53 protein-coding genes, 3 tRNA genes and 1 other RNA gene (2 of these 57 only partly in view) are annotated in these 57,671 nt (G+C 68.0%); 41 read left to right on the top strand and 16 right to left on the bottom strand.

Annotation, left to right across the window (positions count from 1 at the left end; genetic code table 11):
• The 3 genes in view from ACTICP_RS02205 to ACTICP_RS02195 are tightly spaced (at most 42 nt apart) and all read left to right on the top strand, a layout consistent with a single transcriptional unit that may run on beyond the window.
• Positions 1–1,119 carry the 3' portion of a cystathionine gamma-synthase gene (locus ACTICP_RS02205; RefSeq protein WP_441889066.1) on the top strand. 36 nt of this gene lie to the left of the window's left edge, so only the last 1,119 of its 1,155 coding nucleotides appear in the window; its start codon lies off the left edge, out of view; the stop codon is at positions 1,117–1,119.
• A gap of 42 nt (positions 1,120–1,161) precedes the next feature.
• Positions 1,162–1,818: a phosphatase PAP2 family protein gene (locus ACTICP_RS02200; protein ID WP_441889064.1), complete on the top strand. Its 657-nt coding sequence runs from the start codon at positions 1,162–1,164 to the stop codon at positions 1,816–1,818.
• Complete coding sequence (locus ACTICP_RS02195; RefSeq protein ID WP_441889062.1) at positions 1,815–2,411, top strand: GNAT family N-acetyltransferase; 597 nt, start codon at positions 1,815–1,817, stop codon at positions 2,409–2,411. The genes ACTICP_RS02200 and ACTICP_RS02195 overlap by 4 nt, the downstream gene beginning before the upstream one ends.
• A 116-nt stretch (positions 2,412–2,527) precedes the next feature.
• Here the strand turns inward: ACTICP_RS02195 and ACTICP_RS02190 are convergent.
• Positions 2,528–2,615, bottom strand: a tRNA-Ser gene (locus ACTICP_RS02190).
• 101 nt (positions 2,616–2,716) lie between these two features.
• On the opposite strand from ACTICP_RS02190, the gene ACTICP_RS02185 reads away from it, so the two are divergent.
• Both ACTICP_RS02185 and trhO read left to right on the top strand, forming a co-directional pair.
• Positions 2,717–4,030 carry an LssY C-terminal domain-containing protein gene (locus ACTICP_RS02185; protein WP_441889060.1) on the top strand — a complete coding sequence of 438 codons (1,314 nt, stop codon included), beginning with the start codon at positions 2,717–2,719 and terminating at the stop codon, positions 4,028–4,030.
• Entirely contained in the window at positions 4,027–4,935 is a 909-nt protein-coding gene (gene trhO, locus ACTICP_RS02180) for an oxygen-dependent tRNA uridine(34) hydroxylase TrhO (RefSeq protein WP_441889058.1), read from the top strand. The genes ACTICP_RS02185 and trhO overlap by 4 nt, the downstream gene beginning before the upstream one ends.
• A gap of 12 nt (positions 4,936–4,947) precedes the next feature.
• Here trhO and ACTICP_RS02175 read toward each other — a convergent pair whose 3' ends face one another.
• The 3 genes from ACTICP_RS02175 to ACTICP_RS02165 are packed head-to-tail and all read right to left on the bottom strand — an operon-like array spanning position 4,948 to position 9,350.
• Positions 4,948–7,173 carry a transglutaminase family protein gene (locus ACTICP_RS02175; RefSeq protein WP_441889056.1) on the bottom strand — a complete coding sequence of 742 codons (2,226 nt, stop codon included), beginning with the start codon at positions 7,171–7,173 and terminating at the stop codon, positions 4,948–4,950.
• Entirely contained in the window at positions 7,160–8,359 is a 1,200-nt protein-coding gene (locus ACTICP_RS02170) for a DUF58 domain-containing protein (protein WP_441889054.1), read from the bottom strand. The genes ACTICP_RS02175 and ACTICP_RS02170 overlap by 14 nt, the downstream gene beginning before the upstream one ends.
• A gap of 4 nt (positions 8,360–8,363) precedes the next feature.
• Entirely contained in the window at positions 8,364–9,350 is a 987-nt protein-coding gene (locus ACTICP_RS02165; protein ID WP_441889052.1) for an AAA family ATPase, read from the bottom strand.
• A gap of 103 nt (positions 9,351–9,453) precedes the next feature.
• Here ACTICP_RS02165 and ffs point away from each other — a divergent pair.
• The 9 genes from ffs (at position 9,454) to recR (ending at position 20,584) form a co-directional block, all read left to right on the top strand.
• Positions 9,454–9,550: signal recognition particle sRNA small type (gene ffs / locus ACTICP_RS02160), an RNA gene on the top strand.
• Positions 9,551–9,612: 62 nt separating this feature from the next.
• Positions 9,613–10,215 (top strand): rhomboid family intramembrane serine protease, encoded by a 603-nt coding sequence (locus tag ACTICP_RS02155; RefSeq protein ID WP_441889050.1) that lies wholly within the window; start codon positions 9,613–9,615, stop codon positions 10,213–10,215.
• The gene (locus ACTICP_RS02150) at positions 10,212–10,814 is read left to right on the top strand and encodes a hypothetical protein (protein ID WP_441889048.1); all 603 of its coding nucleotides are present in this window, start codon (positions 10,212–10,214) and stop codon (positions 10,812–10,814) included. The genes ACTICP_RS02155 and ACTICP_RS02150 overlap by 4 nt, the downstream gene beginning before the upstream one ends.
• A gap of 24 nt (positions 10,815–10,838) precedes the next feature.
• Complete coding sequence (gene pta / locus ACTICP_RS02145) at positions 10,839–12,953, top strand: phosphate acetyltransferase (protein ID WP_441889046.1); 2,115 nt, start codon at positions 10,839–10,841, stop codon at positions 12,951–12,953.
• A 79-nt stretch (positions 12,954–13,032) separates the two neighbouring features.
• Complete coding sequence (locus ACTICP_RS02140) at positions 13,033–14,256, top strand: acetate/propionate family kinase (protein ID WP_441889044.1); 1,224 nt, start codon at positions 13,033–13,035, stop codon at positions 14,254–14,256.
• A gap of 98 nt (positions 14,257–14,354) precedes the next feature.
• Positions 14,355–15,116 (top strand): HAD family hydrolase, encoded by a 762-nt coding sequence (locus tag ACTICP_RS02135; RefSeq protein WP_441889042.1) that lies wholly within the window; start codon positions 14,355–14,357, stop codon positions 15,114–15,116.
• Positions 15,113–17,599 (top strand): glycoside hydrolase family 65 protein, encoded by a 2,487-nt coding sequence (locus ACTICP_RS02130; RefSeq protein ID WP_441889040.1) that lies wholly within the window; start codon positions 15,113–15,115, stop codon positions 17,597–17,599. The genes ACTICP_RS02135 and ACTICP_RS02130 overlap by 4 nt, the downstream gene beginning before the upstream one ends.
• A gap of 88 nt (positions 17,600–17,687) precedes the next feature.
• Positions 17,688–19,991: a DNA polymerase III subunit gamma and tau gene (locus ACTICP_RS02125; RefSeq protein WP_441889038.1), complete on the top strand. Its 2,304-nt coding sequence runs from the start codon at positions 17,688–17,690 to the stop codon at positions 19,989–19,991.
• Complete coding sequence (gene recR, locus ACTICP_RS02120; protein ID WP_441889036.1) at positions 19,991–20,584, top strand: recombination mediator RecR; 594 nt, start codon at positions 19,991–19,993, stop codon at positions 20,582–20,584. The genes ACTICP_RS02125 and recR overlap by 1 nt, the downstream gene beginning before the upstream one ends.
• Before the next feature lie 33 nt (positions 20,585–20,617).
• On the opposite strand, the gene ACTICP_RS02115 is transcribed toward recR, so the two are convergent.
• The gene (locus ACTICP_RS02115) at positions 20,618–21,085 is read right to left on the bottom strand and encodes a DUF2871 domain-containing protein (RefSeq protein ID WP_441889034.1); all 468 of its coding nucleotides are present in this window, start codon (positions 21,083–21,085) and stop codon (positions 20,618–20,620) included.
• Positions 21,086–21,179: 94 nt separating this feature from the next.
• Here ACTICP_RS02115 and ACTICP_RS02110 point away from each other — a divergent pair, with 94 nt between their 5' ends.
• The 8 genes from ACTICP_RS02110 (at position 21,180) to ACTICP_RS02075 (ending at position 30,002) form a co-directional block, all read left to right on the top strand.
• Positions 21,180–22,361, top strand: coding sequence for a sensor histidine kinase (locus tag ACTICP_RS02110; RefSeq protein ID WP_441889033.1), 1,182 nt, complete (start codon positions 21,180–21,182; stop codon positions 22,359–22,361).
• Positions 22,361–22,978 (top strand): response regulator, encoded by a 618-nt coding sequence (locus ACTICP_RS02105; protein ID WP_441889031.1) that lies wholly within the window; start codon positions 22,361–22,363, stop codon positions 22,976–22,978. The genes ACTICP_RS02110 and ACTICP_RS02105 overlap by 1 nt, the downstream gene beginning before the upstream one ends.
• A gap of 105 nt (positions 22,979–23,083) precedes the next feature.
• A complete protein-coding gene (locus ACTICP_RS02100; RefSeq protein ID WP_441889029.1) occupies positions 23,084–24,370 on the top strand; it encodes an aspartate kinase in 1,287 nt (428 codons plus the stop codon).
• Positions 24,371–24,448: 78 nt separating this feature from the next.
• Positions 24,449–25,519, top strand: a complete 1,071-nt coding sequence (locus ACTICP_RS02095) for an aspartate-semialdehyde dehydrogenase (protein WP_441889027.1) — start codon at positions 24,449–24,451, stop codon at positions 25,517–25,519.
• 148 nt (positions 25,520–25,667) lie between these two features.
• Positions 25,668–27,140: a malate:quinone oxidoreductase gene (locus ACTICP_RS02090; RefSeq protein WP_441889025.1), complete on the top strand. Its 1,473-nt coding sequence runs from the start codon at positions 25,668–25,670 to the stop codon at positions 27,138–27,140.
• Between the two features lie 9 nt (positions 27,141–27,149).
• A complete protein-coding gene (locus tag ACTICP_RS02085) occupies positions 27,150–27,803 on the top strand; it encodes a thymidine kinase (protein ID WP_441889024.1) in 654 nt (217 codons plus the stop codon).
• A gap of 202 nt (positions 27,804–28,005) precedes the next feature.
• Positions 28,006–28,722, top strand: coding sequence for a FadR/GntR family transcriptional regulator (locus ACTICP_RS02080; RefSeq protein WP_441889022.1), 717 nt, complete (start codon positions 28,006–28,008; stop codon positions 28,720–28,722).
• A 26-nt stretch (positions 28,723–28,748) separates the two neighbouring features.
• On the top strand, positions 28,749–30,002 hold the full coding sequence (locus ACTICP_RS02075) for an alpha-hydroxy acid oxidase (protein ID WP_441889020.1): 1,254 nt from the start codon (positions 28,749–28,751) through the stop codon (positions 30,000–30,002).
• A gap of 64 nt (positions 30,003–30,066) precedes the next feature.
• On the opposite strand, the gene ACTICP_RS02070 is transcribed toward ACTICP_RS02075, so the two are convergent.
• The 4 genes from ACTICP_RS02070 to ACTICP_RS02055 all read right to left on the bottom strand — a co-directional run bounded on the left by ACTICP_RS02070 (position 30,067) and on the right by ACTICP_RS02055 (position 34,570).
• On the bottom strand, positions 30,067–30,879 hold the full coding sequence (locus ACTICP_RS02070) for an HAD-IIB family hydrolase (RefSeq protein ID WP_441889018.1): 813 nt from the start codon (positions 30,877–30,879) through the stop codon (positions 30,067–30,069).
• 54 nt (positions 30,880–30,933) lie between these two features.
• Positions 30,934–31,007: transfer RNA gene (locus ACTICP_RS02065), tRNA-Pro, on the bottom strand.
• Positions 31,008–31,067: 60 nt separating this feature from the next.
• Positions 31,068–32,009, bottom strand: a complete 942-nt coding sequence (locus ACTICP_RS02060; protein ID WP_441889016.1) for a metallophosphoesterase — start codon at positions 32,007–32,009, stop codon at positions 31,068–31,070.
• Complete coding sequence (locus tag ACTICP_RS02055) at positions 32,006–34,570, bottom strand: transglycosylase domain-containing protein (protein ID WP_441889014.1); 2,565 nt, start codon at positions 34,568–34,570, stop codon at positions 32,006–32,008. Before ACTICP_RS02055 ends, ACTICP_RS02060 begins: the two co-directional genes overlap by 4 nt.
• Positions 34,571–34,661: 91 nt before the next feature.
• Here ACTICP_RS02055 and ACTICP_RS02050 point away from each other — a divergent pair, with 91 nt between their 5' ends.
• Together ACTICP_RS02050 and ACTICP_RS02045 are read left to right on the top strand one after the other, a co-directional pair.
• Positions 34,662–34,886: a hypothetical protein gene (locus tag ACTICP_RS02050; RefSeq protein WP_441889012.1), complete on the top strand. Its 225-nt coding sequence runs from the start codon at positions 34,662–34,664 to the stop codon at positions 34,884–34,886.
• The gene (locus ACTICP_RS02045; protein ID WP_441889010.1) at positions 34,883–35,341 is read left to right on the top strand and encodes a RidA family protein; all 459 of its coding nucleotides are present in this window, start codon (positions 34,883–34,885) and stop codon (positions 35,339–35,341) included. Before ACTICP_RS02050 ends, ACTICP_RS02045 begins: the two co-directional genes overlap by 4 nt.
• 36 nt (positions 35,342–35,377) lie before the next feature.
• Here ACTICP_RS02045 and acs read toward each other — a convergent pair whose 3' ends face one another.
• Entirely contained in the window at positions 35,378–37,345 is a 1,968-nt protein-coding gene (gene acs, locus ACTICP_RS02040) for an acetate--CoA ligase (protein ID WP_441889008.1), read from the bottom strand.
• A gap of 361 nt (positions 37,346–37,706) precedes the next feature.
• Here acs and ACTICP_RS02035 point away from each other — a divergent pair, with 361 nt between their 5' ends.
• The 5 genes from ACTICP_RS02035 to ACTICP_RS02015 are packed head-to-tail and all read left to right on the top strand — an operon-like array spanning position 37,707 to position 40,529.
• Complete coding sequence (locus ACTICP_RS02035; RefSeq protein ID WP_441889006.1) at positions 37,707–38,711, top strand: TadA family conjugal transfer-associated ATPase; 1,005 nt, start codon at positions 37,707–37,709, stop codon at positions 38,709–38,711.
• Positions 38,705–39,604 carry a type II secretion system F family protein gene (locus tag ACTICP_RS02030; protein ID WP_441889004.1) on the top strand — a complete coding sequence of 300 codons (900 nt, stop codon included), beginning with the start codon at positions 38,705–38,707 and terminating at the stop codon, positions 39,602–39,604. The genes ACTICP_RS02035 and ACTICP_RS02030 overlap by 7 nt, the downstream gene beginning before the upstream one ends.
• Positions 39,605–39,650: 46 nt before the next feature.
• Positions 39,651–39,848, top strand: a complete 198-nt coding sequence (locus tag ACTICP_RS02025; protein ID WP_441889002.1) for a DUF4244 domain-containing protein — start codon at positions 39,651–39,653, stop codon at positions 39,846–39,848.
• Between the two features lie 4 nt (positions 39,849–39,852).
• Positions 39,853–40,200, top strand: coding sequence for a TadE family type IV pilus minor pilin (locus ACTICP_RS02020; protein ID WP_441889000.1), 348 nt, complete (start codon positions 39,853–39,855; stop codon positions 40,198–40,200).
• On the top strand, positions 40,200–40,529 hold the full coding sequence (locus ACTICP_RS02015) for a helicase (RefSeq protein WP_441888998.1): 330 nt from the start codon (positions 40,200–40,202) through the stop codon (positions 40,527–40,529). Before ACTICP_RS02020 ends, ACTICP_RS02015 begins: the two co-directional genes overlap by 1 nt.
• Before the next feature lie 147 nt (positions 40,530–40,676).
• Here the strand turns inward: ACTICP_RS02015 and ACTICP_RS02010 are convergent, their stop codons facing one another.
• Positions 40,677–41,210 (bottom strand): hypothetical protein, encoded by a 534-nt coding sequence (locus ACTICP_RS02010; protein ID WP_441888996.1) that lies wholly within the window; start codon positions 41,208–41,210, stop codon positions 40,677–40,679.
• 192 nt (positions 41,211–41,402) lie between these two features.
• Between ACTICP_RS02010 and topA the strand changes: the two genes are divergently transcribed.
• The 8 genes from topA to ACTICP_RS01970 all read left to right on the top strand — a co-directional run bounded on the left by topA (position 41,403) and on the right by ACTICP_RS01970 (position 49,720).
• On the top strand, positions 41,403–44,249 hold the full coding sequence (gene topA / locus ACTICP_RS02005; RefSeq protein ID WP_441888994.1) for a type I DNA topoisomerase: 2,847 nt from the start codon (positions 41,403–41,405) through the stop codon (positions 44,247–44,249).
• Positions 44,246–44,872, top strand: coding sequence for a dTMP kinase (tmk, locus tag ACTICP_RS02000; RefSeq protein WP_441888992.1), 627 nt, complete (start codon positions 44,246–44,248; stop codon positions 44,870–44,872). The genes topA and tmk overlap by 4 nt, the downstream gene beginning before the upstream one ends.
• A gap of 157 nt (positions 44,873–45,029) precedes the next feature.
• A complete protein-coding gene (locus tag ACTICP_RS01995; RefSeq protein ID WP_441888990.1) occupies positions 45,030–46,184 on the top strand; it encodes a DNA polymerase III subunit delta' in 1,155 nt (384 codons plus the stop codon).
• Positions 46,181–47,746: an alpha/beta hydrolase gene (locus ACTICP_RS01990; RefSeq protein ID WP_441888988.1), complete on the top strand. Its 1,566-nt coding sequence runs from the start codon at positions 46,181–46,183 to the stop codon at positions 47,744–47,746. Before ACTICP_RS01995 ends, ACTICP_RS01990 begins: the two co-directional genes overlap by 4 nt.
• A 60-nt stretch (positions 47,747–47,806) precedes the next feature.
• Positions 47,807–47,881: transfer RNA gene (locus ACTICP_RS01985), tRNA-Thr, on the top strand.
• A 47-nt stretch (positions 47,882–47,928) separates the two neighbouring features.
• Complete coding sequence (locus ACTICP_RS01980) at positions 47,929–48,546, top strand: isochorismatase family protein (RefSeq protein WP_441888986.1); 618 nt, start codon at positions 47,929–47,931, stop codon at positions 48,544–48,546.
• Positions 48,543–49,073, top strand: a complete 531-nt coding sequence (locus tag ACTICP_RS01975) for a DUF1697 domain-containing protein (RefSeq protein WP_441888984.1) — start codon at positions 48,543–48,545, stop codon at positions 49,071–49,073. The genes ACTICP_RS01980 and ACTICP_RS01975 overlap by 4 nt, the downstream gene beginning before the upstream one ends.
• 44 nt (positions 49,074–49,117) lie before the next feature.
• A complete protein-coding gene (locus tag ACTICP_RS01970; protein WP_441888982.1) occupies positions 49,118–49,720 on the top strand; it encodes an IMPACT family protein in 603 nt (200 codons plus the stop codon).
• A 274-nt stretch (positions 49,721–49,994) separates the two neighbouring features.
• Here ACTICP_RS01970 and ACTICP_RS01965 read toward each other — a convergent pair whose 3' ends face one another.
• The 3 genes from ACTICP_RS01965 to ACTICP_RS01955 all read right to left on the bottom strand — a co-directional run bounded on the left by ACTICP_RS01965 (position 49,995) and on the right by ACTICP_RS01955 (position 52,779).
• Positions 49,995–51,314, bottom strand: coding sequence for an amidohydrolase (locus tag ACTICP_RS01965; RefSeq protein WP_441888980.1), 1,320 nt, complete (start codon positions 51,312–51,314; stop codon positions 49,995–49,997).
• A gap of 1 nt (position 51,315) precedes the next feature.
• Positions 51,316–51,981, bottom strand: a complete 666-nt coding sequence (locus ACTICP_RS01960) for a trimeric intracellular cation channel family protein (protein WP_441888978.1) — start codon at positions 51,979–51,981, stop codon at positions 51,316–51,318.
• Positions 51,982–52,119: 138 nt separating this feature from the next.
• Positions 52,120–52,779, bottom strand: coding sequence for a fasciclin domain-containing protein (locus ACTICP_RS01955; protein WP_441888976.1), 660 nt, complete (start codon positions 52,777–52,779; stop codon positions 52,120–52,122).
• 193 nt (positions 52,780–52,972) lie between these two features.
• On the opposite strand from ACTICP_RS01955, the gene sigK reads away from it, so the two are divergent.
• From sigK to ACTICP_RS01935, 4 genes are all read left to right on the top strand, one after another.
• A complete protein-coding gene (gene sigK, locus ACTICP_RS01950) occupies positions 52,973–53,572 on the top strand; it encodes an ECF RNA polymerase sigma factor SigK (protein WP_441888974.1) in 600 nt (199 codons plus the stop codon).
• On the top strand, positions 53,569–54,315 hold the full coding sequence (locus ACTICP_RS01945; RefSeq protein ID WP_441888972.1) for an anti-sigma factor: 747 nt from the start codon (positions 53,569–53,571) through the stop codon (positions 54,313–54,315). Before sigK ends, ACTICP_RS01945 begins: the two co-directional genes overlap by 4 nt.
• 19 nt (positions 54,316–54,334) lie before the next feature.
• Positions 54,335–54,964, top strand: coding sequence for a DNA-directed RNA polymerase subunit beta (locus tag ACTICP_RS01940; RefSeq protein WP_441888970.1), 630 nt, complete (start codon positions 54,335–54,337; stop codon positions 54,962–54,964).
• A 185-nt stretch (positions 54,965–55,149) separates the two neighbouring features.
• Positions 55,150–56,031, top strand: coding sequence for an aminodeoxychorismate lyase (locus tag ACTICP_RS01935; RefSeq protein ID WP_441888968.1), 882 nt, complete (start codon positions 55,150–55,152; stop codon positions 56,029–56,031).
• Positions 56,032–56,062: 31 nt separating this feature from the next.
• Here the strand turns inward: ACTICP_RS01935 and pstB are convergent, their stop codons facing one another.
• A complete protein-coding gene (gene pstB / locus ACTICP_RS01930; RefSeq protein WP_441888966.1) occupies positions 56,063–56,842 on the bottom strand; it encodes a phosphate ABC transporter ATP-binding protein PstB in 780 nt (259 codons plus the stop codon).
• A 47-nt stretch (positions 56,843–56,889) separates the two neighbouring features.
• Positions 56,890–57,671 carry the 3' portion of a phosphate ABC transporter permease PstA gene (pstA, locus tag ACTICP_RS01925; RefSeq protein WP_441888964.1) on the bottom strand. Its footprint extends 307 nt past the window's final position, so only the last 782 of its 1,089 coding nucleotides appear in the window; its start codon lies off the right edge, out of view — the gene reads right to left on this strand; its stop codon occupies positions 56,890–56,892.

Here is a 57,671-nt window from a genome sequence, read left to right as displayed (position 1 = left end):
GCCGGTCAGGATCCCGATCCGCTCACCGGTGCGATCATCCCGCCGATCTACCAGGCCTCCACGCACGTGCAGGACGGCATCGGCAGCTTCCGATCGGGCTACGAGTACAACCGGGCGGGCAATCCGACGCGCAGTTCGCTGGAGACGCAGCTGGCAGCCCTCGAGGGCGGCGTCAGCGCACTCTCATTCGCCTCTGGCCTCGCCGCTGAGGATGCGCTGCTGCGCGGCATCCTGCGCCCCGGCGACCACGTGCTGCTCGGCAATGACGTTTACGGCGGCACGCACCGCCTGCTGACCCAGGTGCACAGCGCCTGGGGCATCGAGACGTCCACCGTCGAACTCGGAGATGTGGATGCTGCGCGCGCCGCGATCCGACCCGAGACGAAGATCGTCTGGATCGAGACGCCGAGCAATCCGCTGCTCAAGATCATCGACATCGCCCAGACCGTCGAATACGCGCACGCGGCCGGTGCGCTGGTCGTCGTCGACAACACGTTCGCCTCGCCGGCGCTGCAGAATCCGCTGGCTCTCGGTGCCGACATCGTCGTGCACTCGACGACGAAGTACCTCGGCGGGCACTCCGACGTGCTCGGGGGAGCGGTGATCTTCGCCGACGACCGGTTCGTCGAGCAGGTGAAGTTCCAGCAGTTCGCCGTCGGCGCGGTCTCGGCGCCGCTGGACGGCTGGCTGACCACACGCGGAATCAAGACGCTCGCGGTGCGGATGCGCCAGCACTCCGCGAACGCACAGGCGATCGCGGAGTGGGCGGCCGGACGCCCCGAGTTCGAGACGGTGTACTACCCCGGCTTGGAGTCCCACCCGGGTCACGCGGTGGCCGCTCGACAGATGAGCGGATTCGGCGGGATGCTGTCGTTCGGGCTCGCCGCAGGAGCGGATGCCGCCCGGGCATTCGCCGAGTCGACCGAGCTGTTCCAGCTCGCGGAGTCTCTCGGCGGAGTGGAATCGCTGATCGGATACCCGCCCGAGATGACCCACGCGTCGGTGCGCGGCACGGAGCTCGCCGTCCCGGAGAACGTCGTGCGGCTGTCGGTCGGGATCGAAGACGTCGCCGACCTGCTCGCCGACCTCGACCAGGGCCTGAAGCGCGTCGCCCGCTGATCGGTGCTCGCCGACGACGCGTGGATCGGGCACAATAGCCGGATGACTCGTCCGGTTCTGCTGTGGTGGGGGATCGGTGCGATCCTCGCGGCCATCGTCGTCGGCATCGTCGTGACCGGTCCGATCGCCCCGGCGATCGACAGTGGTTGGAACGCCTTGATGGTCGACGTGCGCGGTCCGTTCCTCATCGGCGCCGCAGGCGTGCTCGACCGCATCGGCGGCGGCTGGATCGCGAGCTACCTCATCCCGCTCGTGATCCTCGCCGCACTGCTGCTGGCGCGGCGTTGGCGAGCCGCCATCTTCGTCGCGGCGACGCTGCTGGTGAGCGTCGCCGCGGTGCAGCTGCTCAAGGGAATGTTCGCGCGAGCGCGCCCCGAGAGTATGCTCGTCACCTCAGATTTCGGTTCATTCCCCAGCGGGCATACAGCGAACGCGGCGACCCTGGCGACGCTCGCGGTGCTGCTGCTCCCGCGGCTGTGGGTGCTGATCGTCGCTATCGCCTGGACGCTCGCCATGGCGCTCTCGCGCACCGTCGTCTCGGCGCACTGGCTGAGCGACACGATCGGCGGGATGCTGATCGGCACCGGCGTCACGCTGGTGATGGCCGGTTTCGTGCTCACCTGGGCGCGATCGCGCGGCGCACAGCCGGATCTGCCGCGCGCGGAGCCGGATCTGCCGCGCGCGGAGCCTGGCGCATGACCGGCATCCGTCCGTTCCGCGCCTCGGACCGTGCCGCCCTGTTCGATGTCTGCGTCCGAACCGCCGATTCGGGGCGCGACGCGACCGGGCTCTTCGACGATGACGACCTGTGGGGGCTGATCTTCGCGGTGCCCTATGCCGAACGAGACCCCGGTCTGACGTGGGTCGTCGAGGCGGATGACGGGCGGGTCATCGGCTACATCGTCGCGACCGATGACACGGATGCGTTCGAGCGGTGGTTCCGCGACGACTGGTGGCCGCAGTTCGCCGAGCGCTTTCCTCGGCCGGAGGAGCCGCAGACGCGCGAGCAGCACATCGTCGAGTACGCCTATGGACGTGGGCCGGGGCGTGAGCCGAACGCGACAGCGCACCCGGCGCACCTGCACATCGATCTGCTGCCCGAGACGCAGGGCCAGGGGCTCGGGCGCGCGCTCGTCGAGACGCTGTTCGCCGAGTTGCGCAGACGCGGGGTGCCCGGAGTCCACCTCGGCGTGAACCCCGACAACGCCGGCGCGGTGAAGTTCTACGAGCGGATCGGGATGCAGCAGCTGCCTTCATCGGACGACGGACTGCAGTTCGGCGTGCGGTTCTGACCTGTCCAGGTCGCGATCTCTGCCGCTCTGGCGCGGGGAAAACGGCGACTTTCGCGACCTGAACATGGGGGCGGGAACGACTGAGGGCCCCCGCTGCGCGGGAGCCCTCAGCATTTTGGCGGTGACGGAGGGATTCGAACCCTCGGTTGCTTGCACAACACACGCTTTCCAAGCGTGCTCCTTCGGCCGCTCGGACACGTCACCAGGAACAACCTGAACAGTCTATCCGATCGATTCCGCGCGCCGCGCCAGCGCAGACGACCCCTAAAGTGGAGGCACCGGGCGGGACCCGAACAGGAGAGCACGTGACCGAGCCATCGCACCGCCGCAAATGGATGCTGCAGATGCAGCAGCCTGTCCCGCCTGCGACCGTGTTCGACCGGGCGGCGTTCCTCGTCGGGGCTGCGGCGGCGATCTGGCTGGCCGTCATCATCGCGATCCAGGGGGTTCGCACCCCGTGGGCGCTCGCATGGTTCATCCCGATCTGGGCGATCACGGCGTACCTCGTCCTGCCGCGACTGCACCGGCTGCTGTCGGACCTCTACGTGCCGGACTACTTCTTCGGACGCACCCGCACGAGCGACGGTCTGCTCGGCGACCCGGTGAACCTCGGCATCGACGGTTCGGCGGCCCAGCTCGACGAGGCCATGGCCGCGGCCGGATGGCACCACGCAGACGAGATCACCGCGGCATCCACCTGGCGCATCATCACCTCCACCCTCACCCGGCGCAGCTACCCGACCGCGCCGGTGTCGCCGCTCATGCTGTTCGGCCGCCGACAAGACGTCGCCTATCAGCAGGAGGTCGCTGGAAACCCGAAGCAGCGCCACCACGTGCGATTCTGGCACTGCCCGCCCGGATGGCTGCTGCCGGGCGGTGGGCACGCGGACTGGCTGGGGGCTGCGACCTACGACACCGACGTCGGCATCTCGTTCTTCACCCTCCAGGTGACTCACCGCATCGATGAGAACACCGATGTCGAGCGCGATCACGTCGTCTCCACGGTCAACGAGGCGACCCCCGCGGTCACGATGCGCATTCTGCACGACTTCACGACCGGCTATCACTCCCGAAACGGCGGCGGAGACCGGTTCGTGACTGACGGGAATCTGCCCATCATCGATGTCACCGGCGTCGAGCATCGGATGCCGGTCGAGCAGCATCCGGCGCCAGCGCCGGTCATCGCCCGCGTGCCGCTGAGCGTGGCCGCCGCCGTCGCGCTCGTCGTCGTCGTCTCGCTGCTGCAGCTGTTCGACGTATTCACCGACGCTGAGCTGTGGCGGTCTCTGGACAGCGCCGATTCTGACGATGTCGTCGTGGCTTCGGCGGCGCTGATCGTGTTCTTCCTGTTCATGCTCGCGCAGCTGTTCCTCGCCGGCATGGTCCTCAGGCGCGGGCGCCGGTCTCGGGCCGTGCTGATCGTGCTCGTCACGCTGACGATCGTCTTCATGGCGATCGACTATCTCGACGGAAGCACGGTGCTCGGGCTGGACTGGGCACTGGCGACAGCATCCGTGCAGTGCATCACCCTGCTGTGCCTCTCGAGCGAGTCCGCCGGCGCCTGGGCGCGGCGCAACGAGAAGAAGAACGACCAGCACGAGCCTAAAATTGCAGGGTGAGCACCCCCAAGATCGTCTTGTTCTACGCCTTCGCGCCCCTCGCCGACCCCGAGGCGATCAAGGTCTGGCAGCGCGACCTGGGCGAAGCGCTCGGGCTGCGCGGGCGCGTGATCATCTCTGAGCACGGCATCAACGGCACCCTCGGCGGCGACCTCCCGGTCCTCAAGAAGTGGGTCCGTTCGTTCCGCTCATACGCGGCCTTCACGGAGGCCGACATCAAATGGAGCGCGGGCACGGGGCTGGATGCCGACGGGCGCAGCCTCGACTTCCCGAAGCTCAGCGTGAAGGTGCGCGACGAGATCGTCTCTTTCGGTGCTCCCGGTGAGCTGCGTGTCGACGAGGATGGCGTCGTCGGCGGCGGCACCCACCTCTCCCCGGAAGACCTCCACGAACTCGTCGAATCCCGCGACGACGTCGTCTTCTTCGACGGACGCAACGCGCTCGAAGCTGAGATCGGCCGCTTCAAGGGTGCAGTCGTGCCCGACACCGAAACGACCCGCGACTTCGTACAGCTGCTCGATTCCGGTGCGTACGACGACCTCAAGGGCAAGCCGGTCGTCACCTACTGCACCGGCGGCATCCGCTGCGAGGTGCTCTCGAGCCTGATGGTCTCGCGCGGTTTCGGCGAGGTGTATCAGCTCGACGGCGGCATCGTCCGCTACGGCGAGAAGTACGGCGACGACGGTCTCTGGGAGGGATCGCTGTACGTCTTCGACAAACGCGGATCGGTCGACTTCAGCGACCACACGGCCGTCGTCGGGCAGTGCGCCGGATGCGGCGCCGCCACGAACCGGACAGCGAACTGCCCCGACCTCTCCTGCCGCCGCCAGTTCGTGGTGTGCGAGGCCTGCGATGCCGTCGCCTGTGACGAGCACGTGGGGGCATTCCCTCGGCAGAACGCCTGACCGGCGCCGCGGCTAACCCGGCGCCGAGGCGCGCGCGGGTTCGGACACGAACAGCGACCGCGGCAGCATCGTGGCGCCGAACCGGTCACGGGTGTCGACGCTGCGCCGCAGGGCAGTTGCGATCCGCCCGAGCGCCGCTGCGAGGTCACCGGAGGCATCGGCCGATCGGGCGAAGCTGGCCTGCTCCACGGCATCCACGAGCCGGCCGACGTCTGCGGCATCCGCCCCTTGCTCCACCAGCTGCGCGCCGCGCGTGCGGGGTGTGTCGGCATTGGACACCGGCATCCGCAGATCGAGCATCGTCGCCTCCACCTCCCGCCAGGCGGATGCCGCGTCGCCGCGACGTGCGCGCCGCATCCTTCCGGCGCGAACGCCGATGCGGACGAACAGGGGCAGCAGCAGGATCAGCAGGATGCCGGCCGCCACGAGCACCACCGGTGTCGGATCGAGCTGCCGCAGCGGATCCGCTCCCGTCGCCGTCACGTCATCCGGATCTTCGTCGAGCGCGGGATCGCGAGACGGCGCGGCGGACGGCTCCGCAGACGGTTCCGGTTCATTCGGATCCGTCGTCGTGCCGCCCTCGGTCGTGGCAGGCAGGTAGTCGGTCGGAACTCCCAGCGACGCTGTCGGCTCGAACGGCACCCAGCCGATGCCATCGAAGTGCACCTCCGGCCAGGCATGCAGCTGGTCGCTGCTGACGGTGTAGATCGACTCGTCGCCGCGCCGCTCGTCCGTGAGAGACCCGGGCAGGTAGCCGACCACGATCCGCACCTGCATGTCGAGCGACTGCGCCATCAATGCGAATGCGCCGGCGAAATGGATGCAGTAGCCCGAGCGCACCTGAAGGAACTGTTCGACCGCGTCGGTGCCCGTTCCGTCGAAGTCGCCGTCCACCGGGGCTTCCAGCGAGTACTCGAACTGCGAGCGGAACCAGTTCTGCATCGCGACGAGTCGGTCGTAATCGGTCGTGGCGTCGGCGGTGACCTCGCGCGTCGTCGCAGCGATGAAGTCGGGCACATCGACAGCGCTCCGCGGTGACGCCGACGTCGCCTGGATCTGCTCCTGCGTCGGCTCCACGATCTGAGAGGTCACCGTGTAGTCCTCGTCCGCAGCATCCCGACTCTCCGACGTCACGGTGCGGTTGAAGGGCATCGCCTGCCATCCCGACGTCAGGCCGACGACCTTCGTGGCGGCGTAGGGGACAGGCAGCAGCGAACCGGAGATGCCGGTGACGCGGATCGACGTGCGGCGTTCTTCGGTCTCGATCTGCTCCGACCAGTCCGGGGTGCCGAAACCGTCCGAGACGGGCTGGAGGTCGCTCTCATCGGGACTCCAGGTCGAACCGTCGAAGTCTGAGAGGCTCGCCACGCGCAGGTACGGCGCGGCGGGAGCGTCGGTTGCGAGGGTGATCACCGTGAACGGGGTCGGGCGCCGGAGGTCTTCGCCCAGGCTCAGCGACGGATCGATCCGCGCGCTCGTGCCCGCTCCGACCCAGGTCGACGAGATCGGCAGCACCGGCGTCACCACGAGCGCTGCCGCGATCGCTGCAGCGCCGACGCTGAGGGTGACGCCCGCGGAGGTCCGCCGCTGCCGCTGATCGCCATGACGGATGCTGTGCCGCAGCAGGAACAGTGCCAGCAGTGCGAGCAGCACGAACCAGGGAAGGTTCGCGTCGCCGACGGTGATGATCATCGGGAGTGCTCCGACGACGGCGACGAGGACGATCGTGGGCAGGGCGAACCGCGCCGCGATGAGCTGGTCGATGAGAATCGCGATCACCGCGAAGCCGATGCCGAGCACGGTGCGGAGCGCGAGCGTGTCGGCCAGCGGGGCCGTGCCGAACTGCACCTGCTCCAGGGCATCGGTGGCCAGCTGGGCGAGAGTCGACAGTGTCGTACCGGTCGGGATGACGCCCAGCAGCGCCCCCTGCGGGACCAGCAGCAGGGTCACGGCCATGATGCTCACGGCCAGCTGAGCGAGCACGGGCCACGGACCGTCGGCGAGCCGACCCCTGCGCACCAACCGCAGGGTCATGCCCGTCGCGACGGCCAGGACGATCAGGATCACGCTGGTGAGCGACCACGGACCGGCCGCGATCACCGCGGTGTACGGCCACAGCACCACGAGGCCTGCGCAGACCGAGAGCAGGGCGGCCGCGAGGGTGCGATCGCGCCGCCTCGTGCGCGCCTCGAAGTCGATCGGCGTGCGACCCGTGGCCCGGGCCTCAGCGCGGAACATGGCCGCCTCCCGGTGCCACGTGTCCGGCCAGGGCGTCATCCCACGTGCTCGATACGTCGTCATCGAGCTCCGCTGTCGACCATCCGCGCAGGGCTGCGGCTGCGGCCGCCCCGGGCTGCGGCGCCGCGATGAGCAGGATCGGGGCGCCGGCGCCACCGTGCCGCATCTCGGCGGCATCGGCCTCGTCGAGGTTCCCGGTGATGACGACGAGGGGACCCGGGGGCGTTCCGTCGAGCAGGGCGACGATCTCGCGGGACTCGCCCTGCGGGCGCACCATCGCGAGCGCGACGAGGAGCGAATCGCGATCGTCCTCTTGGCCGCGCAGCGCGCCGAGCATGGTGCCCGCCGAGTCGCGGACGTCTACGCTGTAACCCTCCTGCACGAGATGGAGCGCGACGGAGGCGCAGGCGGTCACGGCGGCCTCGAACGCGGCATCCGCGCTGGCCTCGAGTGATTCCCATCGGCGAGCGGCGCGGTCGAGGATGACGATCGCGTCAGGGCTCGCCTCCTCCTCTTCCTGGCGCACCATGAGATCGCCGCGGTGAGCAGTGGCGCGCCAGTGGATGCGGCGCATCGAGTCCCCAGACACATACTTGCGCGGCGACAGGTTGTCGCTGCCCTGCCCGAGCCGCGACGAGGCGGTGTGCGCCGTGCCACCGGCGGCGCCGACGTCACCGCTCATCGGCGCGAGCGGCACCACCTCGGGCACGACCGTCACCGTGCGGGAATCGCCGAACTCCTGCACGCGCTGTGCAAGACCGAAGGGGTCGGTGGTTCGCAGCGACAGCGGCCCGACGGACCAGACGCCCCGATGAACGCCGATGATGCTGTAGCGGATGTGGGTGCCGTTATCGGTGGGGAACTCGCCCTCGGCGTCTCCGGCAACGGCATCCGGAAGCGTGTCCTGCCACGTGCCGAACGGCACCCGAAGGGCACGCAGATCGAACCGCACGGCCACCTGAGACTCCTCGCCGACGGTGAGCAGGTCTGTGGAGATGCGGCGGGTGACGGCACCGCTGCGCCGCGGCACTCGCACCACGATGGCCGCGAGGATCACGAGGGCGAACAGCAGGACGGCGACGTACAGCAGGATCGGTGCGGCGAACATGTTGGCGGCGATCGCGCACAGGAGCCCCGTCAGCAGCGCGGCGACGCCGCGGAGGGTCAGAGGTCTGCCGGAGCGCATGATCTCAGGCGCGGGCGGTGAGCGGCACCCGGACGCGCTCCACGATCTGATGCAGTGCCGCCTCGACGGGCTGCGCGCCGGCCCGATGCACGCCGCGGGCCGGAAGCAGGCGGTGAGCGAAGACGGGCAGGATGAGTGCGGTGAGATCATCGGGGATGACGTACTCGCGATTGTCGAGAGCCGCCCACACCTTCGCGGCGCGGACGAGCTGCAGCGTCGCCCGGGGGCTGGCGCCGAGGTGCAGGCTCGGATCATTGCGAGTGGCCTGCGCGAGCGCCACCGCGTACTCCTCGACAGCGGGGGAGACGTGCACCGAACGCGCCCAGCCGATCATGCGCGTGACGGCGGTGGCGTCGGTTACAGGGCGGATCGCGGCGAGCGGGTTCACGCTGTCGCGCTGGCGGAGCATGAGCGCTTCGGCCGCGGCATCCGGGTACCCCATCGAGATGCGCATCATGAAGCGGTCGCGCTGCGCCTCCGGCAGCGCGTAGGTGCCCTCCATCTCGAGCGGATTCTGGGTTGCGACCACGAGGAACGGATCGGGGAGCATGTGCGTGCGCCCGTCGACGGTGACCTGTCCCTCCTCCATCGCCTCCAGCAGCGCGGACTGGGTCTTGGGGGAAGAGCGGTTGATCTCGTCGGCGAGCACGATCTGCGCGAACACCGCGCCGGGCTTGAACTCGAACTCCCGGTCGACCGGGTTGTACACCGACACGCCGGTGACGTCGCTGGGCAGCAGGTCGGGGGTGAACTGGATGCGGCGCACCGTGGCATCCACGCTCGCCGCCAGCGCGCGCGCCAGCATCGTCTTGCCGACGCCCGGCACATCTTCGATGAGCAGGTGGCCCTCGGCCAGCAGGCAGACCAGGGCGCTACGTACGGCATCCGCTTTACCATCGATCACGTCGCCGACGGATGCCAGGATCGCTGCCGTCTGCGTCGCGAACTGCTCGGCCGTGATCCCGGGTTCGGTGTCGTGCAGGTCGTCCATGCGCTCCCTCTCGCCCGACGTCGGGTGTTCATTGATCGTAACCCCGCCGGAGTGGCGCCGGGCAGCCGATTCTCGTTGCCGTCGCGGTGCAGGTAGACTTGCCTGCGGCTCTCCGCGTGGCAGCATCCAGGCCAATTCCCCCAGGACGGAAACGTAGCAAGGGTAACCGGGCTCTGCTGGGTGCGCGGAGAGTCCTTTTCTTTCTGCGGACCATTTCTGCGGATGCCTGACGCTCCACAGGTTCACCTGCGAGGATCGTGGTGTGACCACTCCCGTCGCCCGCTCGCGTCCCAGCGTCATCGCTCGCTTCGCGTCTCCGATCGCGCTCGTGGCCCTGATGTGGGTGATCCAACTCGCGGACGCGATCCTGCCGGGCTCGTTCACCGGATTCGGGCTGCGCTCATGGGATCTCGGCGGTCTGCCGGGCATCCTGGTCGGACCGCTGCTGCACTCCGGGTGGCCGCATCTGATCGGCAACACGCTGCCGCTGCTCGTGCTCGGATGCCTGGTCGCCGTCGAGGGTGCAGGCAGGTTCTGGCTCGTCACCGCTGTCGTCACGGTGATCGGCGGCGCGGGAACGTGGCTGGTCAACGCACCCGGCACCCTGACCGTCGGAGCCTCGGGGCTCGTGTTCGGCTATTTTGCGTACGTCGTCGTGCGGGTGTTCTCGCCGCGGCCGATCGCCCATCGCATCGTCTACGCCCTCATCGCCCTCATCGTCATCGTGCTCTACGGCGGCTCGATGCTGGCCGGCATCGTCGGGGTGAGTGCCGGAGTGTCATGGCAGGCGCACCTGTTCGGTGGAATCGGCGGCGCGGCTGCTGCCCTGTTCGGTGGCCGCGACCGCGCAACAGCGGCCGAGTGAGCGGGCGTGACCGGTCGCACCGGCGTGCCCGCCGCCGCGGCTGGCTCCCCGGCATCCTCCTCGGCGGCGCCACACTCATCGTCCTGCTGGCGGTGCTCGTGCCGCTTGCGGCCTCGCGCGCACCGCTGGAGCTCTGCGTGTCGGAACCGGCGTCCTTCCCCCCGTCGGGGGTCGAGGGGTGGGACGGTGAACAGCTCGAGAACGCCGCCGTCATCGTGCGCACCGCGACGGCGCGGGGATTCGGGCGTGAAGGCCAGATCATCGGAGTGATGGCGGCGATGGGCGAGAGCAGCCTGCACAACATCGACTACGGCGATTGGGAGACCTCCGGCATCACCAACCCCGACGGCACCCGCACCAGCAGCATCGGACTGTTCCAGCAGCAGGATTGGTGGGGGAGCGCCGAGGAGCGGATGGACCCGGCGACGTCCGCCGGACTCTTCTACGCCCGCCTGGCGGGGCTCCGCGGGTGGCAGGATCTGGAGCCCACGATCGCGATCCATCGCGTGCAGATCAATGCCGATCCCGGTCACTACGAACGGTTCGAGACGGATGCCGCCGCGATCGTCGATGCGCTGTCCGGACCCTGCCCGTCGTGAGCGGACACGTCGTAAGCTGACACCGTGGCGCGGAGCATCTACATCACCTCGGCCGAAGGACATTCCGGCAAGTCCACCATCGCTCTGGGCGCGCTCGACGCGCTCATGCGCGCGACTCCGCGGGTGGGAGTCTTCCGCCCCATCGCGCGGTCATCGGCAGAGCGCGACTACGTGCTCGAGCTCATGCTCGCCCACGACGGCGTGCACCTCGACTACGACGACTGCGTCGGCGTCACCTACGACGAGGTCCGCGACGACCCGGAGCGGGCGCTCGGGACGATCGTCGGTCGCTTCAAAGCGGTGGAGGCGCAGTGCGATGCGGTCGTCATCATCGGCAGCGACTATACGGATGTCGCCAGCCCCGCCGAGCTCGGATACAACGCCCGCATCGCTGCGAACCTCGGCGCTCCGGTGCTGCTCGTGCTCGGCGGACGCGATCAACAGGCACGGGCAGAGCAGCTGGGCACCTCCACCGCTCGCACACCGTCGGCGGTGGGGCAGATCGCGTCGCTCGCGCTCGCCGAACTGCGTGCCGAGCGTGCCGAGCTGTTCGCCGTGATCGTGAACCGCGCCGACCCTGACGCCCTGCAGCCGACTGTCGATGCGATTCGGGGCGTGCAGGAGCAGACGACGCCGGTGTGGGCGATTCCCGAGGACCGTACGCTCGTGGCCCCCTCGATCCGCGGCATCCTGTCCGCCGTCGACGGGCGTCTGGTCAAGGGGGATGCCGATCTGCTCACCCGCGAGGTGCTCAGCGTCGTCGTCGCGGGCATGTCGATGGTCAATGTCCTTCCCCGGCTCACAGACGACGCGGTCGTCGTGGTGCCGGCCGACCGCACCGAGGTGCTGCTGGCGCTGCTGCTGGCCGATGCCTCCGGCACCTTCCCCTCGATCGCCGGCATCATCCTCAACGGGCCGTTCCCGCTGCCGGACGCAATCGAGAAGCTCCTCGACGGGCTCGCTTCCCGGGTGCCGATCATCGCCACCGATCACGGCACCTACGACACCGCCGTGCGGGTGATGGGGGCGCGCGGCCGGCTGGCAGCCGATTCGCGGCATCGCTACGACCGGGCTCTGGGTCTGTTCCAGACGCACGTCGATATCACCGAGCTGACCACGCAGCTGGGGCTGGCCGAATCGAAGGTCGTCACCCCGCTCATGTTCGAGTACGGCCTGATCGAGCGCGCCCACGCCGATCGGAAGCGGATCGTGCTGCCCGAAGGAGAGGACGACCGCATCCTGCGCGCTGCGGGCACGCTCACCGCGCGCGACGTCGCCGACCTCACGATCCTCGGCGACGAGGCCGCAATCCGCGCCCGGGCGACCGAGCTCGGCGTCGACATCGGCGCCGCCCAGATCATCAGCCCCACCGACCCGTCGTACGTGGACAGGTTCGCGGAGGAGTACGCACGGCTGCGCGCGCACAAGGGCGTCACGCTGGGGCAGGCTGCGGACACCGTGACCGATGTGTCGTACTTCGGCACGATGATGGTGCACCTCGGCCTCGCAGACGGCATGGTGTCCGGCGCCATGCACACCACGGCGCACACGATCCGGCCGTCGTTCGAGATCATCAAGACGAAGCCGGGTGTGGAGGTCGTCTCCAGTGTCTTCCTCATGGCCCTCGCCGATCGGGTGCTCGTCTACGGCGACTGCGCTGTGATCCCCGATCCGACGAGCACGCAGTTGGCAGACATCGCCGTGTCATCCGCGCAGACCGCGCAGCAGTTCGGCATCGAGCCGCGCGTCGCGATGCTGTCGTATTCGACCGGGGCGTCCGGGACCGGTGCGGACGTCGACAAGGTGCGCGAGGCCACGGCGCTCGTGCGCGAAAGAGCACCGGAGCTGCCGGTCGATGGACCCCTCCAGTACGACGCGGCGGCCGACGCCGCCGTCGCTGCAGCGAAGATGCCGGAATCGGCGGTCGCGGGGCGAGCGACGGTGTTCGTCTTCCCCGATCTGAACACCGGCAACAACACCTACAAGGCAGTGCAGCGTTCGGCCGGCGCCGTGGCCATCGGCCCGGTGCTGCAGGGGCTGAACAAGCCGATCAACGACCTCTCGCGCGGTGCGCTGGTCGACGACATCGTGAACACCGTCGCGATCACCGCGATCCAGGCGCAGGGCGGCGCGGCATGACGCTTCGTCTCGCTGCGCTCGCTCAGCGCGTTTCGTCTTGCTGCGCTCGCTCAACGACCCATAGTCGGCTGGAGGCCCCATGAGCGTCGTCCTCGTCATCAACAGCGGTTCGTCGTCGCTGAAGTACAGCCTCATGGATATGGAGCGCGAGGTGCCGCTCGGTGAAGGCCTCATCGAGCGGATCGGTCAGGATTCCGGCGAGATCTCCCACACCGTCCGCCGCGTCGGTGTCGAAGGTGAACCGGCCCCGACGATGCTCGATTCCACACACCGCACGCAGCGGCAGGTCGCAGATCATGATCAGGCGATGGCCGTGATGCTCGAGCAGTTCGCCGAGCACGGGCCGCAGCTGACCGAGCATCCGCCGGTCGCCGTCGGGCACCGCGTCGTCCACGGCGGTGCCCGATTCTTCGCCCCGACGCTCATCGACGACCTCGTCGAGATCAACATCGAGGATCTGTCGGTGCTCGCGCCGTTGCACAACCCCGGCGCGGTGGCCGGCATCCGCGCGGGGCGCCGAATGTTCGCCGACGTGCCGCACGTCGCGATCTTCGACACCGCTTTCCACCAGACGCTGCCGCCGGCCGCCTACACCTACGCGATCGAGCGCACGGTCGCCGAGCGGCACCGCATCCGCCGGTACGGATTCCACGGCACCAGCCACAAGTACGTCTCCGAACAGGCGGCGGCCTTCCTCGGCCGCCCGCTGGACGAACTGAAGCAGATCGTCTTCCACCTCGGCAACGGAGCCTCGATCACCGCGGTCGACGGCGGCCGATCGGTGGAGACCTCGATGGGCATGACCCCGCTCGAGGGACTCGTGATGGGCACTCGCTCCGGCGACCTCGACCCAGCAGTCGTACTTCATCTCGGGCGGGCGGCGCAGCTCGACAATGCCGAGATCGACACGCTCCTGAACAAGCAGAGCGGGATGCTGGGGCTCGCCGGCCGCGTCGACATGCGCGACATTCTCGCCGGCGTCGATGCGGGCGAGGAAGCGGCGACGCTCGCGTTCGACGTCTACATCCACCGCCTGCGCGCGTACGCGGGTGCGTACATCGCCCAACTCGGCGGCGTCGACGTCATCTCGTTCACCGCTGGCGTGGGCGAGAACGCCGCGAAAGTGCGTGCCGCGTCGATGGCCACGCTCGGTTTCCTCGGCATCGAGATCGATCCCGCCCGCAATGAGGCCAGAGCATCCGGCATCCGACGCATCTCCGCCGATTCGTCCACCGTCGACGTCCTCGTTGTGCCCACCGATGAAGAAGTCGAGATCGCGCGGCAAGCGCTCAGCCTGACCTGAGTGGGTTGGGTTCCTGCGGGCCGGATGCACCACTACGCTTGCAGAAGGCACGGAGAGGTGCCGGCATCATTCTTGTTTCTCACGTCTTGGAGTGCTGAGTGCCCGAGAACCTGCCCGATCTCCGCCGCGCCGAAGGTGTCCTGTTCGACCTCGACGGCGTGCTCACCCCGACCGCCGAAGTGCACATGCGCGCCTGGAAGGCGGTGTTCGACGAGGTGTTCGCCCAGTGGGGCATCACCCCGGCATACACCGAAGCCGACTACTACGCCCATGTCGACGGCAAAAAGCGCTACGACGGGGTCGCCAGCGTGCTGCGCAGCCGCAACGTCGAGATTCCATGGGGCGATGCGAGCGATCTGCCGGAGGTCGACTCGGTCTGCGGGATCGGCAACCGCAAGAACGCGGCTTTCGCGTCGGCGCTGCACCGCGAAGGCATCGCGCCGTACCCGGGGTCGCTGGAGCTCATCCGACAGTTGCACGAGGAGGACATCCCGCTGGGCATCGTGTCGAGTTCCCAGAACGCCGAGGCCGTGCTGGAGAAAGCCGGCATCCGCGACTTCTTCACGATCGTCATCGACGGGCGGGTCGCCGAGCGCGACGCGCTCGCCTCGAAGCCCGCGCCGGACATGTTCCGCGCCGGTGCCGTCGCGCTCGGTGTGACCCCCGGTGCCAGCGTCGCGGTGGAAGACGCGCTGGCGGGAGTGGCATCGGCCGCCGCAGCCGGTTTCGCCGTCGTCGTCGGCGTCGACCGCGGTGCCGGTGCCGACGCACTGCGCGCGGCTGGCGCCACCGGCATCGTCGATGACCTTGCCGAGCTGGTCCTCAGCCCGGAGCCCGACGACAGCGAGGAGAGCGCATGATCGATCGCGACCGCTTCCCGGTGCACCCCTGGCGCCTCACCGAGACCCGCTATGGAGAGGATGGCGTCTCCGAGACGCTCTTCGCGGTCGGCAACGGCTACCTCGGACTCCGCGGCAACCACATCGAGGGGCGCGGTGCCCACGAGCACGGCACATTCCTCAACGGGCTGCACGAGACCTGGCCGATCCGGCACGCCGAGCAGGCATACGGATTCGCCGAGGTCGGGCAGACGATCGTCAACGCACCGGATGCCAAGATCATGCGCGTCTACGTCGACGACGAGCCGATCTCGTTCGACGAGGCCGAGGTCCGCGAGTACGAGCGCACGCTCGACATGCGCACCGGAGTGCTCGAGCGCAGCTTCGTGTGGGAGACGCCATCCGGCAAGCGCATCCGCATCCGCGACGAGCGCCTGGTGAGCTTCGAAGAGCGTCACCTCGCGATCCTGCGCCTCGAGGTGACGGTCGAGAACGCGGACGCTCCCGTGACGATCAGCTGCCAGCTGCTGAACCGTCAGGATGGCGGCGATGTGTACGGCGGCACGCCGATCGCCGCGCAGAAGAAGGCTGGATTCGATCCGCGCAAGACCGAGAAGATCACCGAACGCGTGCTCGAACCGGTCGAATATTGGCAGGACGGGCTGCGCTCGGCGCTGTCGTATCAGGTGGCCGATTCCGGTATGACGGTCGCGCTCGTCGCCGACCACATCATCGCGACGGACAATGAGTACAGTGCGCGCACCCTGGTCGAGCCGGACATCGCCAAGAACGTGTTCCGCGTGCAGGCCAAGGCCGGGATTCCCATCACGATCACGAAGCTCGTCAGCTATCACACCTCACGTGGCGTTCCGGCGCGCGAGCTCGTCGATCGGTGCCGTCGGTCGCTCGATCGTGCCGAGATCGAGGGCGTACCGATGCAGTTCGAACGTCAGCGGGAGTGGCTTGCGGAGTTCTGGGATCGCTCGGATGTCGTCATCGAAGGGCATGACGATCTGCAGCAGGCGACCCGCTGGTGCCTGTTCCAGCTCGCTCAGGCCGCGGCGCGGGCCGACGGCACCGGCGTTCCGGCGAAGGGCGTCTCGGGGTCGGGGTACAGCGGCCACTACTTCTGGGACACCGAGATCTACGTGCTGCCGTTCCTGACCTACACGACCCCGCAGTGGGCGCGCAACGCCCTGCGCGCGCGGGTGATCATGCTTCCGGCTGCCCGCCGCCGTGCGGCGCAGCTCAACGAGGCCGGCGCGCTGTTCCCCTGGCGGACGATCAACGGCGAGGAGGCGTCGGCCTACTACGCCGCCGGCACCGCGCAGTACCACATCAATGCCGACATCAGCTTCGCTCTCGGCAAGTACGTGCGCGCCACCGGCGATGAGGACTTCCTGCGGCGTGAGGGCGTCGACATCGCCGTCGAGTCGGCTCGCTTGTGGGCGACGCTCGGGTTCTGGCGCGGGTCGAACGGCGATGCGACGTTCCACATCCACGGCGTGACCGGGCCCGACGAGTACACGACAGTCGTCAACGACAACCTCTTCACCAACGTCATGGCGCGGTACAACCTGCGGTACGCCGCGCGCGTCGTGCGCGAGATCGAGCATGACGATCCGCAGGCGTACGCCGGCATCGTCGAGCGCACCGGACTGGATGCCGGAGAGCCGGATGCCTGGGATCGCGCCGCCGAGGCGATCTTCATCCCGTACAGCGAGAGCCTCGGCATCCATCCGCAGGACGCCATGTTCCTCGAACGCGAGGTCTGGGACCTCGAGCACACCCCCGCCGAGCAGCATCCGCTGCTGCTGCATTTCCATCCGCTGGTGATCTACCGGTTCCAGGTGCTCAAGCAGGCCGATGTGGTGCTCGCACTGTTCCTGCAGGGCAACCACTTCACGGCCGAGGAGAAGCGCGCCGACTTCGAGTACTACGACCCGCTGACCACGGGAGATTCGACGCTCTCGGCTGTCGTGCAGTCGGTGCTCGCCGCGGAAGTCGGCTACCAGGACCTCGCGAGGAAGTATTTCGAGCAGTCGCTGTTCGTCGACCTCGGCGACCTGCACCACAACGCCTCCGACGGTGTGCACGTGGCCTCGGCGGGCGGTGTGTGGACGGCGCTCGTGTCGGGGTTCGGTGGGATGCGCGACCACGCCGGCGAGCTCAGCTTCGATCCGCGTCTGCCGGAGGACTGGCCGTCGCTCTCGTTCCGGATGCAGTGGCAGCGGGCATCGCTGCTGGTGAAGATCACTCGCGACGAGCTGCGCGTGCGTGTACGCGACGGTGATCCGGTCACCTTCACGGTGCGGGGCGCGGAGTACTGGGCGTCGGCGGACTCCGAGGCGGTCGTGCCCCTCGCCGATCAGGGACCGGTGCTGCCCGGGCGGCCGCGGCTCGGACAGTTCGAGGGGGCGCGTCGCGACGACGGCACACGCATTTCGGCATCCGTCCCGGTGGTCACGAGCAGCTTTCCGGTATACACGGCGTTCGAGGATTGACAGCGCGCATGGTGCGATGCGCTGAGCCTGCCGAAGTGCGATGCGCTGAGCCTGCCGAAGTGTCGGTGGCACACCGTAGGCTGGACGAGTGACCACAGCCCTCTATCGCCGCTACCGGCCCGAGACCTTCGGGGAGATGATCGGCCAGGCGCAGGTGACCGATCCGCTGATGACGGCGCTGCGCGGTGACCGCGTCGGTCATGCGTATCTGTTCTCGGGGCCCCGCGGGTGCGGAAAGACGACGTCAGCGCGCATTCTCGCCCGCTGTCTGAACTGCGCTGAGGGTCCGACGGACACCCCGTGCGGCACGTGCCCGAGCTGCGTCGAACTGTCACGCGCCGGTGGCGGATCGCTCGACGTCGTAGAGATCGACGCGGCCAGCCACAACGGCGTCGACGACGCCCGTGACCTGCGTGAGCGCGCCACGTTCGCGCCGAGCCGTGACCGGTACAAGATCTTCATCCTCGACGAGGCGCACATGGTCACCCCGCAGGGATTCAACGCCCTGCTCAAGCTCGTCGAAGAGCCCCCCGAGCACGTCAAGTTCATCTTCGCGACGACCGAACCCGACAAGGTGCTCGGCACGATCCGTTCGCGCACGCACCACTATCCGTTCCGACTCGTGCCGCCGGCGGCGATGCTCGAGTACGTCGAGAAGCTCTGTGCCGAAGAGGGCGTACAGGTCGCTCAGGGTGTGCTGCCGCTCGTGGTGCGCGCCGGCGGTGGGTCGCCGCGTGACACCCTGTCGCTGCTCGATCAGCTCATCGCCGGGTCCGACGGCGACTCGGTGACCTACGAGCGGGCTGTTTCCCTGCTCGGCTACACGCACGGCGCGCTGCTCGACGAGATCGTCGATGCGCTGGCCGCGGGGGATGCCGCGGCCGCCTTCCCCGCGATCGACAGGGTCGTCCAGACCGGGCAGGATCCACGCCGGTTCGTCGACGACCTGCTCGAGCGACTGCGCGACCTGATCGTGATCGCCGCGATGGGAGACGGGGCATCCGCTGTGCTCCGCGGCCTCGCCGAAGACGAGCTCGCACGCATGCGCGCGCAGGCAGACGCCTTCGGCGCAGCGCGACTCTCGCGCACGGCCGACGTCGTGAGCGCTGCGCTGGATGACATGACGGGGGCGACGTCACCGCGACTGCACCTCGAACTGATGATCGCGCGTGTGCTGAGCGCTGCCGGAACCGGCTCCGCTCCCGTCGCGCCTGCGGCCCCAGCCCCGAACGCCGCCGCTTCACCGACTCCCGCTCCCGTCGCCGAGCCCGCTTCGCCGGCGCCCGCAGCCGCGGCCTCATCACCGGCGCCCGCTCCCGCCCCCGAGACCTCATCGCCGGCGCCCGCAGCCGCGGCCGCCGAGACCTCATCGCCGGTCGTTGAGCGAGCCGAAGGCGAGACGAAACGCGTTGAGCGAGCGGAGCGTGTCGAAGCGTCTCCCGCCCCCGAAGCGTCTCCCACCCCCGAAACCCCTTCCGAAGCACCCCCCGCATCCACCACCCCGGTCGACATCGACCGCATCCGTGCGGCGTGGCCGGCTGTCCTCAAGCGTCTGGAGAGTGTCAGCCGAACCTCGTGGCTGCTCGTCACCGGGGTGCAGCCGCTCGATTTCACGGCAGAGACCGACGTGCTCACGATCGGCTTCTCGAGCGAGCAGGATCTCGCGAAGTTCAAGGGAGCGACCCCCGGAAGCGGTCCGTCGGACCATCTGCGCGCCGCGATCGAGCAGGAACTCGGCGTGAAGGTGAAGTACCGCCCGGCGCAGCTGCCGCCGGCGGCGCTGTCGGATTCGGCTGCTTCGGCTCCGGTCCGCACCGCCCCACGGCCCTCCCGGAACCAAGCAGCCGAGAATAAGAGCTCCGAGAATCAGGCTCCCGACAACCAGACGGCCGCAGTCACCGACTGGGCAGTCGCATCGATCCCGACGGATTCCGGCCCCGCCGATGCTCCCGCGCCGGATGCACTCTCGACTGATGCCGTCGCACCCGGCGCTGCGCCGCAACCGCAGTTCCCCGTCGATGACGAGCCCACCGAAGTCGGGGTGCCCGCACCACCGCTTCCGCAGGACGGTCTCGTCGACCGCGATGAGCCGCCGCTTCCCGACGACGAGGATGCGCCGCCGTCGGACGATGCGCCCCCGTACGACGCGCCGCCGGACGATCCGCGCTCGGCAGGCCCGGGCACCGCACCACAGGGCCAGGGGGCGCCAGCGTCCGCGGCGCCGCAGAACACGGCCCCGGCAGCATCCGCTCCGTCGGTGCGGACCGCCCCTGCCGTGGCAGATCGCGCACCGGGCGGCGTCCAGCGCTACGGCGAAGCCGTGATCCGACAGGTGCTCGGCGCGACCTTCGTGCGCGAAGAGCCGTATGAGCCGCCGGCGAGGTTCGCCTGATGTACGACGGCATCGTTCAGGAGCTCATCGATGAATTCGGCAGACTCCCCGGCATCGGTCCGAAATCTGCACAGCGCATCACCTTCCACATCCTGCAGACGCCATCGTTCGACGTCGCCCGTCTTGCCGAGCTGCTCACCGAGGTGCGCGCGCGGGTGCGGTTCTGCGAGATCTGCGGCAACGTCTCCGAGCAGGATCGGTGCGGCATCTGCCGCGATCCGCGTCGCAACCCCGCTCTGATCTGCGTGGTCGAAGACGCGAAGGACGTGTCAGCGATCGAGCGCACGCGCGAGTTCCGCGGCCTGTACCACGTGCTCGGCGGGGCGATCAGTCCGATCGCCGGCGTCGGGCCCGACGACCTGCGCATCACGCAGCTGATGTCGCGGCTCGCCGACGGCACCGTGCAAGAGGTCATCATCGCGACGAACCCGAACCTTGAGGGCGAGGCGACGGCGAGCTATCTCAGCCGGCTTCTCACGACGATGCAGATCACGGTGTCGCGACTGGCGTCCGGGCTGCCGGTGGGCGGCGACCTGGAGTATGCAGACGAAGTCACCCTCGGGCGTGCGTTCGAGGGGCGTCGCACGCTGTGAGGACGACCCCGCCGGACCGCTTCGGCGTGCGCGTTACGAGTCCTTGCGGATCCGAGAGAACAGCGACACGAGCAGCAGCACGAACCCGGCGCCGACGAGCATGTGGCCGAGGCCCGCGATCCCGGCGATCATCTTCGAGGATTCCAGGTCCTGCACCTGCAGCATCCCGTGCCAGATGAGCATCGCCGAGGTGAGGGCTACGCCCGCGTTGTAGATCCAGAAGAACCAGCGGAACAGTCGGCTCGACGACAGCTGGAACGACTTCTCGAGCGCGAGCACGATCAGCAGCACGATCATGCCGAGCGTGAGGAGGTGCGTGTGAGCGAGGCCGAGTTGTCCCATGAGCCCTTCCTCGAAGCCGTTCGCCTTGGTGAACTCCCGGTAGAAGAGGCCGGCGGCGAGGCCGAGCACGACGTAAACGGTGACGGCGGTGAGCAGCTGAAGCTGGGCGGAGCGCGAGACGGCGCGCGTCGTGGTCGGGGTGGTGGTGTCTGAGGTCATGGTTCCACCCTCCGCCCCGGGCGCCGGAAGCAGATCCATCGAAAGATCGACATCCGTGCCCGCGTTCGTCTGCGGAAAGAGAGACAATCGGAGCATGTCGTCGCCGCACATCACCGACCCGTCGCGCCGGCGGATGCTGACGGTCGCACGGTTCGCGCTGCATATGATCACGGCGCTGCTCTCGGCGGTGACGGCGATCCGCGCGATTGCGACCGGGGTGCCCCTGCTGCCCGCGATGCTCATGGCCGGCGTCTTCCTGGCCTGGTACGCCACCGGCGCGGCATTCGCGCGCGGCCGCTTCACCGGGTGGTGGCTGGGCGGTCTCAGCATCCTGTGGCTCGGGATGCTGCTGCTGTCGGCCGAGTTCGTCTGGCTCTCGTTCCCGCTGCTGCTGCTCGCCGGCCACGTCCTGCACCAGTGGCCGTCCGTCGCCTTCGCGATTCCGGTGCTCATCGCGGCCATCGTCGCCCCCGTGGTGCATCAGGTGCCCATCACCTTCGCCCATGTCGCGGGCCCGCTGCTGGGTGGCGGTTTCGCACTCGCGATCTCGCTCGGCTACGACGCACTGCTGCGCGACGCCGTCGAACGCGATCGACTGATCGCCTCGCTCGTGCGCACGCAGGATGAGATGGCGTCCCTGCAGGAGGAGCTCGCCCGCACCCAGCGGGACGCCGGCGCGACACAGGAGCGCACGCGCCTCGCTCGCGACCTGCACGACACGATCGCTCAAGAGCTCAGCTCGGTGGTGCTGATGGCGCGCACCGCCGACGCTGAGCGGATGCCGCAGATCGAGTCGATCGCGCAGCACTCGCTGACCGATCTGCGGCGGATCGTCGCCGCGCTCGCACCGGCCGAGCTCGAAGGCGCTGCTCTGGCCGCGGCGATCGAGCGGATGCTGGAAGCGCTGCGCCGCGACACCGGGATCGAGACCGCGCTGCAGGTCGATCCGGCCCTCCCTGCGATGCAGACATCGCAGGAGGTCGTTTTTCTCCGCGTCGCCCAATCGGCGCTCGCCAATGTGCGCCAGCACGCCCGAGCGTCGCGCGCGGAAGTGTCCTTCGAGGTTGCAGCGGGTCAGGTGGCGATGAGTGTGACCGACGACGGCGTCGGGTTCCTGGTGTCGGATTCCACGGCGACCTCGACGTCGTACGGACTATCGGCCATGCGCTCGCGACTGCGCGAGTTCGGCGGCACCCTCCAGGTGCGATCGGCGCCGGGGGAGGGCACGGTGCTCACCGCGACGGTGCCCGTGGAGCGGACAGGAGGGGACAGCTGATGGCGACGAGAATCCTGCTGGTCGATGACCATCCCATCGTGCGCGCCGGGCTCCGCGCCATCATCGAGACGCGCGGATTCGCCGTCGTGGGGGAGGCCTCGACGGGTGAGGAAGCACTCGAGATGGCATCCGAACTGCACCCGGACGTCGTCCTGTGCGATCTGCGCCTGGGCGATGGGATGGACGGGGTCGATACGACGGCTGCACTGCGGCGGATGCCGGACGCGCCTGCCGTCGTGATCCTTACGACCTTCGATCACGATGCGCAGATCATCCGAGCGATCGAGGCGGGGGCCGCCGGGTACCTGCTCAAGGACGTCGACAACGACACGATCGTCGCCGCGATCACGGATGCCGCCGCCGGTGCGATGGTGCTCACTCCCGGCGGAGACGCTCGCGTCATCGCTGCGCTCCGTGCGCCGAGGGTGACGCTCACGGATCGCGAGCGTGAGGTGCTGCTGGTCGTCGATGAGGGTGCGGGCAACAAGCAGATCGCCGCGCGGCTCTTCATTTCGGAGTCCACCGTAAAGACGCACGTCGTGCACCTCCTCGAGAAACTCGGCGTCGCCAGTCGGGCGGCGGCGGCCAGTGAAGCGCGGCGGCTGGGGTTGCTCTGAGCAGACAGATGTCGGCAACGGCATCCGTCACATGCGGAGGCGGGCATACGCGACGAACGTAGAATATCCCGTGGGCGGAACTGCCCGACGTCCCAGGGAGTGAACGTGGCCCTCATTGTGCAAAAGTACGGCGGCTCGTCCGTCGCCGATGCCGAGAGCATCAAACGCGTCGCCAAGCGCGTGGTCGACACCCGGCGCGCCGGGCACGACGTCGTCGTCGCCGTGAGCGCGATGGGCGACACCACAGACGAGCTGCTCGATCTCGCCGACGAGGTCGCTCCCATCCCCGCGCCGCGCGAGATGGACATGCTGCTCTCCAGCGGAGAGCGCATCTCGATGGCGCTGCTGGCCATGGCGATCCACTCGATGGGGTTCGACGCCCGATCGTTCACGGGCAGCCAGGCCGGCATGATCACCGATGACCATCACGGGTCCGCGCGCATCGTCGACGTGACCCCGGTGCGTCTGCGCGAGGCACTGGATGAGGGGGCGATCGTCATCGTCGCTGGGTTCCAGGGTTTCAACCGCGACACCCGCGACATCACCACGCTCGGCCGCGGCGGGTCCGATACGACGGCGGTCGCGCTCGCCTCGGCGCTCAACGCGGATGTCTGTGAGATCTACAGCGATGTCGACGGCATCTACACCGCCGACCCGCGTGTGATCCCGCGGGCGCAGAAGCTCGACCATGTTTCCAGCGAGGAGATGCTCGAGCTCGCCGCCAACGGCGCGAAGGTGCTGTACATCCGCGCCGTCGAGTTCGCACGCCGCCACGGTGTGCTCATCCACGCGCGCTCGACGTTCTCGTCGGGCGAGGGCACGTACGTTCTGGGCGAGGGCATGAAGAACCCCCGCGAAGCTGAGGGAGAAGTCATGGAAGAACCGATCGTCGCCGGCGTCGCCACAGACAAGGGCCAGGCCAAGATCACCGTGAGCGGTGTGCCGGACGTGCCGGGAAAGGCCGCCGAGATCTTCAAGATCGTGGCGAAGTCGGGTGCGAACGTCGACATGATCGTGCAGAACGTCTCGGCCGCTGCGACCGGCCGTGCCGATATCTCGTTCACCCTGCCCAAGGCGGATGCCTCCGCAGCGCTGAAGGCGTTGGCGGCGGAGCAGACCGAGGTCGGCTTCGATGGCCTCATCCACGACGACCAGATCGGAAAGCTCTCGGTGGTCGGCGCCGGAATGCGCGTGCACTCCGGGGTCTCAGCGACCCTGTTCGAGGCGCTGTCGACCGCGGGCATCAACATCGAGATGATCTCGACCTCCGAGATCCGCATCTCGGTCGTGCTGCGAGACACCGATCTCGCCGACGCCGCCCGTATCGTGCACACCGCGTACGGGCTGGATGCCGATAACGAAGCCGTCGTCCACGCCGGCACCGGCCGCTAGGCAGACGGCTCCGGGATTCGGGCCGCGACGCCGGCCTCAGTAGACTCGCTCACACCCCACCAGGAAGGCCGCACGCAAATGACCCGCATCTCAGATCAAGGACACTCCGTAGCCATCGTCGGCGCCACCGGCCAGGTGGGCACCGTGATGCGCGAGATCATCGCGGAGCGCGCGTTCCCGATCCGCGAGCTGCGGCTGTTCTCGTCGTCCCGCTCTGCGGGCACGGCGATCGATTTCGGCGGCGTCGACGTGATCGTCGAAGACGTCGAGACCGCTGACCCCGCGGGCATCGAGATCGCGCTGTTCTCGGCGGGTGCGACCGCCAGTCGCGCGTATGCCGACCGCTTCGTTGCGGCCGGTGCCGTCGTGATCGACAACTCCAGCGCCTGGCGGGGCGACCCCGAGGTTCCGCTCGTGGTCAGCGAGGTCAACCCGCACGCCATCGATGAGCGCCCCCGCGGCATCATCGCGAACCCGAACTGCACCACCATGGCGATCATGCCGGTCCTCAAGCCGCTCGCCGAGGCGGCCGGGCTCGAGCGTCTCATCGTCTCGACCTATCAGGCGGTGTCGGGGTCGGGCCTCGCGGGCGCCCAAGAACTGCTCGGCCAGGTCGAGGGCGTGCTGGCGCAGGGTGACACGTTGCGGCTCGTGCACGACGGTTCTGCGGTGGACTTCCCCGAGCCCGAGAAGTACGTCGCCCCCATCGCCTTCGATGTCATCCCGCTCGCCGGCTCGATCGTGGATGACGGACTGAATGAGTCCGACGAAGAGAAGAAGCTCCGCAACGAGAGTCGCAAGATTCTCGAGCTGCCCGGGCTCCGTGTCGCGGGCACCTGTGTGCGCGTGCCGGTCTTCACCGGGCATTCGCTTTCGATCCATGCCGAGTTCGCCGACGACATCACCCCCGACCGCGCGCGCGAGATCCTGGCATCCGCTCCCGGCGTCGTCCTCGAAGAGGTTCCCACGCCTCTGTACGCCGCGGGCAAGGACCCGAGCTTCGTCGGGCGTATCCGCGCCGATCAGTCCGCGCCCGAGAACAAGGGGCTCGTGCTGTTCGTCAGCAACGACAACCTTCGCAAGGGCGCGGCGCTGAACGCCGTCCAGGTCGCCGAGCTCGTCGCCGCGCGTCTCCCCGTAGCATCCTGACGCGCGCGGCTGCCCGTCCTCGCCGATCCGTCAGCCCTGCGAGACTGCATTCCGCGGATGAGACCGCGCGGAATCCTGTGCTTCTCGTCCGCGGACTGCAGTCTCGGGCCGGTTCGAGGGGGAGCGGCGGGCGAACTAGGATGGATGGGTGACTGAATCCGTCGACGTCGTCCTCATCGGTGGTGGCATCATGAGCGCCACACTGGGAACTCTGCTGCACGAGCTGCAGCCGGACTGGAAGATCGTCGCCTTCGAGCGGCTGTCCGATGTGGCCCAGGAGAGCTCCAACCCGTGGAACAACGCGGGCACCGGCCATGCCGCCCTCTGCGAGCTGAACTACATGCCGAACACCGGCGACGGGCCGCTCGACCCCGCCAAGGCGGTATCGATCAACGAGCAGTTCCAGCAGAGCCGCCAGTTCTGGTCCTCGCTCATCGCGAAGGGTGTGCTCGACGAACCATCGACGTTCATCAACGCCACCCCGCACATGACGTTCGTGCGCGGCGAGAAGGACGTCGCCTACCTCAAGAAGCGCTACGAGGCGCTCAAGGAGCAGCCGCTGTTCGAGGGCATCGAGTACAGCGAGGACTCCCGCGTCATTAACACGTGGGCGCCCCTGCTCATGCAGAAGCGCCGCAAGGGCGAGCCATTCGCTGCCACGCGTGTGCCGGCCGGTACCGACGTCGACTTCGGTGCGCTCACCCACCAGCTCTTCGACCACCTGGCGGATGCCGGTGTCGAGCTGCGCACGAACCACGAGGTGCGCTCGCTGAAGAAGCAGAAGGACGGCAGCTGGAACATCACGTACCGCAACAGTCTCGGTCATACGCCCGGGCGGATCAACGCGAAGTTCGTCTTCGTCGGTGCTGGCGGCTGGGCTCTGAAGATGCTGCAGCGCGCCGGGATCCCCGAGATCAAGGGGTTCGGCGTGTTCCCGATCGGTGGTCAGTTCCTGAAGACCTCCGCACCCGAAGTCGTCGCTCAGCACAAGGCGAAGGTGTACTCGCAGGCGTCGGTGGGCGCCCCGCCCATGTCGGTACCGCACCTGGACACCCGCGTCGTCGACGGCGAAGCATCGCTGCTGTTCGGTCCGTTCGCAACCTTCAGTCCGAAGTTCCTCAAGAACGGGTCGATGTTCGACATCGTCTCGCAGGTGCGCGCACACAACCTGTGGCCGATGCTCCGGGTCGCCTTCGCGAACCCCGACCTCATCACCTACCTGCTCGGTGAGCTGACCAAGACGCACCGCAAGAAGGTCGACAGCCTGCGGGTTTTCATGCCGACCGCGAAGGACGAGGACTGGACGCTCATCCAGGCCGGTCAGCGCGCCCAGGTGATGAAGAAGGACCCGAAGAAGGGCGGCGTGCTGCAGTTCGGCACCGAGGTCGTCTCGGCGGCAGACGGTTCGATCGCCGGCCTCCTCGGTGCTTCTCCCGGCGCCTCGACGGCCGTGCCGATCATGCTCGGGCTTCTCAAGAGCTGCTTCCCTGAGCAGTACTCTGGATGGGAGCCGGCGCTTCGCGAGCTCATCCCGACCTATGGCGAGAAGCTGAACGAGAACGAAGCCGCAGCCGACGAGTCGATGACCGCGACGGCGAACGCACTCGGCATCGCGAGGTAGCGGCACACCGTGGCGAAGCTCTACTTCCGCTACGGGGCGATGAACTCCGGCAAGTCCACGGCACTGCTGCAGGTCGCATACAACTATGAAGAGCGCGGCCAGCAGGTGCTGCTCGCCAAGCCCGAGATCGATACCAAAGGTGCCGCGCAGATCGAGAGCCGCCTGGGCGTGACCCGCCAGGTCGACTTCTTGATCCCCTCCGGCGGCGACGCGCGCGCCCTGTTCCGGCAGGAACGCGAGCGAATGCGGCAGCGCAGCACGGAGGGACTGATCCCGGCCGATCCCGTCGACGTCGCCTGCCTGCTGGTCGACGAGGCGCAGTTCCTCACCGCGGAGCAGGTCGACGACCTGTTCCGGATCGCGGTGGAGGACGGCATCCCTGTGATGGCCTACGGCATCCGCAACGATTTCCTCACTCACGCGTTCCCCGGCTCTGCGCGGCTGTTGGCGATCGCGCACGCGCTGGAAGAGATGAAGACCATCTGCCGCTGCGGGCGCAAGGCCGTCTTCAACGGCCGCGTCGTCGGCGGAGCGTTCGTCTTCGATGGTGACCAGGTGGCGATCGACGAGGCCGCTGCGGGCGGCGCGACCCCCGACATCATCACCTATGAATCGCTGTGCGGCCACTGCTACCTCGAGGAATCCGGCGGGCGGCTGGGCTGAGGGCGCCCCCTTCGGGTCGCAATCCTCGCCGTTCTGCGCGTCGGATAGCGGCGTGATTCGCGACCTGAGCGGCGTGATTCGTGACCTGAGCGGCGTGATTCGCGACCTGAGCGGCGTGATTCGCGACCTGAGCGGCGTGCTGGCGCGTTTGCGTGGTCTGACCACACGCGATATTCTGTGGTCAGACCACACAGGAGGCCCGATGTCGGAGGAGGCACCGCAGCGCGCGTGGCGCATCGTGCTCGAGCACATCGAGCGCGACCTGCTGGACGGTCGGCTCGGTCCCGGCGACCGGCTTCCCTCTGAACGCGAGCTGTCTGCAGACCTCGGCGTCGGCCGCTCCAGCGTCCGCGAGGCGCTACGCGTGCTCGAGGTCATGGGGCTCATCCGCACCGCGACGGGCTCGGGGCCGGCGTCCGGGGCGATCGTGATCGCTACGCCCTCCGGGGGGCTGGCCGCTCTACTGCGGCTCCAGGTCGCCGCACAGGGCTTCCCACTGACCGATGTCGTACAGACCCGCCTCGTGCTCGAAGACGCGGTCGCAGTGTCACTCGCGGCATCCGAGTCCCGCGATCTCGTCGACGCGCATCGCATCCTCGACGCGATGGACGCCCCTGGCCTCCGTACCGCGGAGTTCCTCGCTCTCGATGCGCAGCTGCATCTGGCCCTGGCCGAGTCCAGCGGCAACACCGTGATCGCGGCGATGATGTCGGGTCTGCGTACGGCGATCGAGTCGTACGTGCTCACCGGAGCCGAGGCGATCGCCGACTGGGATGCCATGGCGTCCCGTCTGCGCGCCGAGCACCGTTCGATCGTTGCGGCCATCGATGCCGGCGACGCGACGACGGCACGCGCACTCGTCAACGCCCACATCGCGGGGTACTACGCCGCCACCGGCCTCACCCCGTCCACCGTCTGATTCCGCACCCGACCGAAAGGAACGCCATGGTCCAGCGCCAGCTGCCCAATCCCGCAGAGCTCCTTGAGCTGATGAAGTTCAAAAAGCCCGAGCTCGACGGTCGGAAGCGCCGCCTCGATGCCGCGCTGACGATCGACGATCTGCGGCGGATCGCCCAGCGGCGCACGCCCAAGGCGGCGTTCGACTACACCGACGGCGCCGCCGAGGGCGAACTGTCGCTCACGCGTGCGCGGCAGGCATTCCAGGATGTCGAGTTCCACCCCGGCATCCTCAAGCCCGCTCCCGACGTCGACACCAGTGTCGAGATCCTGGGCGGCTCCAGTGCTCTGCCGTTCGGTATCGCGCCGACCGGGTTCACGCGGTTGATGCAGACCGAGGGTGAGATCGCCGGGGCCGGGGCCGCTGCTGCAGCGGGTATCCCGTTCACGCTCTCCACACTCGGCACCACGTCGATCGAGGGCGTCAAGGCGGCGAATCCGCACGGGCGCAACTGGTTCCAGCTCTACGTGATGCGCGACCGAGAGATCTCCTACGAGCTCACCCGCCGCGCTGCCGCGGCCGGCTTCGACACCCTGCACTTCACCGTCGACACTCCGGTCGCCGGTGCGCGGCTGCGTGACAAGCGCAACGGCTTCAGCATCCCGCCGCAGCTGACGCTCGGGACGATCATCAACGCCATCCCGCGGCCGTGGTGGTGGTTCGACTTCCTGACCACGCCGAAGCTCGAGTTCGCCTCGCTGAGCACCACCGGCGGCACCGTCGGCGAACTTCTGGATGCTGCGATGGACCCGACCATCAGCTACGACGACCTCGCCGTCATCCGCGACCTGTGGCCCGGAAAGATCGTCATCAAGGGCGTGCAGAACGTCGAAGACTCCGTGCGCCTGAAGGACGCGGGGGTGGACGGCATCGTGCTGTCGAACCACGGCGGTCGGCAGCTCGATCGCGCGCCGATCCCGTTCCACCTGCTGCCCACGGTTCGCCAGGCGGTCGGCGAGGACTTCACCGTCATGATCGACACCGGCATCATGAACGGTGCCGACATCGTCGCATCTGTGGCGCTCGGCGCCGACTTCACCCTGATCGGGCGCGCCTACCTCTACGGCCTGATGGCGGGCGGACGCCAGGGCGTCGACCGCACGATCGACATTCTGCGCACCGAGATCGAGCGCACCATGCGTCTGCTCGGCGTCGCGTCGCTGGCCGAGCTCACCCCGGCGCACGTCACGCAACTGACGCGGCTCGCGCCGGTGAGCATGTCCGAGAAGTTGCGGGTGTAGAGTCCCGCGACCTGCATCTTCCCGGACACATGGCACAGCGCGTCCGGGAAGATGCGGATACGGATCAGACCTGCCGGTCCTCCAGCGTCGGCTGCAGCGTCGGCAGCAGCACGTCGAGCTCATCGGCGGTGTTCTGCCAGTCGGTGACAGCGATCGAAGGCACGCCGAGGGCCAATACAGGGTAGTCATTGCCACCCTCATCGAGACGGTCGCCGTAGAAGAGCATGTCTGCGAGCGGGATGCCGGTGTGCTCGGCGAGAGACGTCATTCCGTGGGCTTTGTCGATGCCGGCACGCGTGATGTCGATCGAGGTTGACCCGCCGGCGCGCACCTCGAGCCCTGGAACCCGGGGGGCGACAGCGTCGCGCAGGCGGAGGCGCTTCTCGCCGGAGGGATCCCAGGCGTGCTTGGCGTCACCGGGAGCCTGCTGTCCGAGGGCCGAGAACGTGATCTGTGACCCGCGATCCTCGAGGATCTCTCCCCACGGGTTCGGCTCCCACAGACCCAGCCGCTCGGCCTCCTCGCGGAGCGCCCGCAGTGCCGCAGACTTCTCCTCGTCGGAGAGATCGTGAGCGTAGACGGGAGCGAAGTCGTCGCCGTCGTGACGCAGATAGCGCGTGCCGCAGGTGGGCAGCAGGTGCAGACGTGACAGCTGCGCAGCATCCGCATCGCCGAGCTGAGCGATGACCTGCGAACGGAACTGCGCCTCGTTGCCACCCGAGATGATGGCGACGTCGACGACGCGCAGCAGGGCACGCAGCTGGGCGGCGATGCGTGGGTCGATCGCACTCTTGGATGCTGCGAGAGTGTCATCGAGGTCGAAAGCGACCAGTCGTGGGGGCTTCGGGTGAGGGGCAGTCTGACGCGACGCAGTCATGATCTCTCCAGGATATGAAGAAGGCCGCCCCGGAGGGCGACCTTCATGCAAACGTCGGGGTGACAGGATTTGAACCTGCGGCCTCTTCGTCCCGAACGAAGCGCGCTACCAAGCTGCGCCACACCCCGTTGCAACCGTTCGAGTCTACCCCGAAACGCGTGGCGCGCCGAATCGGCGACGGGCCGTGGTCAGGCGGGCGTGTCCGTCGCGGTCAGCGTCAGCAAGGTCGCCTCAGGACGGCATGCGAAACGCACCGGCGCGTAGATCGAGTGCCCGCATCCGGCGCTGACGTTCAGCGGGATGCTGCGCCCGCCGTGCGTCCACGTGCTCAAGCCCTTGGCCTGCTTCAGGGGAATGTCGCAGTTCGCGACGATGGTGCCGTAGAACGGCAGACAGACCTGCCCGCCGTGCGTGTGACCGCCGAAGATCGCCTGCGCGCCGAGGTCGGTGAACCTGTTCAGCACACGCTGATACGGCGCGTGGGTGACCCCGAGCACGGGGGTGCCGGCATCCCGAGCGCCGAGCGCCGCGATCGACTCGGGGAGCACATCGAGGTCGTCCCAGTCGCGGTGCGCATCGTTGACACCGAAGAAGTCGATATCGCGATCGCCGACCCGCAGGCGTGCGGCGGCGTTGTTGAGGTCTGCCCAGCCGAGCTCGTCCCCGAGGAAGCGGTCGAGCCCCGCCGTGTCGAGACGCTCCGGCCGGGTGTGTCGTTTCGAGGGGCCGGCCAGGTAGCGGAGTGGATTGCGGGGCGTGGGGCCGTGCACGTCATTGGAGCCGTGGACGAAGACTCCCGGAGTGCCCGCGAACGGTTCGAACGCGCGACGGACGGCGCCGAGCCCATCGCTGTGACCGAGGTTGTCGCCGGTATTGACGACGAGGTCGGGCTCGAGGTCGGCCAGCGACGCGAGCCACGCCTGCTTTCGCCCCTGCCACGGGGCCATATGCGCGTCAGAGACGTGCAGCACGCGGATCGGAGCCGAACCGACGGGAAGCGCCGCAGCGGAGACCTCGCGAAGCGTGAACAGGTAGCGCTCTATCCCGACTCCCCAGACGGTGCATGCCGCGCCGACGGTCGCCGCTGCGCCGAGCGCGATGCGGACCGGACGGGTGGCCCGCCCGGTCAATCGCCGCCCGCGCAGATCACGGTGACCTTCGAGTCCGGCTTCGCCGACCCTCCACTGGGATTCTGCGCGATGACTTCGTCGCCGCCGGAGCAGTTCTTCTCGTCGACAGAGAATCCGGCTGATTCGATCGCCTGCTTCGCCTGCGAGTACTTCGAACCGACGACATCCGGGACGTCTGCGGCCTTCGGCTTTCCGTTGCTCGGCGAGAGCGTGACGGTCGTGCCGCTGGTGACCTGACCGGCTCCGGGGTTCTGCTCGGCGACCTGGTCCTTCGGCAGGTCGCTGTCGACGGGTTTTCCGACGTTCACCCCGAATCCTGCCGCCTGGAGTGTGCTGGTCGCGTCGGCGACCGACTGTCCGACAACGCTCGGAAGGTCGATCAGTACGCGGCGCGTGAGGTTGTCGTCCGGCGGCGGGAAAGCCTCGCCGCCGAGCAGAGCGTTCGCGGCGGCCTGCATGTCACGGGCGACGTCGTACCGGATATTCTGCAGCGGATTGCCGTTGTACCACTGCCCCCAGATAGAGGCGTCGCCCTTCCAGCGGCCGATGTAGACGGCGGTGGCGGCGTTGGTGCTGGACTCGATCATCATCGTGCCGTACTCGTTGTGCGAGCCGGTCTTGCCGATGAGCGGCGTGCCGTCCCAGGGGTTGGCGGCAGAACCGGTTCCACCGCTGTCCATGACGCCCTGCAACGCGTATGCGGCAGTCGCCGCGACCTCCTGCGGAATCACCTGGGTGCAGGAAGCGTCGGGGAGGGGAAGCTCCTCACCCTTCTGCGTGACGACGCGGTCGATCGCGCGGGGCTCGCAGTGGATGCCCTTGTTCGCCACCGTGGCGTACGCCCCGGCCATGTCGAGGGGGGAGATGTACTTCGAACCGAGAACGTCGAAGGGAACGTTCTGATCGGTGGTCTTGCCGCCGTTGCCGAGGTTCACACCCATCCGGTCGGCGACCTTGTTGATGTCGCAGAGATCGAGCTCGGACGCCATAGCGAAGTAGCCGGAGTTCAGCGAGTCCCTGGTGAAGCGCATGGGGGAGTCCGTGTACCCGCCTCCGCCGCCGAAGTTGCCGACGTCGTTGGTGTTGAAGTCCCAGTACCCTCCGTCGCAGGAGGCCGTCATCGGCATCGTGCGGTTGCTTCCATTGAGCGTTTCATTTACCGAGTGACCGGTCTCGAGCCAGTCGATCAGTGTGAAGAGCTTGTAGGCCGAGCCGACTGGCATACCCGAAGAGCCGCCGTGCGCGGCATCAGAGGCGAACACGAGGCTGGTGTAGGCCTGATCGTCGCTCTCGGTCTCGCGGAAGGCCGTGTTCTGGGTCATCGCGAGGATGCGACCCGTGGACGGCTCGACCGTGACGCCGGCGCCGCCGAAGTACTGGCTGTCGAAGTTGGAGGGCACCCGACTGTGCATGGCCTCGATCGAGGGACCCTGCACGCGCATGTCGAGCGTGGTGTAGATCTCCAGACCATCGCGGTAGAGGGCCTTCGTGCGCTCCTGCACGGTGTCGCCGAATGCCGGATCGCTGAGGACGCTCGTCTTCACGTACTGGCAGAAGTACGCGTTGCTCACAGCGGCAGCGCAGCCCTGCGCCGGCTGGGTGAGCTCGGGCGTGATCGGCGAAGCATCCGCCTTGTCGAACTGCTCCTGGGTGATCTTGCCGTCGGCGAGCATGCGGGTGAGCACGTAGTCGCGGCGCTTCAGAGTGAGACTGTACCCGTCCTCCGCCGAGTTGACGGCGTTGCCGTCCTTGTCAGTCGACGTACCGCCTTCTCTGTCGATGCGGTACGTGTTCGGGTTCTGCACGATGCCCGCGAGCGTCGCGGCCTGCGCGACAGTGAGCTTTGCAGCCGTCGTGCTGAAGTAGTAGTTCGCCGCGGCCTCGATGCCGTAGACGGTGCCGCCGAAGCTGGCGATGTTGAGGTAGCCGAGCAGGATCTCGTTCTTCGAGTAGTCCTTCTCGATCTGGATCGCGTACCGCATTTCCTGCAGTTTGCGCTCGATGCCGTCGACTCCGGTGGCGTTCGTGGCGTCGAGCCAGCACTGCTCGATGTCGTCGGCGTAGTTCTCTGCACCGGGCAGCACGCCCTGCTCGCAGCGCTGGACGAGCACGTTCTTGACGTACTGCTGGCTGACCGTCGACGCACCGCGGGTCGACGTACCGCGCACGTTGTCGATCAGCGCCTTGGCGGTGGCCCCGACGTTGATGCCGCCGTGCTCGTAGAAGTCCTTGTCCTCACTGGAGAGGATCGCGTCGTAGACGACCGGGTTGACCTGGTCGAACGTGACCGGAGTACGGTTCTGATCGAAGAACGATGCCATCTCGAACGGCTCACCGTCTTCGCCGGTGCCGTAGATCCGGCTCGGCTCCATCGGTGCGTCGATCTCGAGGTAGGACGGCAGCTTCTCGAACAGGTCGAGGGCCTGCGACCCGGCGGCACCGGCGACGGCAAGGGCGGGGGTGACCGTTGCGGTCACCAGGATTCCGGCGATGGCACTGAGGCCGACCAGGCCGAGCAGTCCGCCGAGCACACCTGTCGTCGTGCGATTCTTCAGAGGCATACGCTAGATCGTAGGGGAGTTCCCTGAATACCGGCTTTGACGATCGGCGCGCCGACCGTCGTCGCCGTCCGCTACGACGACCAGGAGTGTCATGACCACGTGGGAATATGTGACCACCCCGCTGCTGATCCACAATACGGCCGCGATCCTCAACAACTGGGGCAAGCAGGGCTGGGAGCTGGTGCAGGTGGTGCAGGGGCCGGAAGGCGGGCCTGTCGCCTACTTCAAGCGTCCGGTGTCGGATGACGGCTCGAACAGCGCCGGCCTCGCCGCGGCCGCAGAAGCGTCGCGCCAGTTCGACGGCGATACGGTATGACCGTCACCGCCCGCCTGGAAGAACTCGGCATCGAACTGCCCGAGGTCGCCGCGCCCGTCGCGTCGTACGTGCCGGCAGTGCTGCACGGCGGACTTGTCTACACGTCCGGCCAGCTCCCGTTCGCTTCGGGCGCCCTGCCGGCGACCGGCAAGGTCGGAGCCGAGGTCACGGCTGAGGACGCCAATGCCCACGCGCGAACCTGCGCGCTGAACGCGCTGGCCGCGGCCGCGGCTGCGGCGGGCGGCGTCGAGAAGATCGGCGGGGTCCTGCGGGTGGGCGGCTTCGTCGCATCCGCCCCCTCGTTCACCGGTCAGCCCGGCGTCATCAACGGCGCCAGCGAGGTGCTCGGTGAGATCTTCAGGGATGCCGGTCGGCATGCCCGTGCGGCCGTCGGCGTCGCCGTGCTGCCGCTGGACAGCCCGGTCGAGGTCGAGGTCACGTTCGTCCTGGCGTAAGCGAGAAGGCTTCGCGCCTACGCCAGGACGAAGCGATTACTTCACCTGGGCGGAGATGATGCTCATCACGGCAGTGTCAGCCAGTGTCGTGGTGTCGCCGACCTCACGGCCCTCGGCGACATCGCGCAGCAGACGACGCATGATCTTGCCCGAGCGGGTCTTTGGCAGTTCGCCGACGATGTAGACATCGCGCGGGCGGGCGATCGCACCGATCTGTTCGGCGACCCAGCTGCGCAGCTGCGTCGCGAGCCCGGCAGGCTCGTGGGCTGCGAGGTAGCTCTCCTTGATGATGACGAACGCGACGACGGCCTGGCCGGTAGTCTCGTCCGATGCGCCGACCACCGCGGCCTCGGCCGTGGACTCATGCGCGACCAGTGACGACTCGATCTCGGCGGTCGAGAGCCGGTGGCCGGAGACGTTCATGACGTCGTCCACGCGCCCGAGCAGCCAGAGATCGCCGTCGGCGTCGAGGCGAGCGCCGTCACCGGCGAAGTAGTAGCCCTGGTCTTCGAACTTCTCCCAGTAGGTCTCCTTGTAGCGCTCCGGGTCGCCCCAGATGCCGCGCAGCATACTGGGCCACGGCTCGGTCACCACCAGCAGACCGCCATTGCCGTTGCCCACCTCGCTGCCCGTCTCGTCGACGACATCGATCGAGACGCCGGGCAGCGGCGTCTGCGCCGACCCCGGCTTGGTCGCCGTGACGCCGGGGAGCGGGGACACCATGATCGCCCCGGTCTCGGTCTGCCACCAGGTGTCGACGATCGGAGTCTTGTCTCCGCCGATGACCTCGCGGTACCACATCCACGCCTCGGGGTTGATGGGCTCGCCCACCGAGCCGAGCAGGCGGATCGACGACAGATCGAACTTCTGCGGGATCGCTCGGCCGGTCTTCATGAACGAGCGGATCGCGGTCGGCGCGGTGTAGAAGATGCTCACGCCGTACTTCTGGATGATCTCCCACCAGCGGCCGGGGTGCGGGGTGTCCGGGGTGCCCTCATACAGCACCTGGGTGGCGCCGTTCGCGAGCGGGCCGTAGGTCACGTAGGTGTGCCCGGTGACCCAGCCGATGTCGGCTGTGCACCAGAACACGTCGGTCTCGGGCTTCAGATCGAATACGTTCCGGTGCGTGTACGCCGCCTGCGTGAGGTAACCGCCGGAGGTGTGCAGGATGCCCTTCGGCTTACCCGTGGTGCCGGAGGTGTAGAGGATGAACAGCGGATTCTCGGCGGGGAACGGCTGTGCGACGTGGTCCGCGGATGCCGCGGGCACGGCCTCGTGCCACCACAGGTCGCGGCCTTCGACCCAGTCGACGTCGTTCTCGCCGCGCTTGACGACGAGGACATGCTCGACGGTCTGCTGCGCTCCGTAGCGCTCATCGCTGAGAGCCTGATCGACCGCGGGCTTCAGCGGAGAGACCTTGCCCTTGCGGTAGCTGCCGTCGGCGGTGATGACGACCTTCGCGCCGGCGTCATCGATGCGCGAGCGGAGGCTGTCGGCGCTGAATCCGCCGAAGACGACCGAATGGATGGCGCCCAACCGTGCGACGGCCAGCATTGAGGCGACGGCCTCCGGGATCATCGGCAGGTAGATGGCCACGCGGTCGCCGGTGCCGACGCCGAGATCCTCGAGGACGTTGGCGACGCGCTTGACCTCGTCGGTGAGCTCGGCGTAGGTGATGCGGCGTTCGTCGCCGGGTTCCCCTTCCCACAGCAGCGCCACGCGATCGCCGTTGCCCGCTTCGACGTGACGGTCGAGGCAGTTGTAGGCGACGTTCAGCTCGCCATCGTCGAACCATTTGGCGAACGGCGGAGTCGACCAGTCGAGCACCTGCGTGAAGGGCTTGTGCCAGTGCAGCAGTTCGCGCGCCTGGTCACCCCAGAATCCTTCACGATCAGCCGCGGCTCGTTCGTAGAGGTCGGGCTTCGCGACGGCGGCGGCGGCGAATTCCTCGGCGGGCGGGAACTGCCGGGTCTCGTCGAGGAGGTGGTCGATCTGGCTGCTCATGGCATGCGCTCCTTTGCGGCGGGACGGATCGTGCACACGGCACGACAATCACATTGCGAACATAGTCTGCCCCCATTCTTCGCAGTACCGTCGAAAGTGAGTAGCGCGTTGGTTTTGTACGGGTGGCTTCGCAACGTACACTCGACGACAGCCGAAACTCATTCCGGCCTCGACGCACCCGTTCTCCCCGATATCAGTGGTGCGTTTTGGGCGGCACCTCATTCCCCCCGTGAGGTGTCGCCCTCCTCCGTTTCCGTGGCGACGCGCAGTCGTTCTGCACCGCGGGCGATGCGGCGCGAGTTGCACACAGGACGCGGGTTTGCGGCCCCGAAGCGGATGCTGTGGCGAATAGCTTCGTGGCATGCCGCAGCCGTTCATCATCCAGCCCCGTACGACGCCGACGCTGCCCGCGGGGCGTGCGGCGCTGCCGCCGGACGTGGATGCTGCGCTGGGACCGCTGGCCGAGCACTGCGCTGACCCGCTCGTGACGGACATCTTCGTCAACGGTGCAGGCGGGCTGTTCATCGACAGAGGCGCCGGTGCGGAGCCAGTGCCGGGATGGGCGGCAGCCGAGCGGGAAGTTCGAGACCTCGCCGTCGCACTCATCGGTGCTGGAGGACGACACCTCGACGATCAGGCCCCGTGCGTGGACGTGCGGCTGGCATCCGGCATCCGCGTGCATGCCGTGCTGTCTCCGGTATCGACATCGGGCACGGCCATTTCGGTGCGCATCCCGCGCGTCGGCGCGGCCGATCTCGATGCGCTCGCCGCCCTCGGGGCGTTCGACATGCGACAGCGCGCGTGGCTGGAGCAGCTGGTGATGGAGCGCGCGAACATCCTCATCACCGGCGGCACCGGCACCGGCAAGACGACATTGCTCACGGCACTGCTGCACGCCGTTCCGGATACGGAGCGCGTGGTGACGATCGAGGATGTCGCCGAACTGCACCCAGAGCATCCGCACCACGTCGCCCTCGAGTCGCGACAGTCGAACCTGGAGGGAGCAGGGTCGATCACCCTCGCCCGGCTGGTGCGGGAGTCGCTGCGCATGCGGCCCGATCGGCTGATCGTCGGCGAGTGCCGTGGCGAAGAGGTGCGTGAGCTGCTCTCGGCGCTGAACACCGGGCACGACGGCGGTGCGGGCACGCTGCACGCCAGCGGGCTCGCCGATGTCCCCGCGCGTCTGGAAGCGCTCGGGGCGCTCGCCGGAATGGATGCCGTGGCCCTCGCCCGCCAGGCCGTCAGCGCCTTCACGGTGGTGGTGCATCTCGCACGCGGAACCGACGGCATCCGCCGGCTCGCGCAGGCCGGCCGTTTCCGGCTGCACGATGAACGACTGGACATCGAGCAGGTGCAGCCGTGGTGATCTTCCGCCGGCGTGCCGAAGCCGGCGGCGACCCTGAGTCGGCGGCCGTGTCCGTGCGGACGTTGGCGGTCCTGCTGCAGGCCGGAGCCGTGCCGATGACAGCCTGGCGGCATCTGGCAGGATCCGGAGACGCCCAGGCGCAGCACATCGTCGAACGCTGCGACGCGGGTACACCGCTCATCTTGGCGATCGAGGCCGAAGGGGGAGCGTGGCTCGACGTCGCCGCGGCATGGGACGTCGCGACAACCGTCGGGGCGCCGCTCGCCGAAGTGTTGCGGTCACTGGCCGAGACCATGCGCGATGCGGCATCCGCTGACGACGACGTGCGCATCGCGCTGGCAGAACCCGCCGGCACTGCGCGTCTGCTGCTGTGGATGCCGTTGGCCGGACTCCTGCTCGGTTTTGCACTCGGATTTGACACCGTCGGTGTCCTCATCGGCAATCCGATGGGGACGGCGTGCCTGATCGCCGGTCTCGCACTGGTGCTGTGCGCACGACTGTGGACGCGCCGGCTGCTGCGGCGCGCGCAGCCCGACCCCGGAAGCCCCGGCATGCACGCCGAGCTCGTGGCGGTCGCGCTCGCGGGCGGAGCATCCATCGTCCGCTCGCTGCGCATCGTCGACGACAGCCCGGCCCGCGATCGGTTGCAGGGGCAGCGCACCACCGAGGTGCTCGAACTGTCGCGCGCTGCGGGCGTTCCGGCGGGAGAGCTGCTGCGTGCCGCCGCCGCGCAGGACCGCCACGATGCGCGGGTGCGCGGCAGGATGCGTGCGGCCAAGTTGTCCTCCCAGCTTCTGATCCCGCTCGGCGTCTGCACGCTGCCGGCGTTCCTGCTGCTCGGGGTCGCACCCCTCATCCTCTCCGTACTCATCTCCACCCCACTGTCGATCTGACCCCCGCTGCCGAATTCGAGGCAGCACCACGAGAAAGAAGGAACCCATGAGCACCATCCCCACCCTCACGAGGCGCCGTGCCGTCTCTCTTTTCACCGACGAATCCGGAGCTGCGACCGCGGAGTACGCGATCACGACGATGGCCGCGGTGGCCTTCGCGGGCCTCCTGGTCGTCATCATGCGGTCAGATGAGGTGCGCGGCATCCTCACCGACCTCGTGCGCCGTGCCCTGACCGTGGCGTGAGGACATGATCCGTTCGGGAGGAGATGCCGAACGCGGCTCGGTCGCCGCCGAGCTCGCCCTCGCGCTGCCGGCCGTGGCGATCACGCTGCTGCTCGGCGCGGGGGCGCTCGGCGCGGCCGCCCAGCAGGTGTCGCTGCAGGATGCCGCGGCCGACGCCGCCCGCCTCCTCGGGCGCGGCGAGAGCGAGGCTTCGGCGCACGCCGCGGTGTCGACGGCGGTGGCCGGAGCGCAGGTGGGGAGCGAAACCCGCGGTGACCTCATCTGCGTGAGTGCGCGGATCGATGTGCAGGTCGGAACCCTGATCAGCATCCCGCTGAACGCCTCCAGCTGCGCGCTCGCCGGGGGACTCTGATGGCGGGCACGGCTCTGTCGGCGAGTGTGCTGGCGGTCTCCGCCGCTCTCTGCGTCGGACTCGCCGCGGTCGGCGGCGCCGCCGTCACTGCCCAGCGGGTCGCGGGGGCCGCAGACGCTTCGGCGCTCGCCGCAGCAGACGCCGCATCCGGTGCGATCGTCACCGATGAGGCGCCGTGCGGGCTCGCAGCGCGGGTGGCCGCGGCATCCGGAGCGACGCTCGTCGCGTGCGCCGTCGACGACCTCGTGGCGACCGTCCGGGTCGAGGCGGCGTACGCTGGTCTTGCTGCCGTCTCCCGAGCCCGCGCTGGTCCACCCGAAGGATTCTGACGGCACTGACCCGAGAATCACTCACGGCTCCGCTGTGAACTCACCACGACTGTGGTGTGTATGGTGTGCTTCGAATATAGAGCGCACACATAACCCATCACCGGGGCCGCGGAGTGTGACGAGCCATAGTGGCTGACAGACGTACGGCTACTCGGGAGGCGAAGACTCGAACACCAGGATCGACTCTGCTTGTGAACGGTTCGAGAGCACTATTGCCACGACGCCAAGGCCCAGCGTGGTTGCCAGAAAACCGAGGGTCCCAAGTGCAGGGATGACGGTACCCATCTCCGCAAAGGTCGCTGGCGCTGCGACGTTGATCAACTGCGGGACAACCCATACAACAGTTTGAATACCAAGCGCCCAGAGCGGGGCCAAGTTCCACGGAGCGGCCACTACACGAATGCGCGCCACCTGTACCGCTGCAATCAGCCCGAACATGAGCGAAACGAGCATGGACAGATACACCCAGAACTGCCAGGGCGTAGCCTGCCCTGGATTCTGGACGCTGATTCCAAGAGAGACCAGTGTCGTCGTTAACGGCCACACCGCTACGACAGCGGAGGCCGTTACTCCCAGCGGCTTCCGTGCGACGACGCTACCCTCGCGGCTCAGGCCGATAGACAAGATGAGGATGGCACTCGCCCACAACACGTCACCAAGAAGTGTCAGCGTGTTGTTCACCGCCGGAGCGCCGGGTATGGAGCCGCGAAGTATGCCAGAAACACTGCACGCAACCAGTCCGATTCCGCCCAAGAGCCATGAGAATCTGCGTCCATGCATGAGTACACGCTAGCGCGGGGCGAATCGTCCCTGCCTGGGAAGAGCTCACTGGGAACTAGGGTTATGTGAGTTCTATGAAGAAAGGACGCACCCTTGGCTGAAGGCAAGAAGCTCGTCATCGTCGAGTCTCCGACGAAGATGAGGTCGATTCAGGGGTACCTCGGCGACGACTACGAGGTGCTCAGTTCCGTCGGCCACATCCGCGATCTGGCAGATAAGAAGGACATCCCCGCGAGCGACAAGGCCGCCTACGGGAAGTACTCGATCGACGTGGACAACGGTTTCGACCCCTACTACGTCGTCTCCGATCGCAAGACGAAGACCGTCGCCGAGCTCAAGCGCGCCCTGAAGAACGCCGACGAACTCCTGCTCGCCACTGATGAGGACCGCGAGGGGGAGGCGATCGCTTGGCACCTGCTGGAGACGCTGAAGCCGAAGGTGCCCGTCAAGCGCATGGTGTTCCACGAGATCACTAAGGACGCCATCCGCGCCGCCATCGGCAACACCCGCGAGCTCGACCTCGCGCTCGTCGACGCGCAGGAGACCCGCCGCATCCTCGACCGGCTGTACGGCTGGGACGTCTCACCCGTCCTCTGGTACAAGATCAAGTCCGGCCTCTCCGCCGGACGCGTGCAGTCCGCCGCGACCCGCATGATCGTCGAGCGCGAACGCGAGCGCATGGCGTTCGTCTCCGCCGAGTACTGGGACGTCGAGGCCAGCGCCTCATCCGGGTCAGCATTCCGCGTTCGCCTGGTGCGGGTTGACGGCGGACAGCTCGCCCGCGGCACCGACTTCGATGACGCCGGAAAGCTGAAGAAGGCCGTCGTCGTTCTTTCGGAGAAGGATGCCACGGCCCTCGCGCACGCCGTCGACGCTGCCGGTGCCGGCACCGTCACGAAGGTCGAGGCCAAGCCCGGCACCCGCAGCCCGTATGCGCCCTTCACCACCTCCACGCTGCAGCAGGAGGCCGGCCGCAAACTCTCGATGAGCGCGAAGCAGGCGATGAGCGTCGCCCAGCGTCTGTACGAGAAGGGCTTCATCACCTATATGCGAACGGACTCCGTCGCGCTGAGCACCCAGGCGGTGCAGGCGGCCCGGAGCCAGGCGGTCGCGCTCTACGGCGACAGCGCGGTGCCGCTGAAGCCCCGCGTGTACAAGTCCAAGAGCAAGAACGCGCAGGAGGCGCACGAGGCGATCCGCCCCTCGGGCGAGAACTTCCGCAAGCCCGCGTCGGTCTCGGGCGAGCTCGACCGCGAAGAGCAGCGCCTCTACGACCTCATCTGGAAGCGCACGGTCGCCAGCCAGATGGCCGACGCCAAGTACGAGACGACGACGGTCACCATCGCCGTCCAGGCTGACGGCCAGGTCGCCGAGTTCACAGCATCCGGCACGGTCTACACGTTCAAGGGCTTCCTGGAGGCGTACGAAGAGGGTAAGGACGAGAAGCGCGGCGACTCGGATGCCGACTCGAACCAGTCCCTGCCCGCCGTCGCCGTCGGCGACGAGCTCGGAATGTCGGACGCCGAGGCCAAGGGGCACCAGACCACGCCGAAGCCGCGCTACACCGAGGCCTCGCTGGTCAAGGCTCTCGAAGAGCACGGCATCGGACGCCCGTCGACCTTCGCGAGCATCATCGGCACCGTGATCGACCGCGGCTACGCGACCAAGCGGGGTCAGGCGCTGGTGCCGACCTGGATGGCGTTCAGTGTCGTCCGGCTGCTGGAGGAGCACTTCGCCGCCCTCATCGACTACGACTTCACCGCGGCTCTCGAAGACGATCTCGACGCGATCGCGCGCGGCGAGCAGAAGCGCAGCGAGTGGCTGCACTCGTTCTACTTCGGCTCCGACGCGCAGGTCGGGCTGCGCCATGTCGTCGACAACGTCGGCGAGATCGATGCGCGTGCGTTGAACTCCACCCGCATCACCGACACCGCAACGCTCCGATTCGGCAAGTACGGGCCGTACATCGAGGTCACGGACCCGGCGAAGCCCGACGAGCGCGGCCGAATCGTCAACGTGCCCGACGATCTCGCGCCCGATGAGTTGACCGCCGAGAAGGCGCAGGAGCTCATCGACGCCCCCGTCGCCGGCGACCGCGTGCTCGGTGAGAATCCCGAGAACGGCCGGGTGATCGTCGTCAAGGACGGCCGCTACGGCCCGTACGTGCAGGAGAACCTCCCGGAGGAGGCCCCGGTCGTCGACCCGGCGACGGGCGAGGTGGTCGAGGCGCCGAAGAAGCGGACCGCCAAGAAAGACGCGCCCAAGCCCCGCACCAGCTCGCTGTTCCGTTCGATGTCGGTCGACACGGTCGACCTCGAGACAGCTCTCCGACTGCTGAGCCTGCCGCGCGTGGTCGGTGCCGATCCGGAGTCGGGCGACGAGATCACCGCGCAGAACGGCCGCTACGGTCCGTACCTGAAGAAGGGCACCGACTCGCGGTCGCTGGATAACGAACAGCAGATCTTCGACGTCACGCTCGAGCAGGCGCTGGAGATTTACCAGCAGCCCAAGTACGGCGCGGGTTCGCGCCGGGCAGCCAGCGCGATCGCCGAGTTCGACGCCGACCCGGTCAGCGGCAAGGCGATCCGTGTTCGCGACGGCCGCTTCGGTCCGTACGTCACCGACGGCGAGACGAACGTGACGATTCCGCGCGGGCAGAAGCCCGAAGACATCACCTTTGAGATCGCCGTGCAGATGCTCGCCGATAAACGCGCCAAGGGCCCCGCTCCCAAGCGCGGTGCCAAGAAGGCGCCAGCGAAGAAGACATCGGCAAAGAAATCACCGGCCAAGAAGACGCCGGCCAAATCTGCGGCGCAGAAGGCACCCGTGAAGAAGGCCGCCTCCCAGACGGATGCCGAGAAGTCGGCTGCTCGTTCGGCTGCGGCGAAGAAGGCGGCGGCGACGCGCGCCGCCAACGCCAAGAAGAAGGCAGACGCGTGAGCGCACGCCCCGGGCTCTGGGTCACGCTCGAGGGCGGAGACGGCTCGGGGAAGACCACCCAGGCCGAACTGCTCGGGTCCTGGCTGACGGATGCCGGGCACACCGTGCTGCGCACGCGCGAGCCGGGCGGCAGTGATGTCGGGCGACTGATCCGCGACATCGTGCTCCATCACCGCGGCGATATCGCTCCGCGCGCAGAGGCGCTGCTGTATGCAGCCGATCGCGCGCACCACGTCGAGAACGTGGTGCGACCGGCGCTCGATCGCGGAGAGATCGTGCTTCAGGATCGCTATCTCGACTCGTCGGTCGCGTATCAGGGTGCGGGACGCGTGCTCGATGGCACGGAGATCCGTGACCTGTCGCTGTGGGCGACGGAGGGCGCACTGCCCGACCTCACCGTCCTGCTCGACCTGGATCCCGCCGCCGCGCGGCAGCGCCTGGACTCCGCAGACAAGCCGTTCGACCGGCTCGAGGCCGAGAAGCAGGACTTCCACACGCGGGTCCGCGACGCCTACCTCGCGCTGGCGGGTGCTGAGCCCGACCGCTTCCTCGTCCTGGATGCCGCGGCATCCCCCGATTCTCTCGCCGAATCGATCCGCGCCCGCATCGCACCCCTCCTGTGAGCGCACCCTGTGAGCGCCCCTGTGAGCGCACCCTGTGAGCGTCCCTGTGAGACTGCATTCCGCGGATGAGACCCCGCGGAATGCGGTGCGTCTCGTCCGCGGAATGCAGTCTCGGGGCCGGCAGGGTCTTGTCGGCGGCGGCAGTTAGGCTGAGAGCATGACCGCGACCCTCGCTCCGTTCCCGTGGGCGGACGTGTGGGGGCAAGACGACGCGGTCGAGGCGCTGCGCTCCGCGGCATCCGATCCCGCGTCGCTCTCGCATGCCTGGCTGATCACGGGGCCTCCCGGTTCCGGGCGTTCCACCCTCGCCTACGCGTTCGCGGCGGCACTGATCGCCGATCGGCCCGAGGACGAGCAGACCATGCGCCAGGTGCTCGCCGGCACCCACCCTGACATCACCGCGCTGCGCACCGACAAGGTGATCATCACCATCAAAGAGGCCCGTGCGCTCGTGGAACGCTCGTACTTCGCGCCGTCGGCCGGGCGGTACCGCGTCATTGTCGTCGAGGATGCCGATCGTATGGTCGAGCGCACCTCGAACGTGCTGCTGAAGGCTCTCGAAGAACCGCCGGAGCAGACGATCTGGGTGCTGTGCGCCCCGAGCGAGGCCGATCTGCTGCCGACGATCCGCTCCCGGGTTCGTCCGCTCCGCCTTCGTGAACCCGACGTCGCCGACGTCGCGCGATTGATCACCGAGCGCACCGGAGCTGATCCGGCCGTCGCCGAGCAAGCCGCCCGCCACTCGCAGCGCCACATCGGCATGGCTCAGCGCCTGGCGACCGATGAGTCCGCCCGCAGGCGGCGGGACGGCACGCTGCGCTCCGTACTGTCCGTGCGCGGTGTGGGCAGCGCCGTCGAGGTCGCGGGCGAGATCATCCAGGCGGCCACCGACGATGCCAAGTCACTCACCGCAGAGCGCGATGCGGCCGAGCGCACGTCGCTGCTGCGGACGGTCGGCATTGCCGAGGGCCAGGCGGTGCCGCCCGCCCTGCGCGCACAGATCTCGGCGCTCGAGGACGATCAGAAGAAGCGCGCCACACGCAGCCTGCGTGACGGCATCGACCGGGTGCTGACAGACATGCAGTCGATGTTCCGCGACGTGATGATGCTGCAACACGACCGCGGCGACGATCTCATCAACCGCGAACTCGGCAGCGAGCTGACCGCGCTCGCGTCAGCGTGGCCGGTGGAACGTACGCTGGTGGTGCTCGACCATCTTGCCGAGACGAGGGAGGCGCTGGAGCGCAACGTCGCTCCGACGCTCGCCCTGGAGAGTTTGCTCGTGACCGTCGCGAGCGGGAGGAAACCGTGAACACCCGACAGACTTCTCGCCTGCGACGGCTGGCGACGATCACCGCCGGCCTCGCCGCCGCCGCCATGATGCTCAGCGGATGCCTCTACTCGGCGATCCCCGAAGGCGCCGGGCCCCGGCCCTCCACGACGAACGCCCCGGACACTGAGGGGATCTCGGAGGATCTGCTGCCCTTCTATGAGCAGACGCTCGAGTGGGAGCAGTGCGATCGAGGCGGAGCGATGTTCGACTGCACCCGAGTCACCGCTCCGCTGGACTGGGAGAACCCCGGCGACGGCGAGATCGAGCTGTCGATCGTGCGCCACCAGGCGACGGGAACGTCGATGGGCTCGCTGCTGACGAACCCGGGCGGCCCGGGAGCCAGCGGCCGGGACTTCATCCTCGACAGCCTCAGCTACGCGGTCAGCGCCGACCTCTCCGAGAACTACGACGTGATCGGCTTCGACCCGCGCGGCGTCGGCGATTCCACCGCGGTGCGCTGCTTCGATGCGGCCGACATGGATGCTTACCTGTACGACATTCCGACGGAACAGCGCGGTACCCCGGAGTGGGAGGCTGAGCTCACCGAGAGCAACCAGGCGTTCGCTGAGGCGTGCGAGGCGAACAGCGACGGCATCCTGCCGTTCATCTCCACGGTCAACTCGGCGCGCGATATGGACCTGATCCGTGCTGTCCTGGGCGACAAGCAGTTGAACTACCTCGGATACTCGTATGGCACGTTCCTCGGAGCGACCTACGCGAATCTCTACCCCGAGAAGGCCGGGCGCCTCGTTCTCGACGGCGCCATCGATCCGGCGGTCTCCGGCATCGAGGTCGGCACGACCCAGGGGGTCGGCTTCGAGTCCGCGCTGCGGGCATACATGCAGGACTGCCTCGACTCCGGTTCCTGCCCGTTCAACGGCACGGTCGACGAGGCCATGGCCGATCTCGGAGCGCTGCTGGCGGCCGTCGACCGCACGCCGCTGGAAAATGGCGATGGGCGCCTGCTCGGAGCGGATACCTTGATGACCGCGATCATCTCGGCGTTGTACTCGACCGACAGCTGGGACTATCTGACGCAGGCGCTCAGCGAGGCGGCGTCGGGGGACCCTTATGTGGCATTCGTCCTCGCCGACTTCTACAACTCCCGCGAGGACGGCACATACATCGACAATTCCACCGAGGCGTTCCGTGCGTATAACTGCATGGACTACCCGGTGGAAGACGATCAGGCCGCTCAGGATGCCGCTGACGCGAAGCTCGAGAAGGAGGCGCCGACCGTCGCGCCGTACTGGAACGGTCCCGACTCCTGCGAGGTGTGGCCGTATCCGCCGACCGGCACGCGTGGCGAGATCCACGCCGAGGGTGCCGGACCGATCCTCGTCGTGGGTACGACGAACGACCCGGCGACACCGTACGAGTGGTCGGAGTCGCTGGCCGAGCAGCTCGAAGAGGGTGTGCTCATCACCCGCGTCGGCGAGGGGCACACCGGGTACAACAAGGGCAACGTGTGCGTGGACGACGCGGTCGACGCGTACTTCCTGGATGACGCGGTTCCGGATGCCGACGTGAAGTGCGAGTGATTTCGCGGTGAGGGCGCGGACAGGGTAATATCGACTCTCGTGCCTGACCCGTCAGGTCACGCCCCGATAGCTCAGTGGTAGAGCATCCCACTCGTAATGGGAAGGCCGTCAGTTCAATCCTGACTCGGGGCTCCACACTCCTCATTCGACGAGATCGACGATCGGACGCGTACGCTCGAAGCATGAGCAGAGCACTACTCATCGTCGACGTGCAGAACGATTTCACCGAGGGCGGCGCGCTCGCGATCGTCGGCGGGGATGCCGTGGCATCCGCCGTTTCCGCGTTCCTGAGCTCTCATGCCGAGCGCTACGACGTGATCATCGCATCGCGCGACTGGCATCATCCGGAGAGCGACAACGGCGGGCACTTCGCCGCCGAGCCGGACTTCCAGGACACGTGGCCGGAGCACTGCGTCGCAGGCACCGACGGCGCTGCGTACGACCCGCTTCTGACGACGGATGCCGTCACGCATCATGTCCGCAAGGGGTACGGGAAGCCGGCGTACTCGATGTTCGAGGGCACGACCGAGGCCGACGAGAGGGTCGTCTCGCTGCTGGGCGAACGCGGCCTGATCGACGCCGATGTGGTGGGGCTCGCGACCGACCACTGCGTGCGCGCATCCGCACTCGATGCGATCGCGCACGGCGTGCACGTGCGTGTGCTGACCGATCTCGTCGCGGGGGTGGGCATCGAGTCGAGTGATGCCGCGCTGGCAGAGCTCGCGCATGCGGGAGCTGAACTCATCTCGAGCGCTGAGGCTTTCGAAGGCGACGGCGCGTTCGAGGGCGGGGACGCGTGAGCCGCAGCGTTCTGCTCCTGCGGGCGGTGAACGTCTCCGGTCGCAACAGCGTGCCGATGGCGGGGCTGCGTGAAGTGCTGGCATCCGAGACCGACCTGCAGAACGTCTCGACCTACATCGCCAGCGGCAACATCATCTGCGATACGCCAGCGGATGCCGCGTCGACCTGTGCGCGGGTGCGGGAGGTGATCGCGGCCGAGTTCGGTGTGGACACGCCCGTCATCTCCCGCACGCATGACGAGCTCGTGGCCGCTCTCGCTGCGCTCCCGTTCGATGGCGTGGAGAAGCTCGTGCACGCGATGTTCCTCGAGGGCGAGCCGACGGCGGGGGCCGTCGCGGTGCTCACCGAGCGCCTGGTGCCGGGGGAGGAGCTCGCACTCGTCGGCCGTGATCTCTGGATCAACTACAGCGACGACGGTGTGCACGCCACGAAACTGACGAAGTCGGTGCTCGATCGTGCGCTCGGCGTCGCCGGCACCGCGCGCAACCTTCGCACGACGCGGAAGCTCGCCGAGCTCACGGCATGACGAGCCACCCGGCGACGATCGCGAGGGCGGTCGATCATGAATTGGTGATCAAGAAGTCGCGCTTCCTCACGCACGTCGCGCCGATCTCGTCCGCCGACGAAGCGGATGCCGTGATCGCCGCGGTCAAGAAGCGGGCGTGGGATGCGCGGCACAACTGCTCCGCGCAGGTGACGGGGTCGCTGGGGGAGCGGGCCCGGTCATCGGACGACGGTGAACCCTCGGGGACTGCGGGTGTTCCGATGCTCGAAGTGCTGAGGCGCAGAGAACTCACGGACGTCGTCGCTGTGGTCACCCGGTACTTCGGCGGTATCAAGCTCGGTGCCGGAGGGCTGGTTCGGGCGTACTCGTCGGCGGTGTCCGAAGCGCTCGATCTGGCCGCTCTGGTCGATCGTCGCCTGCTGGCCGGCGTCGGGGTGTCGGTGACGCACGCGGATGCGGGCCGGTTCGAGAACCTGCTGCGTGCGTGGATTCAGGATCGGGATGCCGTGCTCGATGAGCCGGTGTATGCCGCCAGCGCCGAATTCAGCCTGTGGGTGAAGCCGGAGGACGTCACGCCGCTCGACGCTGAGATCGCGGCGATGTCAGGCGGAGAGGTGCGCCTCCGGCAGACCGGTTCCGAGCGCCTCGTCGATGTGCCGCGTGGCTGACCACGACCACGCAACGGCACCGCGAGCGCCCAGATAGGCACGTTCACGTTCATGCGGTGGGCCCCACGGGGCTCGAACCCGTGACCCGCGGATTAACATACCACTTCGACTTTCGCCGCCGCCCGCTGGGCGTTCGTGGTCTGGACTGTCCCTTCACCTTGGCTTGCGCTGTAGGTGCCACCCGTCCAGTCTCTACACCTTCCGGACTCGCGTCCGGCTTGGCTCGGGATTGCCAACTGGTCTCCCAGGAAGGGTTCCCCGACTTTGAGTGGTGTCATCCCCGAGGTTTCCCCCGAGGCGCTCCTATTATGTTGAAGTCCGATGCTCTGCCAACTGAGCTAGAGGCCCGCAACTTCGAGTCTAACGGTTCTTCCCGGAGCCGAGCCACGCACCGGCGGCGACAACGAGCGCGGCCGTGCCGGTCTCCAGCGTCGGCTGCATCACCGGCAGGAACAGCGGGGAGTGGTTCGCGGGGACGGCGGAGAGCACCGTCCTGTACGGCCTGTGCCCAGGCATCCTGATCGGTGCCGCCGATCGACCAGTACGTGTACGGCACGCCCAGCGTGCGCGGCACGTCGCTGAAGTCCTCGCTCGCGGTCTGCAGCTCCATCGGCAGTGCACGTTCGCCGAAGTGCTCCGCGAACGCCTCGGCGACGCGTGCCGTCGCGTCATCGTCGTTCTCGGTGAGGGGGAAGCTGTCATAGACCTCGATCTCCGGGTCTTTCGGCGAACCGCTCGCCAGACTCTCGCCGCGTGCGGTCCGCTCGATCGCCGCCAGCATGTGCGCGCGAGTGGCTTCCGTGTACGTGCGCAGATTCAACTCCAGCACCGCATCATCAGGAATGATGTTGCTCTTGGTTCCTGCCTGGATGCTGCCGACGGTGAGCACGGCGGGCTCGGTCGGGGCGATCTCGCGGGCGACGATCGTCTGCACTCGCACCACGATGAGCGCGGCGAGCACCACCGGATCGACGGTCTTCTGCGGCATCGACCCGTGCCCGCCCCGCCCGTAGACCGTGATCCGCACACTGTCGGCGCTGGAGAGCACGGGTCCCGGCCGGGTGAGGACGGTTCCGGATGCGCCGGGCAGCACATGCTGCGCGAGTGCGACGTCCGGCACGGGGATGATCTCGGACAGCCCGTCCGCCAGCATCCCGTGCGCTCCGTCGCCGGTCTCCTCGGCCGGCTGGAACAGCGCGACCATCGTGCCCTGCCACGCCTCCGTATGCGATGCGAGCAGCTGGGCGGCGCCCAGCAGGCACGCGACGTGCGCGTCGTGCCCGCAGGCGTGCATCACGGCATCCACGGTGCTGGCGTATTCGGCGCCGGTCGCCTCCGTGATCGGGAGCGCGTCCATGTCGGCGCGCATCAGCACGGTGGCGCCGTCGCCATTGTGCAGGATGCCGACGACACCCGTGCCGCCGATGCCGGAGTGCACCTCGAACCCCCAGGCGGTCAGACGCCGGCTGATCTCGTCCGCCGTGCGCGTCTCCTCATGCGAGAGCTCAGGATGCGCGTGCAGATCGCGGTACAGCGCCTCCTGGTCGGCGCGGATGGAGTCGTAGTCCTTCAGGATGTCGGTGACGCGAACCATCTCAGGCCTTTCTGTTCCTCGGTCGCCCCTTGGCGTGCGGGATGCGCCAATGGAAATGCAGTGACAGCACACGGAAGACGAACACGACGATTGCCGCGGCGGACACCATCACCACGTTCGGGAGCGTGGTGAACCAGAGCCCTGCCACGATCGCCGCGCCGAGGAACGCGGGCACCGCGTACAAGTCGGAGGAGTTGAACAACTGCGGGTCACGGTTGGCGACGACGTCGCGCAGCAATCCGCCGCCGATCCCGGTGGTGACCCCGAGCAGCATCGCCGCCGCCGGATTCATCCCGGCCTCGAGGGCTTTGACGGCGCCTGTCGCGCAGAACACGGCGAGCCCGCCGGCGTCGAAGACGAGCAGCGGGCGGGAAAAGCGTTCGATTCCGCTGGAGAGGAAGAACACCAGCACCGCCGCGGCGACGGGGACAGCGAGATGGATCGGCTCTTCGAAGGCTGCCGGAGGAGCTCCGATGATGAGGTCGCGGATGACCCCGCCGCCGAGGCCGGTGATGCTTCCCAACAGCAGCGAACCGACGATGTCATAGCCGCGCTGCGCGGCCAGCAGCGACCCGGAGATGGCGAAGAAGAACGTGCCGAGCAGGTCGAGCGTGAGCACCCAGTTCATGAGCGCTCGCCGGTGTGCGCCGAGAACCGCATGAGGCAAGGATGCCGCACCTCGGATCGCTCGCCCCGCGGGCGCGCCGCATGATCATCGCGCACACGAATGCGGTCGTCAGCGCCCATTCGCGCTGACGACCGCATCGCACCGGTGCTTGACTCCCCAGTCGGCACCGGTCGCGGATCACTCAGCCGGCGGCATGAGGACCGAGTCGATCAGGTACACCGTCGCGTTGGCCGTCTGGACGCCGCCGCACACGACGTTGGCGTCGTTCACCATCCACGAGTCGCCCTCGCCGGTGACCTCGAGATCGGCGCCCTGCACGGTGGTGTGCGTACCGGCGATGTCGGCGGGGGCGATCTGACCGGGAACCACGTGGTACGTCAGGATCGACGACAGCATGTCGGAATCGGTCTTGAGCGTATCGATCGTGGCCGCATCGATCTTGGCGAATGCATCGTCCACCGGCGCGAACACGGTGAACTCATCACCGTTGAGCGTGTCGACGAGGTCCACATCCGGGTTCAGCTCACCGCTGACTGCCGAGACGAGCGTCGTCAGCATGGGGTTGTTGGATGCTGCGACCGCCACCGGGTCCTGCGACATCCCCTCGATGGAGCCTGCGCCGTCCGGCACGGCCTCGGCGTATGCCTCGCAGCCGGAACCGACGAGGTTCGCAGCCGGATCCATGGTGTCGGGTGCCGGCTCAGACGTGTCCGGCGTCGTCGGCTCGGCGGGCTCTTCTGCCGTGTCGCCGCCGCCCATGGAACAGCCGGCAAGCACGAGAACGCTCGCGAATCCGAGCGTCAGTGCTGCGGTCATCTTCTTCTTGGTGCTGAACATCTCTACCTCCGGGGTTCGGAGCCGCGACATCTCCGCGGCGTTGATTGATGTTCGGAACCCCTCGTGGTTCGGATGGGAAGAATCTCAGATTTCTTCTGATCAATCTGAAAAGGGCCGCGCGCCGAAGAACTCGCAACACGTCCGATGATTCCCGGTCGCGGCGCGTGGTCGGGATGAGGGGAGCGGATGCGGCATGCTTGTGGAGATGGTCATCGACGGTGTGGACGTGCCGGAGGACGGCTCGGCGGGAGACCTCGTCGCCGATCTCCTCGTCCGTGTGGCCGACGGAGACCAGGGAGCCTTCGCGGAACTCTACGATCTGCTCTCGTCGCGGATGTTCGGGCTCATCCTCCGCGTTCTCGTCAATCGCTCCCAGAGCGAGGAGGTGCTCCAGGAGGTGTTTCTGGAGATCTGGCAATCCGCCGCGCGGTTCGCTCCGAACAAGGGGCAGGGACGCACCTGGGTGCTCACGATCGCCCACCGCCGAGCGGTCGACCGGGTCAGGGCGTCGCAGTCCAGCTCGGATCGGGATGTCCGTGCCGGGATGCGCGATATCGGTGTCGCCCACGACAGCGTTGCCGAGCAGGTGGAGTTGAGCATCGAGGGCGAGCGAGTGGTCACGGCGCTGGGCACACTGCCCGATCCGCAGCGCGAGGCGCTCGTGCTGTCGTACTACGGCGGTTACAGTCAGAGCGAGATCGCCGTGCTGGTCGATGCGCCGCTGGGAACGGTCAAGACGAGGATGCGGGACGGGCTCTCGCGTCTGAGGAACGAGATGGGGGTGAACGCATGAACGAGAACGAGTTCGCAGAGCTCGCGGCGGGCCGCGCGCTGCACGCGCTGTCGGACGCCGACGAGCGACGCTTCGCGGACGCCCTCACTGCGCACCCCGAATGGGCCGCCATTGCCGAGCACGATGCCGAGACCGCAGCGCTGCTGGCGGATGCCGCAGCGCCCGTCGCACCGCCGGCAAGCGTCCGGGAGTCACTGATGGCGCAGATCGTCCTCACACCCCAGGAGGATTCCGCGACGCCGGAGGCCGGAACGACCGCCGAATCCGCAGACCGCCCGAAGCGGCGGCGCTGGAGTCGCGGACTGTTCGCGCTCGCAGCATCCGTCGTCCTGGTCGTCGGGCTCGGCGTCGGCGCGGCCGTGCTGATCTCGCAGCTCACCCGGCCGGCATCCGTCGTCGCGCTCGAGCAGATCGAGGGCGCCCCCGACGCCCAACAGGCGCAGGTCGATCTCGAGACGGGGGCTCAGGCGACCGCGCACTGGTCGGCGTCCGTCGGCAGCGCCGTGCTGGTCACCGAGGGGCTCGAGACGCTCGATGAGGATCAGACGTACCAGCTGTGGCTCGTCCGCGGCGAAGATGCATTGCCGGCAGGCCTGTTCGAGACGGATGCCGGGACGGCGACCGCTCTGCTGGACGGCTCGATGCACGAGGGCGATGTGATCGCTGTCACCGTCGAGCAGGCGGGCGGGTCGCCAACCGGGCTGCCCACCACGGATCCGATCATCGCGATCCCCACCGCCTGAGCGCGAGTAGCCTGGACGGATGCCAGAGCAGTTCCACCGCCCCGTCCGCCGGCCGTCCGCGGCCTTCGACAACCTGGTCGGCTCCGACGATTCTGCGGAGGCCGCGCGCGTCGCGCACGCCACGGCATCCGCCCTGCTCACGCGGGCGCGCGAGGACGAGAGCGGTGAGAGCGCAGAACGACTGATCGCGTTCACCGCCGAGCACGGGATCGATGACATCGCCGAGCTGTGGGCGACGGCTCCGGCGGTGTCGCTGCCCGGCGCCCTGTGGCGGCTGTACCTGCTGCAGTTGGCGATCCACAGCGATCCTCAGACCTCGGCGCTGCTGTACGAGCGCGGGCGCGTCGAGCTCCCTTCTGCAGATGCCGCCGTCGCCGGCGCACCGGTGCCCGCGAGCCCCGAGGAGCTGGTGGCGCTGATCGACACGATCCTGCGCGGAGTCTTCCGCGGCGACTTCTCGGTCGCACTCGATCGCGCCGCGGCATTCTGCCGGGTACAGGTGTCTGGGGCGACGCACGTGGCAGACGACTATGAGCTGACCGAGCCTTCGCGTGCCTCTGAGCTCACGGCCAGGGCGCGGCGTCTGCACACCTATGCGAACGATCTGAATGCGGCAGCGGGTCTGTGGCGCGTCGACGGTCTGACCTGAGCGGTGGCCGTGGCGCGATCGGCCACAAGCGGTCCGGACAGAGAAAGACCGGGCCGCAAGAACGCCTCTCGGCGGAAGGCCGCTCGAAGCGGCAGAAGTTGGAGCCCGGGGTTATGCGGCCCGGCCATTCCAGTGTAACGCCCTCACGCCGCAGGTATTCCTGACCATGGCCTTAGAGTCTTCTCATGGCCCAGCGCTTCGCCCTGATCATCGATCCCGTCGGCAGTTCTGAGGAACGAGCCGATTTCTCCGGCACGTTCACCGTGGTGGATGCTGCGGCCCCCGCGCTGAGCGTAGGAGAGCTGAGCACCCAGCGCGGCGACGGTGTGTTCGAGACGATCGGTGTGATCGACGGGCATGCGCAGGAGGTCACGCCGCACCTGGAGCGTCTGGCGAACTCCGCCCGCATCTGCGACCTTCCGGTGCCGAATCAGGAGCAGTGGCGCCAGGCTGTCGCCGTGGCGGCGGCGGCGTGCCCGGCGGGTGAAGGGGCGGTCAAGCTGATCCTCAGTAGGGGAGTGGAGCACGGGCCGACGCCGACCGCGTGGGTGACGGCTGCCCCGGTAGCCGATTTCTCGGAGGTGCGCGCGACGGGCGTCACTGTCGTGACGCTCGACCGCGGCTACCCGCTCGACGTCGCCGAACGCTCGCCCTGGCTGCTGCTGGGGGCGAAGACGCTGTCGTATGCGGTGAACATGGCGGCGCTGCGCGAGGCACGGCGGCGCGGTGCCGACGACGCGATCTTCCTCTCCAGCGACGGCTTCGTGCTCGAGGCGCCGACGGCGTCGCTCATCCTGCGGTTCGGAGATCGGTTCGTGACCCCGGCGCCGACCGGCGGCATCCTGCACGGCACGACGCAACTGAGTGTGTTCGAGTACCTCTCCGGGCAGGGCTTCGAGACGGGGTACGAGCAGGTTCCGGCATCCGCTCTGTCCACTGCGGATGCCGCGTGGCTGGTCTCCAGCATCCGTCTGGTCGCCCCGATCACGGCCATCGACGCGCACTCCCTGCCCGTCGACCCCCTCACTGCCGCCCTGACCGAATACCTCCTGTCCCCCCGCCCCTGACCCGTGCCCCGGGCCGGGTGAAGCGACGAGCTCAGCCGAAGCGGCCGGAGACGTAGTCTTCGGTGGCCTGCACCGACGGCGTGGTGAAGATCGTGGCGGTGTCGTCGTACTCGATGAGCTTGCCGGGCTTGCCGGTGCCGGCGATGTTGAAGAACGCCGTCCTGTCGGAGACGCGGGAGGCCTGCTGCATGTTGTGCGTCACGATCACGACCGTGTACTTGGTCTTGATCTCGGCGATGAGCTCTTCGATCGCAAAGGTCGAGATGGGGTCGAGGGCCGAGCAGGGCTCGTCCATCAGGATCACATCTGGGGAGACCGCGATGGCGCGGGCGATGCACAGACGCTGCTGCTGACCGCCCGAGAGGCCGGAGCCGGGCTTCTCGAGCCGGTCCTTGACCTCGTTCCAGAGGTTGGCGCCGTGCAGGGATTTCTCGACGAGGGCGTCCTGGTCGGATTTCGACATGCGCGAGTTATTGAGCTTCACACCCGCCAGCACGTTCTCCCTGATGGACATCGTGGGGAACGGATTCGGACGCTGGAACACCATGCCCACCTGGCGGCGCACCAGCACGGGGTCGACGCTCGGGCCGTAGAGGTTCTTACCGTCGATGAGCACCTCACCCTCGACGCGCGCGCCGGGGATGACTTCGTGCATGCGGTTCAGGGTGCGCAGGAACGTCGACTTGCCGCAGCCGGACGGGCCGATGAACGCGGTCACCGTATTGGGCTTGATGTCGATGTTGACGCCCTCGACAGCGAGGAAATCGCTGTAGTAGACGTTGAGGTCGTTGACTTCAATGCTCTTGGACACTGCAATCCTTCTTGTTCAGTCGGGAGATTGTTCAGTCGGGAGACCGCTCAGCGGCCGGTCTTGGGCGCGAACAGCTTCGCGATGAGTCGGGCGGCGAGGTTGAGGACCATGACGATCAGGATGAGCGCGAGCGCGGACGCCCACGCACGATCGATGAACGCCTCGGCCGGGATGCCGGGATATTTCGCCTGCATATAGGTGAACACCGGCAGCGTGGCCATCTGGCCGCTGAACATGTTCGTGTTCATGCTCTGCACCATGCCGACGGTGAGCAGCAGCGGCGCGGTCTCGCCGATGACGCGGGCGATCGCGAGCATGATGCTGGTGGTGATGCCGGCGATCGCCGTGGGCATCACGACTTTGAGGATCGTGAGCCACTTCGGCACGCCGAGGGCGTACGCCGCCTCGCGCAGCTCATTGGGGACGATGCGCAGCAGCTCTTCCGAACCGCGCACCACGACCGGGATCATCAGCACCGACAGCGCGAGCGATCCCATGATGCCCATGCGTGTTCCCGGCCCCATGATGAGAGCGAACACCGAGTAGATGAACAGACCGGCGACGATCGAGGGAATACCGGTCATGACGTCGACGAGGAACGTGATGCCACGTGCGAGTTTCTTTCCCTGCCCGTACTCGACGAGGTAGATCGAGGTCATCAGGCCGATCGGAACCGAGATGACCGCGGCGGTGAGGGTGATCAGCACCGTGCCCCACAGGGCGTGCACGGCGCCACCGCCCTCGCCGACGACGTTGCGCATCGACGAGCTGAAGAACTCGGCATCGAACCGCACGAGGCCGGCGACGACGACCGTGTAGAGCAGCGAGA

This window comes from Microbacterium sp. (assembly GCF_052102115.1).
Classification (GTDB): Bacteria; Actinomycetota; Actinomycetes; order Actinomycetales; family Microbacteriaceae; genus Microbacterium.
Note: the sequence above shows the minus strand (reverse complement) of the source record. Positions and strands in the feature narration are given on the sequence as shown.

Coding starts and splice junctions, on each gene's coding strand:
- ACTICP_RS01955 (WP_441888976.1), bottom strand. CDS start 52,779: ATGTTCAGCACCAAGAAGAAGATGACCGCAGCACTGACGCTCGGATTC.
- ACTICP_RS02035 (WP_441889006.1), top strand. CDS start 37,707: ATGCCGCAGCCGTTCATCATCCAGCCCCGTACGACGCCGACGCTGCCC.
- ACTICP_RS01965 (WP_441888980.1), bottom strand. CDS start 51,314: ATGGTTCGCGTCACCGACATCCTGAAGGACTACGACTCCATCCGCGCC.
- ACTICP_RS02015 (WP_441888998.1), top strand. CDS start 40,200: ATGGCGGGCACGGCTCTGTCGGCGAGTGTGCTGGCGGTCTCCGCCGCT.
- ACTICP_RS02070 (WP_441889018.1), bottom strand. CDS start 30,879: ATGACTGCGTCGCGTCAGACTGCCCCTCACCCGAAGCCCCCACGACTG.
- ACTICP_RS02025 (WP_441889002.1), top strand. CDS start 39,651: ATGAGCACCATCCCCACCCTCACGAGGCGCCGTGCCGTCTCTCTTTTC.
- ACTICP_RS02095 (WP_441889027.1), top strand. CDS start 24,449: ATGACCCGCATCTCAGATCAAGGACACTCCGTAGCCATCGTCGGCGCC.
- ACTICP_RS02140 (WP_441889044.1), top strand. CDS start 13,033: ATGAGCGTCGTCCTCGTCATCAACAGCGGTTCGTCGTCGCTGAAGTAC.
- ACTICP_RS02055 (WP_441889014.1), bottom strand. CDS start 34,570: ATGCCTCTGAAGAATCGCACGACGACAGGTGTGCTCGGCGGACTGCTC.
- ACTICP_RS02020 (WP_441889000.1), top strand. CDS start 39,853: ATGATCCGTTCGGGAGGAGATGCCGAACGCGGCTCGGTCGCCGCCGAG.
- recR (WP_441889036.1), top strand. CDS start 19,991: ATGTACGACGGCATCGTTCAGGAGCTCATCGATGAATTCGGCAGACTC.
- ACTICP_RS02045 (WP_441889010.1), top strand. CDS start 34,883: ATGACCGTCACCGCCCGCCTGGAAGAACTCGGCATCGAACTGCCCGAG.
- ACTICP_RS02165 (WP_441889052.1), bottom strand. CDS start 9,350: ATGGACGACCTGCACGACACCGAACCCGGGATCACGGCCGAGCAGTTC.
- ACTICP_RS01940 (WP_441888970.1), top strand. CDS start 54,335: ATGCCAGAGCAGTTCCACCGCCCCGTCCGCCGGCCGTCCGCGGCCTTC.
- ACTICP_RS01995 (WP_441888990.1), top strand. CDS start 45,030: ATGACCGCGACCCTCGCTCCGTTCCCGTGGGCGGACGTGTGGGGGCAA.
- ACTICP_RS02195 (WP_441889062.1), top strand. CDS start 1,815: ATGACCGGCATCCGTCCGTTCCGCGCCTCGGACCGTGCCGCCCTGTTC.
- ACTICP_RS02115 (WP_441889034.1), bottom strand. CDS start 21,085: ATGACCTCAGACACCACCACCCCGACCACGACGCGCGCCGTCTCGCGC.
- ACTICP_RS02175 (WP_441889056.1), bottom strand. CDS start 7,173: ATGTTCCGCGCTGAGGCCCGGGCCACGGGTCGCACGCCGATCGACTTC.
- ACTICP_RS02170 (WP_441889054.1), bottom strand. CDS start 8,359: ATGCGCTCCGGCAGACCTCTGACCCTCCGCGGCGTCGCCGCGCTGCTG.
- ACTICP_RS02075 (WP_441889020.1), top strand. CDS start 28,749: ATGGTCCAGCGCCAGCTGCCCAATCCCGCAGAGCTCCTTGAGCTGATG.
- sigK (WP_441888974.1), top strand. CDS start 52,973: ATGCTTGTGGAGATGGTCATCGACGGTGTGGACGTGCCGGAGGACGGC.
- ACTICP_RS02105 (WP_441889031.1), top strand. CDS start 22,361: ATGGCGACGAGAATCCTGCTGGTCGATGACCATCCCATCGTGCGCGCC.
- ACTICP_RS01945 (WP_441888972.1), top strand. CDS start 53,569: ATGAACGAGAACGAGTTCGCAGAGCTCGCGGCGGGCCGCGCGCTGCAC.
- ACTICP_RS01980 (WP_441888986.1), top strand. CDS start 47,929: ATGAGCAGAGCACTACTCATCGTCGACGTGCAGAACGATTTCACCGAG.
- ACTICP_RS02110 (WP_441889033.1), top strand. CDS start 21,180: ATGTCGTCGCCGCACATCACCGACCCGTCGCGCCGGCGGATGCTGACG.
- ACTICP_RS02130 (WP_441889040.1), top strand. CDS start 15,113: ATGATCGATCGCGACCGCTTCCCGGTGCACCCCTGGCGCCTCACCGAG.
- acs (WP_441889008.1), bottom strand. CDS start 37,345: ATGAGCAGCCAGATCGACCACCTCCTCGACGAGACCCGGCAGTTCCCG.
- ACTICP_RS02080 (WP_441889022.1), top strand. CDS start 28,006: ATGTCGGAGGAGGCACCGCAGCGCGCGTGGCGCATCGTGCTCGAGCAC.
- ACTICP_RS02200 (WP_441889064.1), top strand. CDS start 1,162: ATGACTCGTCCGGTTCTGCTGTGGTGGGGGATCGGTGCGATCCTCGCG.
- ACTICP_RS01935 (WP_441888968.1), top strand. CDS start 55,150: ATGGCCCAGCGCTTCGCCCTGATCATCGATCCCGTCGGCAGTTCTGAG.
- ACTICP_RS02050 (WP_441889012.1), top strand. CDS start 34,662: ATGACCACGTGGGAATATGTGACCACCCCGCTGCTGATCCACAATACG.